This is a genomic window from Pseudarthrobacter scleromae (assembly GCF_014644515.1).
Classification (GTDB): domain Bacteria; phylum Actinomycetota; class Actinomycetes; order Actinomycetales; family Micrococcaceae; genus Arthrobacter; species Arthrobacter scleromae.
This window is the reverse complement of the sequence record NZ_BMKV01000001.1, coordinates 946,163-1,003,638: the sequence shown is the minus strand read 5'-3', so window position 1 is coordinate 1,003,638 and position 57,476 is coordinate 946,163. Positions and strand designations below refer to the sequence as shown.

Genomic DNA, 57,476 nt, shown 5'->3' with positions numbered 1-57,476 from the left:
CCGGAGGACTGCCGGGCCGCCGTCGAGGGTGCCCAGCACCGCAACCGTCACGGAAATTTCCCGGCCGCGCCCCAGGTCGCCTCCGGCCACCGAGCAGTTGGCTGCGCCGAGGTCCCTGATCCCGGAGGTGAGTCCGTCCGCCAGGTCCTCCACCCAGCCCACAGGGGTGTCAGGAGGAAGCGTGAGGCTCACCACCAGCGAGGTTGCGCTGGCCCCCATGGCGTTGATGTCGCTGAGGTTCTGAGCCGCTGCTTTCCAGCCGACGTCGAACCCGGTGGTTTTGTAGCCGCTTGGCCACTGGAGCCGGAAATCCTGGTCCTGGACCTGGGTGTCGATGCTGATGACAGTCCTGCCGTCCGGAGCGGCGATCACGGCAGCATCATCCCCCGGCCCCAGGAGGGTGGCGGCGCTGTGCGTGCCTTCCATGGCCAGCCGCGGAAAGATCCGGGCCAGCAGCTCGCCCTCGGAAAGGGCAGAGACAGGCGTGGCTGAGATAGGCAGGGCGGAGACAGTCAGCTGGGGCACGTCTGCAACGGGCTGGTCACTGCCGGATTGCGGACCGGGCTGGGGGCGGGAGGACGTGGGTTTTTCAGGCACCCCACTACGCTATCGCGGGGCCCTGACATTGAGGGCAGGCGGTGCCCGGCGTCGGGGCTGCCCCGTTCGCGGCGATAGGCTGGAGGGATGCACCGTCCCCAGCTTTCCCTGTCCGCCCGCACTGCCAGGCTGGCACTGATTGGGAGCCTTGCGGCCATACCCTTGACGTCCTGTTCGCCTCCCGTGGATGTTCCTGCCGCCCAGGACGCAGCCAACCCCGCCTGCGCTCCCATGATGGTGGCGTTGCCGGACGCGATTGGCGAGAACCCGCTCCGGAAGACCAACAGCCAGGCGACGGCCGCCTGGGGTGATCCATCCCTGGTGATCCTCCGCTGCGGCGTCAACGTCCCGGGACCCACGACAGACCGCTGCGTGACCGTTAACGGCATCGACTGGGTCATCAAGGAGGGCAACCCCGTCTGGACCCTGACGACCTATGGCCGCGAACCGGCAACCGAGATCCTGATGGACCCCGACAAAATCAGCTCTGCAACAGTCCTGGCAGACCTTGCAGCGGCCGCCGGCAAGGTACCGGCGGCCAGGAACTGCGTGGGCCAGGAGGACCTGCAGAACCTGCCGCCCAGCCAGTAAGGGTCCACGTTCCGGTCAGGGTGCCGGTGGTGGGCCCACGCCGGCAGGGTTCCCTGGCCTAAGCGGAGCGAGGTCAGGGTGCCGGTGGGAATGTCAGCGGAGCCCGGTTTTGCGGTGCAGCGCCAGGTAGATCAGTTCATCGATGAGGTCGGCGTAGTCCAGCCCGGAGGCCGCCCACATCTGCGGGTACATGCTCTTGGGTGTGAACCCTGGCATGGTGTTGATTTCGTTGATAATGAGCTCACCGGCTGGGGTGTAGAAGAAGTCCACACGGCTCAGTCCTTCGGCACCGACGGCGTCAAAAGCTGCCGCTGCGAGCTCGCGGACCCGGGCGATGGCTTCCTCGGGAATGTCTGCCGGGCAGCTGAGGGAGGCGGCGTCGTCCTCCACATACTTGGCGTTGAAATCGTAGAACTCGTGGGTGCCGCCGGCCACGGAGATCTCCCCGGGCATGGAGGTCCGCGGGGCGTCTGTGCCCCTGCCCTCAAGGACAGCGCATTCGATCTCCCGGCCAATAATCCCGGCTTCGATCACCAGCTTGAGGTCGTGCTTGCGGGCTTCCTCGATGGCGGCGTCCAGGTCCGCCAGTGAATCAACCTTGGAAATGCCCATTGAGGAGCCTGCGCGGGCCGGTTTGACGAAGACCGGGAAGCCCAGCCGGTCCACCTGTTTCCGTACCAGCTCCGGGTCCTTGAGCCACTGCCGGTCGGTGACCGCCACATACGGGCCCACGTGCAGCCCGGCCGCCTCGAAGACCACTTTCATGTAGTGCTTGTCCATGCCCACGGCGGAAGCCAGGACGCCGGCGCCCACGTAGCGGGTGTCCGAGAGTTCCAGCAGCCCCTGGATGGTGCCGTCCTCGCCGAAGGGGCCGTGAAGCAGCGGGAAGACCACATCAACGGTTCCGAGCTCCTGGGGCACCTCGTTCGGGGAGGCCACGATCAGCTGGTGTTCGCCCCCGATTTCCGCCAGGGTGACGGTCTGCGGTGACGGCGCCACCTCTGGCAGGGCCGTCGACGCCAGGGACCATTGGGCGGTGTCGGCGCCCGCGAGGACCCATTGCCCGGTCTTGGCGATTCCAATCGGAATCACCTCGTACTTGTCCTTGTTGATGGCGCCGAGTACACCGGCAGCCGTTACGCAGCTCACGGCGTGCTCGCTGGAGCGGCCGCCGAAAAGTACCGCCACCCGGGGTTTCGCCCGCGGCGCGGTCTCCCCCGCGGCCAGGTTTTCGTGGGACATCGTCAGTAATCGCCTTCAGGTTTCAGTTCCCGGGACAGCAGGAGGGGCCCCAGTTGGTCAACGGACAGCTTGCCGGCCAGCACGGCAACGACGGCGGCAGTGATAGGCATCTCGACGCCCAGCTTGCCTGCCAGTTCGTGGACGGCCTGGCCCGATTTTATGCCTTCGGCGGTCTGGGTCATCTTCTGGCCCACCTCCTCCAGCGTGAGGCCCTGGCCGAGCAGCCGGCCCGCGGTGTGGTTGCGCGAGAGCGGCGAGGAGCAGGTGGCCACGAGGTCGCCCAGCCCGGCCAGGCCGGCCATGGTCTTGGCCTCGCCGCCCAGTGCCAGGGCGAGGCGGGACGTTTCGGCGAGGCCGCGGGTGATGACGGACGCTTTGGTGTTGTCCCCCATCTGCTTGCCCTCGCAGATGCCCACGGCCAGCGCAATGACGTTTTTCACGATCCCGCCGATCTCCACCCCAACGACGTCCGCCGTGGTGTAGGGCCGGAAATAGGGAGCGGTGCAGCTCCTGGCGATCCAGCCGGCAGCGGCGGAATCCGTGCAGGCAACCACCGATGCGGTTGGTTCTTCGCGGGCGATCTCCATGGCCAGGTTGGGACCGGACACAATGGCGATGCGTTCGGCGGGCAGGCCAAGCTCCTCGCCGATGACCTCGCTCATCCGGGCGTCCGTGCCGAGCTCAAGGCCCTTCATCAGGGAAACAACCATGGCGTCCGGCGCGATCAGGCCCTTCCACTCCCGCAGCTGCGGCCGTAAGGACTGCGCCGGGACGGCGATGACCACGAGGTCCGCGCCGTCCAGGACAGCGGCAACGTCCGTGGACGCCGAGATGCTCTCCGGGAGCGGGACGTCCTTCAGGTACTGCTCGTTGACGTGGCTGGTGTTGATCTGGTCCACCACTTCAGCGCGGCGGCCCCACAGCCTGATGCTGCGCGGATCCCCTGCTGCAGCCGCTGCATCAGCCAGGATCTTGGCGAACGTTGTCCCCCAGGAGCCGGCACCGAGGACAGCAACGGAACGGGCCGAGCCCGCCTGCCTTTCCCCAGCGGTCACGGAGTTTCCGTTCCAGTGCCGGGTTGCTGCTGTCCGCGCTCCACGAACCTGCCGTGCTTCGCCTGCTGCTGCTTGGCCGGGTCCCAGCGCTCCGCGGGAGGCTCTTCCTGGCGGATCTCCGCGAGAAGGCTGGTGATTGCGTCCATGATTGCGTCCGTGGCGCCTGTCAGTGTGGCTTTGTCCAGCGGACGGCCGGCGAAGGCGCTCAGGTCCACGGGATCGCCCACAACAACCCTGGACCTCTTGCGCGGGAACAGGTGGAACCGCTTGCCGTAGCGGGGGAAGACCTCGTGGGCACCCCAGTGGGCGATCGGCACCACCGGGATGCCGCCTTCAAGGGCGAGCCGCGCTGCGCCCGTGTGGCCCTTCATGGGCCACAGGGCAGGGTCACGGGTGAGGGTGCCCTCGGGATAGATGATGATGGCACCGCCCTCGGCAACGATCTCCTGCGCGAGCTGGAGGGAGCGGTTCGCCCCCGCCGTCGAACGCTCCACCGGGATCTGCTTGGTGGCCCGCAGGACCCAGCCCAGGACCGGAACCTTGAACAGGCCGGACTTGGCGAGGAAGTGCGGGGCAATCCCGTGGTTGTAGAGGAGGTGGCCCACGATCAGGGGATCGATCTCGGTGCAGTGGTTTGGCGCCGCAATAAAGCCGCCGGCAGGCAGCTTATCGGTGCCCTCCCACTTCTTGTCCATCATGAGGTTGAACAGGGGGCGGACTATTGCGGCGACCACCGCAAGGGTGGCGCGGCTCTTGGCCGGTTCCTTCACGTCTGCCCGCTACTTCGTGGTGGTGATGTCGAAGTCGGCACCCAGCCCGGCCAGTTTTTCGGTAAACCGTTCGTAGCCGCGGTTGATGATGTCGATGCCGGTCACGCGCGAGGTTCCCGTGGCCGCCAGTGCTGCAATCAGGTGGCTGAAGCCGCCGCGGAGGTCCGGAACGTCGATGTCGGTGCCCTTGAGCTGGGTGGGTCCGGAGATCACGGCCGAATGCAGGAAGTTGCGCTGGCCAAAGCGGCACGGCACGCTGCCCAGGCATTCCCGGTGCACCTGGATGCTGGCACCCATCCGGATGAGCGCATCCGTGAATCCGAAGCGGTTCTCGTAGACAGTCTCGTGAACGATTGACACGCCTTCGGCCTGGGTCAGGGCCACCACCAGGGGCTGCTGCCAGTCCGTCATGAAGCCGGGGTGCACGTCCGTCTCCAGGACCAGCGGGTTGAGCTTGCCGCCGTGGTGGTAGAAACGGATGCCGTCCTCGCCGATGTCCATCCCGCCGCCCACCTTGCGGTAGGTGTTCAGGAAGGTCATCATGTCCCGCTGGGATGCGCCTTCAACAAAAATGTCGCCCTTGGTGACCAGGGCAGCAGAGGCCCACGACGCTGATTCGTTCCGGTCCGAGAGTGCCCGGTGGTTGTAGCCGCCGAGGTCGCGGACACCTTCAATGCGGATGGTCCGGTCCGTCTGGACGCTGATGATGGCGCCCATCTTCTGCAGCACGGCGATGAGGTCGATGATCTCCGGCTCGGTGGCGGCACCGGAGAGCTCGGTGATGCCTTCGGCGCGGGTGGCGCTCAGCAGGACCTGCTCGGTGGCGCCCACCGACGGATACGGAAGGGAGATCTTTGCCCCGTGCAGGCCCTTGGGTGCCGAGATGTGGATCCCGCCGGGGCGCTTCTCCACCACGGCACCGAACTGGCGCAGCACGTCCAGGTGGTAGTCGATGGGGCGGTCGCCGATTTTGCAGCCGCCGAGATCGGGAATGAACGCCTCGCCGATGGCGTGGATCAGCGGCCCGCAGAGCAGGATGGGAATCCGGGAGTCGCCAGCGTGGGCGTCAATGGCAGTGCTGGAGGCCGTCTTGGCTGCCTTCGGATCCAGCGTGAGGTCCCCGTTGACCGGGTCCTTGACCACGGTGACGCCGTGCAGCTGCAGGAGGGAGGTGACCACCTCCACATCCTTGATCTCCGGGACGTTCCGCAACACCGAGGGTTCGTTACCCAGCAACGCTGCCACCATCGCCTTGGGGACAAGATTCTTTGCTCCCCTGACGCTGACGCGGCCTGTAAGCGGGACTCCGCCGCGGATTGTCAGAACACTACTCATATACCGGTTTCCTTACGATCACTCGCCCCTAAATCCTTGCAAAGGCTCCAACCAAGCATAGGAGGTTGCGTTACCGAACCGAAATACGCAGGCGACGGCGGCAGGGCGTGGCGCGCCGCCGTCGCACCTTTTTATGACATGGAACTCTGCTTCAGCCCGCGGAGGAAAGGCGCGCAGGCAGGGTTTTGGGCTTGAACGAGGGCCGGGTGGCCTCGTAGGCCGTGATGTCCGCCTCATGCTGCAAGGTCAGCCCGATGTCGTCGAGGCCTTCCAGCAGGCGCCAGCGGGTGTAGTCGTCGATCTCGAAGGGCGCAACGATGTTTCCGCACACCACCGTCTTGGACACCAGGTCCACAGTGACTTCGGTCCCCGGAGCGTTCTCGAGTTCCTTCCAGATGAGCTCGATGTCGTCCTGGGAGAGCTCGGCGGCCAGCAGGCCCTGCTTGCCGGAGTTCCCGCGGAAGATGTCGGCGAAGCGCGAGGAGAGGACGGCCTTGAAGCCGTAGTCCTTCAGCGCCCAGACGGCGTGCTCGCGGGACGATCCGGTACCGAAGTCCGGGCCAGCCACCAAAACGGAGCCGGCAGAGAAGGGCTCCTTGTTAAGGATGAAGGACGGGTCCTTGCGCCATGCCGAGAACAGGGCGTCCTCGAAGCCGGTCCGGGTGATCCGCTTGAGGTAGACGGCGGGGATGATCTGGTCCGTGTCCACGTTGCTCTGCCGCAGCGGGACGCCGATTCCTGTGTGGGTGGTGAACTTTTCCATGGCGTGTCCTAGGCTTCGTCGGTGCGGATGGCGGCGGATTCGGGGGCCGGATCAAGGTCCGACGGCGAACTCAGGGTGCCCCGGATGGCGGTGGCGGCGGCGACCACCGGGGACACCAGGTGGGTGCGGCCGCCCTTGCCCTGGCGTCCTTCGAAGTTGCGGTTCGAGGTGGAAGCGCAGCGCTCCCCCACCTCCAGCTGGTCCGGGTTCATGCCCAGGCACATGGAGCAGCCGGCAAAGCGCCACTCCGCACCGAAGTCCTTGAACACGCGGTCCAGGCCCTCGGCCTCGGCTTCCAGCCGCACGCGCGCGGAGCCCGGAACAACCAGCATCCGGACGTTGGGGTCCTTTTGGCGTCCGCGGATGATGCCCGCGGCAGCCCGCAGGTCCTCCATGCGGGAGTTGGTGCAGGAGCCCAGGAACACCGTGTCCACGCGGATGTCCTTCATCGGGGTGCCGGCCTCCAGCCCCATGTACTGCAGCGCCCGCTCGGCGGCAGCCTTCGCGTTCTCGTCGCCGAAGTCCTCCGGGGACGGCACGGACTCGGACAGCGAGACGCCCTGGCCGGGGTTGGTGCCCCAGGTGACGAACGGCTCCAGGGTGTCGGCGTCCAGGTCAACCTGGGCGTCGAAGACGGCGTCGTCGTCAGTGCGCAGCGTGTTCCAGTACTCGACGGCGGCGTCCCAGTCGGCACCCTGGGGAGCGTGCGGACGGCCCTCCATAAAGGCGTAGGTGGTTTCGTCCGGCGCCACCATGCCGGCGCGGGCACCGGCTTCGATGGACATGTTGCAGATGGTCATGCGCGCGTCCATGGACAGCGAGCGGATGGCGGACCCACGGTATTCCAGGACATAGCCTTGCCCGCCGCCGGTGCCGATCTTGGCGATGACGGCCAGGATGATGTCCTTGGCGGTCACGCCGGGACGCAGTGTGCCCTCGACGTTGATGGCCATGGTCTTGAATGGCTTTAGGGAGAGCGTCTGGGTGGCCATGACGTGCTCCACCTCGGAGGTGCCGATGCCCATGGCCAGGGCGCCGAAAGCACCGTGCGTTGACGTGTGGGAGTCGCCGCAGACCACTGTCATTCCCGGCTGGGTGAGGCCCAGCTGCGGGCCGACCACGTGGACGATGCCCTGCTCCGCGTCCCCGAGGCTGTGCAGCCGGACACCGAACTCGGCGCAGTTGTTGCGCAGGGTCTGGATCTGGGTGCGGCTGGTGAGGTCGGCGATAGGCTTGTCGATGTCCAGCGTGGGAGTGTTGTGGTCCTCCGTGGCGATGGTGAGGTCCGGGCGGCGCAGCTTGCGCCCTGCCAGACGCAGGCCTTCAAACGCCTGCGGTGACGTCACTTCGTGGACCAGGTGGAGGTCGATGAAGAGAAGGTCGGGCTGGGCGTTGGCACCGTCACCATCACCTTTGCGCACCACGTGTGCGTCCCAGACTTTCTCGGCCAATGTCTTTGCCATGGCCATCTCCCTTCACTGCTGTTTGGCTGATGAGATCAACTGAATCAGGACGGCTTGGCACTGCGCCAGCCGAAAGATTTGCATCTCAGATATTGAGACGGCAATATCATTACATGGACAATTCTAGTGGAGTCGGTGTCATTGATAAAGCGGCCCAGGTGCTTGATGCGCTCGAAGCCGGCCCCACCACGCTGGCGCAGCTTGTGGCAGCCACCGGCCTGGCCCGGCCCACTGTCCACCGCCTGGCCCTCGCCCTGGTCCACCACCGCCTGGTGAGCCGCGACATCCAGGGCCGTTTTGTCCTGGGAAGCCGCCTGGTTGAGCTGGCCTCTGCTGCAGGCGAGGACCGTCTGATAGCTTCCGCCGGGCCCGTCCTGATGCAGCTGCGCGACGCCACCGGGGAAAGCGCCCAGATTTTCCGCCGCCAGGGTGACTGGCGCGTGTGCGTTGCGTCGGCCGAACGGCCCATCGGCCTTCGCGACACCATCCCCGTAGGCACCCAGCTGTCCATGAAGGCAGGTTCGGCAGCGCAGGTACTGCTCGCGTGGGAAGACCATGACCGCCTCCTCGAGGGACTGCAGTCAGCACGCTTCACGCCGACGGTCCTGGCAGGAGTACGACGCCGGGGCTGGGGACAGAGCCTCGGCGAACGGGAGCCGGGGGTCGCCTCCGTCTCCGCACCGGTGCGCGGACCGTCCGGCCGGGTCATCGCGGCCGTCTCCATTTCCGGGCCCATTGAGCGCCTCACCCGCCAGCCCGGCCGGCTGCACGCGGAAGTAGTGTGCAACGCCGGACGGCTCCTCACCGAAGCCCTCCGCAAGAACAACGACTGACGCCCGGCCTAGGCCGACGCAACCAGCCCGCCCGGCGCTAGGATTTCGCCATGGGCAGCTATGCGGTTTTTCTCCGTGGCATTAACGTGGGCGGCATCAACATCAAAATGGCCGCCTTGCGGGACGCCCTCCAGGCTGCCGGATTCCAGGACGCCGGGACACTGCTTGCGAGCGGAAACGTGGTCCTCACCAGCAACCTCGGCGCCGCCGCTGTGAAGCGCACCTGTGAGAAGTGCCTCCGGGATGCCTTTGGCTATGATGCCTGGGTGGTGGTCCTCGAGGCCGGCCGGGTCTCAGAACTCGTGGCGGCGTGCCCCTACCCGGACGACGACAAGGCCACCCATACCTACATCACGCTCTCCTCGGACCACGACGTGCTCGATGAACTCGACGCGGCCGGGGCCGCCCTGGAAGGACACCAGCAGAAGAGGCTGGGGCCGGAGGCGCTGGCCTGGCTGGCACCGGCCGGCGGAACCCTGGACAGCCCCTTCAGCAAGATCTCCGCCAAAGCGAAGTTCAAAGCCGCAACCACGACGCGCAACCTTCGGACCCTGGTCAAGGTCCGGGACGCAGCTAGCCGGCTGCAGCCGTCCTGAGCGCAGCATCGAATGCGGCCTGCCTGCTGACCTCCAGCTCCACCGGTTCCACCACGAGTTCCTGCGCAACAGCAGCCACCGCGGCATTGAGCCTCTTCCGTGCCCTCGCTGCCCGTATGTTGGCCGCAGCAGCGGCTATGAAGCGGCCGGTGATGGCCAGGAAAATACCCAGCACCACACCCCCTGCAATCATCAGGGTGGGAATTGGCCAACCCTCCACCCGGGGCACCTCAGGCACGGGCATCTGGAAATAGCCCAGGGCAGCCAGGACGCCGAGCCAGCCCAGTCCGCCCAGGACGGTGAGCAGCGCCAGCCACTGCACCACGTTGAAAACTCCCCACCACCAGGACTTCCGGTTGGCGGCGAGGTCCGTTCCGGCGATGGCCTGGTCAAGTGCATCGGGCAGCCGCTCCCGCCCCTCCCTGGCGGCTCCCCGGATGGCGGCCCGCCAGGGCCCGGGAGCGCCGGTGCTCGCGGCGTCGGCGAATTCACGCACGGCGGCGTCCGTGCGTGCCCGCTCCGGCGCTCCTGCCGGTGGCAGGGATGTCCGGTTGAGCTCCGATGGCGCCGCGCTGCGCAGGTTGAGCCGCCGCAGCGGATCAGCACGGAACCGGGAGAGCCACCGGGTCACGGGCCAGCCCGTGCGCCTGACGGACTCCAGCCGGTAGGACTGGCCCACCGCGCGGACCACTACGGGAACGTTGGCTGCCACAGCCAGTTCGTCGGCAAGGCGGGTAATGGCCGCAGGCCGTACACCGGCTGCGGTTCCCTCGCCGGACACCGCCCCCAGCTCCGCTGATGCCTTGGTGATATCGGCAGCAAGCCGCTGCGACTGGGCCTTGCGTTTAATGGCAACCCCACGGATGGCAGCCCGGACCTGGTCAACGCCGGCTCCCGTCACCGCCGAAGCCGCAAGCACCTGAACCTTGGCAAGTCCGTCGCGGGCAAGGATGGAGCGCAGGGAATCCAGGACGGGCTGCACATCGCGTTCCGGCAGCAGGTCCACCTGGTTCAGCACCACCAGGGTCACCGCGCCGTGCGAGGCCAGGCGGGACAGGAAGTCGTTGTGCACTGCCGCGTCGGCGTACTTTTGCGGATCAAGGACCCACACCAGGACGTCCACCATTCCCACCATCCGCTGTACCACCTCACGGTTGGATGCCTTGGTGGAGTCGAAGTCCGGCAGGTCCAGCAGGACCAGGCCGGTGTCCTCGTCCGCGAATCCTTCGACAGCAGCGGCGTGGTGGCGGTTGCGGACCTCCAGCCAGTCCAGCAGCGGTTCGCTGCCGTCCGCACCCCATACCCCTGCCAAAGGTTCCGACGTCGTTGGACGGCGCGCTGCCGCCGTCGCAATTTCCGCGCCGCTGACGGCGTTGAAAAGAGAGGATTTTCCGCTGCCCGTGGCACCAAAAAATCCCACCACCGTGTGGTCTGCAGAGAGCGACCGCCGCGAACTTGCGCGCTCCAGGACACTGAAGACTTCCTGCAGGGACTCGTCCGGAAGGACGCCTTCGCCAAGCTCGCGGGCGTCGTTGAGGGCGGAAAGCCGGCGGTCCAGCCGGGTCGCCTCCCGGGCGCCACTGTGGCGGCTCACGCGTTGTCCGCCAGCCGCACCAGGGCGGCGGCGTGCGCAGCCAGGGTGTCGGGAATGCTGCCGTCGTATTCCGGCAGGCGGGAGAGGAACTTGCGCCTCTCTTCCTGCAGCAGCACCAGGCATCGGGTGTGAAGGTCCTCGCGCGCTTTTTCGGCCATGCGCCTGACGGCGTCCTCGCCGAAGACGGCCTCGAGCAGCCGTTGGCCCACGACGGCGGTTCCTCCGGCGACACCCACCTCGAGTCCCGTGAGCCCCGCCGTCATGGAGAAGACGACGATCATCAGCGCGGCGCCGAGTCCGTTGATGCCGAAGGACAGCCAGCGGGCCTGCGTCCGCTTTCCCTGGCCCTCGGTGCGGATCATGTCCATCAGGGCTTCCTGCCAGACCCGGATCTCTGCGGCGGCGCGGTCTTCAAAGCCCGGCGTTGTGCCGGAGAGGTCGTCCGTACCCAGCAGCTGGCGCCCGGCGGGATCGTTCCGCCAGCGCTGGTCCGTGTCCTCGGCGGCATTGGCGGCCTCGTCAACAATGACTGCCTGCAGGCCGGTCTCGATGGCGGCTTCCACCCTGACGGCGGGTGCGGGTTCACCACGGAAGAAGGCACCCACGCGGTCGCGGAACCGTCCCACGTTCTGCTCGAGGGTGCGGAAGAATTCCCCTGTACCCACAAAGTCCTGCCAGCGGGCCAGCACCTCTCCCCTCAGGAGCGCGCCGTCCCTCGTGGCATCCAGGATGCGGTCCGCAGCGTCCCGGTAGGCCCCGACGGCCGCTTCTTCGAGGTTAGTGGCGGCGTGCTGCTGCTCCCGCGCGGCCTGCGCGACGGCGGAGACGCGCCCTGCCATCGCCCGCACAGTCCCGTTCAACGTGCGGCGGGCGATGTCGGACCGGCCGGCGGCGTCGGCGGCCAGGTCCGCCAGCCAGGCCCGCAGCGGCTGGACGGCCCCGGCGGGCAGCATGCCCATCGGATCCAGGGTGGTCTCCGGAATGACGAACAGCTGCGCCGCGGCGAGGCCTTCCCGGTCAAGGAGGCTGCGCAGGTCCTCGCTGACTTCTTCTTCCGCACCCGGAGGAACCCTGTCCAGGACCACCCCCACCATGATGTCCCGCGAAGCGGCGTTGAGGAGCAGCTTCCAAGGCACGGCGTCGGCGTAACGGTTGGCAGTGGTAACGAAGACCCACAGGTCGGCGGCAGCCAGGAGCTGGGCAGCCAGCTTGCGGTTGTCATCCGAGATGGAATCAACATCCGGGGCATCCAGGACGGCAACTCCGGCGGGCACTCCCGGGTCTGCCACGAGGACAAGGGAAGACATGGCGGCTGCATCCGGAACCGCTCCTGCCCGGTTTGCCGGCACGGGGCTGTGGGTAACGGACCCACGGATCCTGCTGAGGCTCGGCAGCACGCGCTGGCCCTCGAACCAGTCCGCCTCCGACGGGTGGTGCAGGAGGATGGGCTGGCGGGTGGTGGGACGGATGGCGCCTGCGCGGGTGACCGGGTGCCCCACGATCCCGTTCACGAGGGTTGACTTGCCCGCACCCGTGGAACCCCCGACGACGGCCAGGAGCGGAGCGTCAAGGCTCCGATACCGCGGAAGGATGTAATCATCGAGCTGGGCCACGGCGCTGGCTGCCTCACGCCGGGCCTGCTCCGAGTCAGTCAGGGCAAGCGGCAGCTCAGTGGCGGCCAGATCCTCGCGCACCTCTTCCAGCAGCGCGACGGCCGCCAGGGCTGCGGCACTGCCCGTGGGCGTGTGCTGCGCGTGGTTCGGGTGGTCCTGCTCGTTCGGGGAGGTCACAGCAACATCATGCCAGTTCGGGCTCCACACGGCCGCAGTTCGGGCGCGCGTTGCCGGTGGGCTCCAGCACACAACAGAAAATGGCCCCGGGCGTGTGCCCGGGACCATTTCGTTGGTGACCCCAGCGGGATTCGAACCCGCGTTACCGCCGTGAGAGGGCGGCGTACTAGGCCGCTATACGATGGGGCCGTGTACTTTACCGTACTTTTGCCAGCGTTTCCGCTGGTCAAGCTCAGTGATTGTTTCACACACTTCGCTTCAGTTTCAAATCGGCGAACCGCCTGAAACCTTCCGTTTTGGGCTCTAAATCAGTGCTCAAACCAGAGCTGGGATACCAGGACTCGAACCTAGAATGACGGTACCAGAAACCGTAGTGTTGCCAATTACACCATATCCCAATGATACTTTCGGGCCGGTTTTCAGGGCGTTTGCCCTGCTCCGTGCGCCTCAGCACGAGAAATTACTTTACCCGAGACTTCGTGCTCACACAAATCGGCCTCCGGTGTGCCGGTCGGGGACGCGGGCCGGGCGTACGCCCGGCCCGCGTCAATCGCCCTCAGCCGACAAGTTCGCCCAGCGACGACACCATGTTGCCCCGGAATTCCTGCACCTGTTCCCCCGCCCTGTTGAGCCAGACACCCAAGAGGCCGGCCGCCGTCGAGCCTTCCGCGTCCAGCAGGCGGTTGTCACCCACATAGAGCGTTTCCGCAGGTCCGATGCCCAGGAGCCGGACACCTTCCAGGTAGATGGACGGATCAGGCTTTGCCACACCCAGCGTGTCCGTGCCCACCAGGCGCCTGACGCGTTCAAGTCCTGCGCCGTCCAGCTTGGCGCGCTGATAGTCGTGGACGTTGTTGCTGACCGCACCGTAGGGGACGCCGGCCTGGTCCAGCAGGTCCAGCAGCGGCATGACATCCGGGAACGGCTTCACGTAGGCGGGCTGCTTTTCCACGTATGCCGTGAGCCACTGGTGGGATTGCTCACCTTCTGCCAGCTCAACCCCGAAGTGGCCCAGGGCAGCGCGGCCGCGCAGCAGCCGCTGCTCGTTGAACGTCAGCTCCCCGGCCAGGTAGCGGTCGTAATAGTGGGTGGTTTCGTGCGTGAAGATGCGCCCGAACCTCTCCCAGCCGGCCTGGTCCATGCCCGGCAGCAGGTGTTCACTGACCTCCCGAAGGGCTGTGGTCATCGAAAACTCGAGGTCCACCAGCGTGTCGTCTATGTCGAACAGGATCCCGCGGACCGCCCCGAAGGGCGTGTCCAGGACACCGGCGCCGGCCCGTCGGGAAGCTGTCATCGCCGTGCGGTCATCAGCCACGGAAGGCCCGGAGCCTGCGAAGGGAGGATTCCCTGCCCAGGATGACCATGGACTCGAACAGCGGCGGGGAAATGCGCCGTCCGGAAACAGCGGTGCGCACGGGTCCGAACGCGAGCCGGGGCTTCAGTCCCAGGTCTTCCACGAGAGCCTGCTTGAGCGCTGCCTGGATTTCTTCGGCGTTCCACTCCTGGACACTGTCCAGGGCCGCAATAGCTGCATCCAGTACCTCGTCGAGGTTTTGCGGAAGGCCTTTCCGGGCGTCGTCGGCAACGTCAATGGCGTCGTCGTCCTTGAACAGGAATCCGAGCATGTCCGGGGCCTCACCCAGAAGCGTGATGCGCTCCTGGATCAACGGCGCGGCTTCGGTCAGGATGTCCTCCTGCCGCGCCGTGAGCTCCTCCCCCACATAGCCCGCAGTGCGCAGGTAGGGCACCAGCCGCTCGCGGAAGTCCCCGGGGGCGAGCATCCGAATGTGGGTGCCGTTGATGGCTTCGGCCTTCTTGATGTCAAAGCGCGCCGGGTTGGCCAGGACGTCGTGGACGTCGAAGTTTTCGATGAGCTGGTCCACGGTGAAGATGTCCTCATCGGCGGAGAGGCTCCAGCCCAGCAGGGACAGGTAGTTCAGGAGGCCCTCGGGAATGAAGCCGCGGTCACGCAACAGGAACAGGTTGGACTGCGGATCGCGCTTGGAGAGCTTCTTGTTGCCTTCACCCATGACGTAGGGCAGGTGGCCAAACTCCGGCATGTAGCTGGCAACACCGAGTTTCATGAGTGCACGGATGAGGACAACCTGGCGTGGCGTAGAGGACAGCAGGTCCTCGCCGCGCAGTACGTGGGTGATGCCCATGAGTGCGTCGTCAACCGGGTTCACCAGTGTGTAGAGGGGGGACCCGTCAGCGCGGACAATGACGTAGTCCGGGATGCTGCCAGCCTTGAACGTGATCTCGCCGCGGACCAGGTCGGTGAAGGTGACGTCCTCATCGGGCATCCGGACCCGCAGCACGGGCTGGCGGCCCTCGGCTTTGAAGGCGGCCACCTGTTCATCGGTCAGCTCACGGTCAAAGTTGTCGTAGCCCAGTTTGGGGTCGCGGCCGGCGGCGCGGTGGCGCGCCTCGACTTCCTCGGGGGACGAGTAGCACTCGTAGGCGTAGCCGCCCTCGATCAGCTTGGCCACGACGTCCTTGTAGAGGTCCAGCCGCTGTGACTGACGGTAGGGCTCGTGGGGGCCGCCCACTTCCACGCCCTCTTCCCAGGTGATGCCAAGCCACTTCAGTGCCTCGAGCAGCTGCAGGTAGCTTTCCTCCGAGTCGCGCGCCGCGTCCGTGTCCTCGATGCGGAACACGAACGTGCCCTTGGTGTGCTTGGCATGGGCCCAGTTGAAGAGGGCCGTCCGGATCAGCCCGACGTGCGGGGTGCCGGTGGGCGACGGGCAGAACCGGACCCGCACGGGAGTGTCGGCAGAAACGAGGGGCAGGGAGGCAGCATTCGACGCGGAAGCAGTAGTCATAGTGGCTCCAACTTTACCGTCTGCCGCCAGGGGTCGGGGCGGCCCGGGCGTCAGCGGCGGACTATGGGGTTGGACAGGCGGCCGATGCCCTCGATCTCCACCTCAAAGCGGTCACCGGCGCTGACCAGGCCCACTCCGGCCGGCGTTCCGGTCATTATGACGTCGCCGGGCAGCAGGGTGAAGGCCTGGGACACGATGGACACCAGTTCGCGGACGCCCCGGATCATCTGGCTGGTGCTGCCGTCCTGCCGCAGTTCCCCGTTGAGCCGGCCCTGGATCTGCAGGTCCTCGGTATCCAGTTCCGTCTCGATCCAGGGGCCAAGCGGCGCCGAGGTGTCAAAGCCCTTGGCCCGGGTCCACTGCAGGTCGGTCTTCTGGACATCCCGGGCGGTGAGGTCGTTGCCGCAGGTGTAGCCGAAGATGACATCATCCACGCGGTCCTCGGGCACGTCCTTGCAGATCCGTCCGATCACCACGCACAGTTCCGCCTCAAAGGACACTTCTTCCGAGAAGTCCGGCAGCACCACGGGATCGTTGGGGCCCACGACGGCGGTGTTCGGCTTCAGGAACAGGAGCGGCTGGGCGGGGACTTCATTGCCCAGTTCATGGGCGTGCTCCACGAAGTTGCGGCCCACGCCGATGACCTTGCTGCGGGGGATGATCGGCGCCAGCAGCCGGACGTCCTCCAGCTTGTGGCGGACGGAGGTGCGCTCCACGCCGTTGAAGAAGGGGTCTCCATGGATGACAGTGATTTCCTCACTGCCGGTGTCACCTTCGACGACGCCGTAAAGGGGATCAGAATCAACGACAAACCTGGCAATACGCATGGCTCCTACCCTACCGTCTCGCCGGGCGTGGCTCCCCGGGCCACTGCTGCCCTGCGTCTCCCCGAAGGTAGTGGAGCTGGGCCGAGACGGACGTTTCGGCAGCGCGCCGCACGGAAGGGTCGACGTCGGCATAGACGACGTCCGCGACGTCACTGGCGGAGGCTTCCCGGCCGAGGCTGGCCAGCGCAGCACGCACCTGTTCGAGCCGGTCCAGGCGGTGCCTGCGATAGGCAAGGGCAACGTCTGCCAGGGACGGAAGGGTTGGTCCGTGGGCTGGGAGGACCGCTGCGGGACCTAGTGCCTCGAGCTTGTCCAGCGAGGCAAGGTAGTCGCCCAGGGTCCCGTCGGGGTAGTCAAGCATGGTGGTGCTGCGGCCGAGGATGGTGTCGCCGGAGAGAACCGAACCATGCAGCCCGTCACCGGGAAGGTGGAAGCAGACCGAATCTGACGTGTGGCCGGGAGTAGCCAGCACCCTCACCTCGAGCCCTGCTGCATGGATCACCTGCCCGTCCTTCAATGCAGCGCCTCCGCCGTGGCAGTGGGCCGCGTCTGCCGCCCGCACCGGGGCACCGGTCAGCTGGTGCAGCCGTGCAGCACCGGCAGTGTGGTCCGCATGGCGGTGGGTCACGAGGACCAGTTCAACGGGCCCCGCCGCGGCGAGTGCCCGCAGGTGGGCCTCGTCCAGCGGTCCGGGATCCACCACCACGGCGCCCGGGCTGCCCGGCGCCCTCAGGACATACGAGTTGGTCCCGTCCAGGCTCATGGGCCCGGGATTGGGCGCCAGGACGTACTGCGCCAGGGCGGAGCTGCGCTGGAGGACGGGACCGGAAGCTGAAGTCACTGTCCCATCCTTGCACTGCCTGCTGAACAAGGTGGGTTTCGGCCGCCGGAATAGAGCCGCCGGAATAGAACAGCCCGGTTTCCGGGTTGAGCACCCATGAAGACCACACGATCTCCCAGGAAGCCGGAATCACACACCATGAGCACCACAATTACGCTTGCAGAGCTCCTCACCGACGCTGATGCCGCCGGCCACGACCATGCTGCCGCAGAGAAGAACAGCGGACTCCAGCACATCCACAATCACGCGACGGGCAGCATCGTGTGGTTTCCCACGTGGAAGAAGTTCCGCGAGACCGCCGATTGGAGCGAGGCAGTGGAGGGCGTGGCCGAGGATTTCCGGTCCGGGGCAGCACCCGTGGACGAATGGGCGGCGAACATCCTGGCTGAAGACCTGGATGTGCTCCTGGCACGTGCTGCCGCTTCAAGCGACGCAAACGTCTTTGTGCAGGAAAACCTCGTGCGCCATCTGACCCGGACCTGGGCCGTAGGCGATGCCGTGGCAAAGGCAAAGGGGCAGGATCTTCCCACGGGCGGCACCACGCCCTCCGTCTTTGCCGCCTATCCCTATGACGTGTATGCCCAGGACGGCGGTGCCTTCGCGACGGCGCTTTGGAACGATGTTATTGACGCCCGGCGTAACCAGGCCATCGCCGAAGAAGCGGCCCGAAAGGCGCTGAAGCCTGTTTCGCGGAAGGCGCTGAAGAACGCTGCCCGAAAGGCCGCACGGCGCTGATCAGCCCGCCGGCGTGCTGCCGGACGAACGGCGCCTGCCGGACCCAAGTCCGGCAGGCGCCGTCGTATGTTCGAAACTGGCAGGCTAGGCCAGGCGGGTAAGCCAGCCGTGGGTGTCCGGTACGGTGCCGGTCTGGATGCCGAGCAGCTGCTCGCGGATGGCCATGGTGGCCTCCCCTGCTTTGGCGTTCTCGGAGCCAATGAATTCGGTGGCGTCCTTGAGGACTCCGATCGGCGTGATCACAGCTGCCGTGCCGCAGGCGAACACCTCGGCGATGTCACCGGAGGCAACGCCGTCGCGCCATTCATCGAGGGTGATCTTGCGCTCGGTGACCTCGCGGCCCATGTCCTTGGCCACCTGGATGACGGACATCCGGGTGATGCCTTCGAGAATGGTGCCGGTCAGCGCCGGGGTGACCAGTGAGCCGTCCTTCATCACAAAGAAGACGTTCATGCCGCCCAGTTCCTCGACCGCGTTGTCGTTGAACTGGTCGAGGAAGAGGACCTGCTTGCAGCCGTTGGCTTCAGCCTCCTGCTGGGCGATCAGGGACGCTGCGTAGTTGCCGCCGCACTTCGCATCGCCGGTTCCGCCACGGCCGGCGCGGGCGTACTCCCGTGAGATCCAGATGGACACAGGCTTGAGTTCGCCGCCGAAGTAGTTGCCGGCCGGTGAGGCGATCACCCGGAAGGAGACCTCCCGTGCGGCGCGGACACCCAGGAAGGCCTCGGTGGCGATCATGAACGGCCGCAGGTACAGCGCCTCACCTTCACCGGCGGGAACCCATTCCTTGTCCATGGCAACCAGTTCACGGATTGCGCCGAGGAAGTATTCGGCCGGCAGTTCGGGAAGGGCGAGCCTGCGGGCGGACTTGTTCAGGCGTGCCGCGTTTGCTTCGGGACGGAAGGTCCAGATGGAGCCGTCCGCGTGGCGGTACGCCTTGAGCCCTTCGAAGATCTCCTGGCCGTAGTGGAAGACGGCAGCCGACGGGTCCAGGACGATTGGCCCGTACGCCTCTATCCGGGCATTGTGCCAGCCGCCGTTGCCGTTCTCGTCCACGCTGTAGTCCACAATGGCGGTGTGGTCGGTGAAGTGGTTGCCGAATCCCGGGTTGGCCAGGATGGCTGCACGCTCTTCAGCAGACTTCGGGTTGGCCGAGGGCTGCTGGCTGAATTCGACGCCATGGGCAGTCTGAGTCATGGTTCCTCCACGATCGGCCGCCCCGGGTTCAGCGCTGAACGGCAAGGCGGCATTTGGTGATTCGAGACAAGCTTACGCCCGATGCCTGCGGCTCCGGCGCGGGTTAGAGTCCGGCCACGATGGCATCGCCCACGGCACTCGTGCTGCGGGCACCGCCGTCGCGCTTTTCGACGTCGGCAACCACTGCCGCTTCGATCTTGCGGGCCGCGGCAGTGTAGCCGAGGTGGTCCAGCAGGAGTGCGGCGGACAGGATCGCAGCGGTGGGGTCTGCCTTGCCCTGGCCGGCGATGTCCGGGGCGGAGCCGTGGACCGGCTCGAACATGGACGGCGCCGTGCGGTCCATGTTGATGTTGCCGGACGCGGCCAGCCCAATGCCGCCCGTCACGGCGGCGGCAAGGTCCGTGAGGATGTCGCCGAAGAGGTTGTCCGTGACGATCACATCGAAACGCGACGGATCCGTGACCATAAAGATGGTGGCGGCGTCCACATGCAGGTAATCGTGCGTGACATCCGGGAACTCGGTGGCCACGGCCTCAACCGTGCGCTTCCACAGATGCCCTGCGAAGACCAGGACGTTGTGCTTGTGGACCAGGGTGACGTGCTTGCGCTCACGGGCGCTTGCGCGGCGGAAGGCGTCGCGCACAACGCGCTCCACACCGTGCGCGGTGTTCAGGGAGACTTCGGTGGCCACCTCGTGGGGGGTGCCCGCACGCAGGGTGCCGCCGTTGCCCACGTAGGGGCCTTCTGTGCCCTCCCGGACCACGATGAAGTCGATGGCGCCCGGGTTGGCCAGGGGGCTGCCGACCGTGCCGTACAGCTTGGACGGGCGCAGGTTGACGTAGTGGTCCAGGCTGAAGCGGAGCTTGAGCAGCATTTCACGTTCGATGATCCCCGACGGGATCCGCGTGTCGCCGGGGGCCGCGCCGACTGCGCCGAACAGGATGGCATCCCGCGTGCGGAGGTCCGCGAGGACTTCGTCCGGCAGGGTCTCCCCCGTGGCCAGCCAGTGCTCAGCGCCGAGCTTGTAGTGCGTCTGCTTGAGCCCGACGCCCTCCGCCGCCACGGCCTTCTCGAGGACCTTGACTGCCTCGGCAATCACTTCGGGGCCGATGCCGTCGCCGGGGATAACTGCAAGATCGATGGAGGATGCGCTCATGGATTCAGGTTAGCCAAGTTATCCATATGCTGGTCAAGCCGTCTCATAATCCGAACACCCCGAGGGACGCTCTCTCACTTCCTGCCGGAAAACAACCAACGCTCTCTCACCGCCTGTCCAGCGGTGAGAGAGCGTTGGGCCACAACCTGCAGGAAGTGAGAGAGCGTGGCCGGGTCAGGCGCCGGCCGGCTCCTCGTACTTGGGGAACACCGGCGACGGTGCGGGCAGCTCGGTCCCGGCCACAATCCGGGTGGGGATCGCTGCGAACTGCCGGGCTTCCCCCTCGGGCTGGCCGAGGGTTGCCAGCAGCGCACCGGTTGCCCGGGGCATGACCGGCTGGGCAAGGATGGCCACGATCCGCAGCACCTCAAGGGTCACGAACAGCACCGTGTTCATGCGTTCGACGTCGGTCTTCCGCAGGACCCACGGCGCCTGCTCCGCGAAGTAAGCGTTGGTGTCCCCCAGGACGCCCCAGATCGCCTCGAGGGCGCGGCTGAACTCCTGCTTCTCAAAAGCTGCCCGGGCTGACGCGAGGAGGGCGTCGGCCTGGGCCAGGATGGCAGTGTCCGCGGCAGTGAAATCCCCCGGGACGGGAACGCGGCCACCGCAGTTCTTGGCCACCATGGACAGCGAACGCTGGGCCAGGTTTCCGAAATTGTTGGCCAGGTCCGAGTTCATCCGCCCCACGATGGCGTCGTGGTTGTAGCTGCCGTCCGCGCCGAAGGGCACTTCCCGGAGGAAGAAGAAGCGCACCTGGTCCAGGCCGTACTGTGCCACGAAGTCCGCTGGGGCAACCACGTTGCCCAGCGACTTGGACATCTTCACGCCGTTGTTGTGCAGGAAGCCGTGGATCATTACCCGCTTGGGCAGCTCCAGGCCCGCGCTCATGAGGAAGGCGGGCCAGTAGATCGCGTGGAAACGGGAGATGTCTTTGCCGATGATGTGGACGTCAGCGGGCCAGAACTTCCGGAACGAGTCCGAGTCGACGTCCGGGTACCCCACGCCGGTGAGGTAGTTGGTCAGGGCATCCACCCACACGTACATGACGTGCTTGTCGTTTCCCGGGACCGGGACGCCCCAGTCGAAGGTGGTGCGGCTGATGGACAGGTCCTCCAGGCCGCGCTTGACGAAACTGATGACTTCATTGAAGCGGTATTGCGGGGCGCCGAATTCCGGGTGGGCCTCATACAGGGCAAGGAGCTTGTCCTGGTAGGCCGAAAGCCGGAAGAAGTAGCTCTCCTCAGCCGTCCACGTCACCTCGGTGTCCGTTTCCTTGGAGTAGCGCACGCCGTCGTCCTTGACCACGGTGTCGTCCTCGCCGTAATAGGCCTCGTCCCGGACGGAGTACCAGCCCTCGTACTTGGACAGGTAGATGTCGCCGTTGGCCTCCATCTTTTTCCAGATGGCCTGCGAGGCGGCGTAGTGGTCCTCGTCGGTGGTGCGGATGAAGCGGTCGTAGGTGATCCCCAGGGCGGCATGGGCCGCCTGGTAGACCTCCGCGTTCCGGTCCACCAGCTCCTTGGGCGTGATGCCTTCCTTTTCGGCCGCCTGGGCGATCTTCATCCCGTGCTCGTCCGTGCCGGTCAGGAACATCACGTCAAAGCCGTCCAGCCGCTTGAAGCGCGCCATCGCATCGGTGGCAATGTACTCGTAGGCGTGGCCGATGTGCGGCACGCCGTTGGGGTAGGTGATGGCCGTGGTGATGTAGAACGGCGTTTTCTCTGAAGCAGTCACGTGGAGGACGTTACCTTCGGTGGGGAGGGACGGGCTAGATGAGTTCGGTCAGGGTATCGCTGAGCCGGACAAGTTCGTGGTCGTGCGAGGCCACCAGCACGGCGATTCCGTCGGACGTGGTGTCCTTCAGGATGCTGATGATGCGGTTGGCGGAGGCCCGGTCAAGGCTCGCTGTGGGCTCATCCACCACCAGGACCCGGGTGCCCAGGATCAACGCCCGTGCAATAGCCACGCGCTGGCGTTCGCCGCCGGACAGCTGGGCGGGACGGTGCCGCATGCGCCGGCCCAGGCCAACAAGGTCCAGCAGGTCCTTGGCCATGTCCCGCCGCTGGTCCACTTCGCCGTCTGGAACGGCCGGGAGGAGCACGTTCTCCAGGGCGCTCATTCCGTCGATCAGGGCGCCGCCCTGGTCAACGTAACCGATCAGCGCACGACGGCGGTCCGCAATTTCGTCGTCGCCCATGCTTTCGAGCGAATCGCCTTCCCAGAAGACGCGGCCCGACGTCGGCAGGGTCAGTCCGGCGCCTACGGTCAGGATGCTGGTCTTGCCGGAACCGCTTCGGCCGGCGACACAGTGCATCTCACCGGCGTGCAGGGTCAGGTCGAAGCCTTCGACCACGCTGACGGCTTCGGCGCCGCCCTTGCCGCCGCCGTAGCGGATGGTGATGTCGCTCAGTTCCAGCGGCGTGGCGTGGTCGGCGGCCTTGACGATGGTGTTGGCCCGGGTCTGCAGGGGGACCTCACCGGAGCCGGACCGGCGGCTCCGCTGGACGTTGGTCGGGTTTGTCATTGGACCACTTTCGTTGCAATCGGTATCCAGCAAAGTACAGCCACGAGGCCGGCCACGCCCGCCCACAGCGCGGCGTAGGGTGCCAGCAACAGGCCAATGCCCAGGGCGCCCAGGACGCCCAGGGGCAGGGCCACGGTACCCACCAGCGCGTTCTCGAACAGCCGGACCTGGCGGAGCATGTCCGGGTTCCAGCCCATGGCCTCGAGGATGCCAAGGTACTGGCGCTTGGCATTGAGTTCAAACCGCCCGGTGACCAGGGTCAGCACAAGCCCTACGGCAACTCCGGCGAGGGCCAGGAGGATGCTCGGCAAAGCAACGCTGGCCGCGGCCAAGCCGCTGAGCGCACTGGCGCCGGCGGCGCGCGGGATGTCGATGAGCAGGGCGGCCAGGCCGCCTGCTGCAGCCCCGAACACACCCACGGCTACGGCCAGGGACAGGGTGTTGAATTTGTTGGTGCTCAGCTGGCGGTTGGCGAAGGTCAGCGGTGAGTCCACCGGAATGAGCCGTTCGTCGTGCTGCGGTTCCTGGTCGATCTCATCACGGTGGCGCAGCTGCTGTGCGGCGAAGAACGCCGCCGCCGCGTACAGCACCAGGACAGCCGCGGACACCAGGGCGGTGGAAAGGCTCCAGCTTGCCAGGCTCAGAACTATCCCGGCCACGGCCAGCAGGACCGCGCCGACGCCGAATTCCTCCAGGACCCAGCGGCGGATCCGGCCCTGGGTCCAGCCCATGGCACGCAGGGTTCCGGCTTCGCTCTTGCGCTTGCGGATGTAGCTCACCGTTGACGCGCCGGTCAGGAGCGCTGCGCCGCAGAGCGTCAGGAAGAGCAGGGTGATGTTCGTGCCGGACAGCGACCCGGTGACGGCCTCCGCGGCATTCTGCCGGACCCAGGACTGCTTGACGGTCCCCAGGGCGGATTCCTTGCCGGCGTCGTCCTTGCTGTAGCCCGGAACGAAGATGCTGGCATCCTCCCGCGCGGAACCGGCCACGATGGTGGCCTCGAGGCCCATCTCGCGGATCTCCCCGGCCAGCTGTTCGACGTCGGGCTGTGCTTCCTTCCAGCTGCCGGGCGCCGTTGCACGGACCCGGACGGCGTCGATGACGCTGGCGTTTTCGGTGTAGCCGCGGGCAGCAGCAAGGCCGTAGTAGTCGGTGATGGCGCCTGCGGACTGGCTGGCGAGCCCGGTGGCACTCAGGGAGGGTTCAAGTTCCGTGGCAGGGACTTCGTTGCCCGCAGCGTCCTTGACCAGCGTGAAGGGGGTGGGGTCGTAGCCGCCCAGCGGCAGCTTGTTGACGTCCCCGGCGGCGGCGGAAACGGCCGAGGGATCGAATGTGCCGTAGACCATGGCGAGCGGGGCTGCTGCCTGCTCCCCTGTTTCCAGGTTTTCCCGGTAGGAGCGCTCATCCACGGGCTCGCGCTGGGTCTGGTCAACGGGCATGCCGTTGGCACTCTTCTCGGGAAGCCGGTTGACGGTGACCCATTCGCCGGGCACTGCCGTCTTTGCCTCGGCACCGTTGGCGGCTGCTTCGCCGTCGGTGTACTTGGGCGCCGCGGCAAAGTCGGTGCTCCAGGTGGCGGGTGTGTAGAGGCCCTGGTTGAAGTTGCCGCTGCTGCCGAGCAGTGAGGAGTGGTCCGTCGAACCCGGCCATGACAGGACGAAGGGGTCCTTCGAAACGAAAGGCAGGTAGTCCTTGTCCAGCGAACGGGAGACGGTGCCGACGTCCTTGACGACCCTGCCGGCGTCGTCAATCTCTTCGATCTTGACGTTGTACTTCAGGTCCAGGGACGTCCCGGACCTGACGATCAGGGGAATGGCCTGGGAATCGTCAGTCAGCTGCCCGTTCCGCTTGGCCTGCTGGTACTGGGTCATCAGCGGCGCCCAGTACTTGAGCTTGACGCCGAGGAAATCCGGTCCTTCCTCCAGCTCGTCCAGGCTAATGCCGTTGGTGAAGAGTCCCTCGAGGTACCGTCCCACCGCGCCGGCATCGCGGGCGTCGCCCGGTGGCGCCTTTTCCAGCGGTGACAGGAAGTCGCCGGCGGAACCCAGGAGGGCGCGTTCGGCAGCCGGATCGACGGCGACCACGGACTCCGTTATTTCGGGGGCCATGGGCAGTGACACGGAAAGGTTGAAGAGGTTGTGTTCGGAGCCCCCTGCCGGGGCGGGAAACTTGATCCCGGTTTCGTCCCCGGGCGCTGCGATGCGGATGCTGCTGCCGCCGGCAGTCTGCTCCTCCACGAGCCTGGCCTTGCCAAGGGTGCCTTCGGCAGTGGATTTGAACAGCGTCTGCTCGGAGACGCCGTCGGAGCTGACTGCGCTGGCCGTCAGGCGGTACTTCCTGATTTCATCGCCCAGGACCGATTCGGCAGCGGGCCACTGGTCCGGGGCGGTTGCCCCGGCGGCCTGGTCCGCGGTTGCGGTGCCGGCCAGCCCGGCGTTGTAGCCGAGGTAGTCCATGGCATCGAGGCGTGGGGATTCAAGGTTCTGGGTCACGCGGGAGACGAGGCTGATCGGGGCCGCCACGGAGGTGCCGGAGAGCTTCCTGATGGTCTCCAGCTGCTCGAAGCTGATGCCGCCGGAGCCATTGGCGATCTCGGGCTGCATGAGCGAGCCGGAGGAAGCCTTGGCCTGGACCAGGACGTCGTAGAGGCCGCGTGAATTTTCATCCACGGTCCTGTTCAGCGCTGCCTGGGACTGGCTTTGGACAAGGACCGACAAGCACATGGCTGCGATCAAGATGGCCGCGGTCAACAGCAGCACTTTGCTTCTGATGAACCTCTGGACGGCATTCATGGAACTCCCTGAAACCTGGATTGCGTGCGCACATACGCGCCCCGCCCATGTGGACATGGACGGGGACGGATGAGCAAAAGATATTGGCCGGCCTGCCGGCCCGGTCCCGAACCAGGACCCAGCCATTGTAAGCAGACCGGCCAATCATACGTGGCCGTGCCGGGACTCGCCGCGGGCGGCCGGCGGTGCGGTGTTTCCCGGGGTGCGGGTTAGTCCTCCAGGTCCACTTCACGCACCATCTCGGCGCCGATGCCGGCCTTGATGGCGTCCAGGACCTGTTGGGGTACGGAGCTGTCGATGGTCAGCAGGGCAAGCACCTGGCCGCCTTCGTCAGAGCGTGCCACCTGCATGCCGGCGATGTTGATGTTGTTCATGCCCAGGATGTGGCCGATGGTTCCGATGACGCCGGGACGGTCCGTGTAGGCCACCACCACGAGGTGCTCGCTGATCGGGATTTCAACCTCGAAGCCGTTGATGCCCACGAGCTTCTGGATCTGCTTGGGTCCGGTCAGGGTGCCGGCCACGGAGATCTGGGTGCCGTCACTCAGGGCGCCACGGAGGGTGAGGACGTTGCGGTACGACTCGGTTTCGGGTGTAGTGATCAGGCGGACGTTGATGCCCCGCTGCTCGGCGATGACCGGAGCGTTGACGTAGGAGACCTGCTCGGTCACGACGTCCGCGAAGATGCCCTTGAGGGCGGCCAGTTCCAGGACCTTGACGTCGAGGGACGAGATCTCGCCGGCCACTTCGACGTCGAACTGGGTCAGGGAGGCGTGCGTCAGGGCGGTGAAGATCCGGCCCAGCTTCTCGATCAGCGGGATGCCGGGACGGACGTCGGGGGCGATGACGCCGCCGGCCACGTTCACGGCGTCGGGCACCAGTTCGCCGGCGAGGGCGAGCCGGACGGATTTGGCGACCGACACGCCGGCCTTTTCCTGCGCTTCATCGGTGGAGGCGCCGAGGTGCGGGGTGACCACCACGTTGTCCAGCTTGAAGAACGGCAGGTCGGTGCTGGGCTCCTTGGAGAAGACGTCCACGCCGGCGCCGGCGATTTCGCCGTCCTGCAGGGCCGTGAAGAGTGCTTCCTCGTCCACCAGTCCGCCGCGGGCGACGTTGACGACGTAAGCGGTGCTCTTCATCTTCTTGAAGGCGTCAGCGCCCAGCATGCCCACGGTTTCCGGCGTCTTGGGCATGTGGATGGTGATGAAGTCCGCCTGTGCCAGGAGCTCGTCCAGGGTCACCAGCTGCACGCCGAGCTGTGCCGCCCGGGCTGAGGTGATGTAGGGATCGTAAGCGAGGATCTTGGTGTCAAAGCCCTTCAGGCGGGCAGCCACAAGCGCGCCGATCCGGCCCAGGCCGATGATGCCGATCTTCTTTTCGAAGAGTTCGATGCCCGTGTACTTGGAGCGCTTCCACTCGCCGTCCTTCAGGGCTGCGCTTGCCTGCGGGATGTGGCGGGCCAGGCTGAGGATGTGGCCAACGGTAAGTTCAGCTGCCGAAACGATGTTCGAGGTGGGCGCGTTGACCACCATGACGCCGGCCTGGGTGGCTGCCTTGATGTCCACGTTGTCCAGGCCTACTCCCGCGCGGGCGATGACCTTGAGGTTCTTCGCAGCGGCGATCGCCTCGGCGTCCACCTGCGTGGCCGAGCGGACCAGGATTGCGTCAACGTCGCCGATGGCGGACAGCAGCTGGGAACGGTCGGCGCCGTCGGTCTGGCGGATCTCGAAGTCCGGGCCCAGGGCCTCGACGGTAGCGGGGGAAAGTTCTTCGGCGAGCAGTACTACGGGTTTTGACACGGCTGATCCTCTGCGTTGCAGTCCGGGGGATAAAACAAGTCTAGGCCGACGGAAAGGCCGGGCTCACATTGTTAAGTGTGAACCCGGCCTCACAGTCTGTCTTTATAACGGCACGTTGAGCCAGGCTTAGCGGGCTGCGGAGCCTTCGACGTAGTCCACGTCCTGCTGCTGCCAGGCGAAGAGGGAGCGCAGTTCGCGGCCGACGGCCTCGATGGGGTGCTGCTCAGCCTTGGCACGCAGTGCCTTGAACTCCACGCCGCCGTTGTCCTGGTCCTCGATGAAGCGCTTGGCGAAGGCACCGGACTGGATGTCGGCCAGGACGGCCTTCATGTTTTCCTTCACCTCGGGGGTGATGACGCGGGGGCCGGAGACGTAGTCGCCGTACTCAGCGGTATCGGAAACGCTCCAGCGCTGCTTGGCGATGCCGCCTTCCCACATGAGGTCAACGATGAGCTTGAGCTCGTGGAGGACCTCGAAGTAGGCGATCTGGGGCTGGTAGCCGGCTTCGGTGAGGGTTTCGAAGCCGTACTGGACCAGCTGGGACACGCCGCCGCACAGGACGGCCTGCTCGCCGAAGAGGTCCGTTTCGGTTTCTTCGGTGAAGGTGGTCTTGATGACGCCGGCGCGGGTGCCGCCGATGGCCTTGGCGTAGGACTTGGCCAGCTCCCACGCGGAACCGGTGGCGTCCTGCTCAACGGCGATGATGTCCGGGATGCCGCGGCCGGCTTCGAATTCGCGGCGCACGGTGTGGCCGGGAGCCTTCGGGGCGACGAGGATGACGTCAACGCCCTCGGGAGCCTCGATGTAGCCGAAGCGGATGTTGAAGCCGTGGGCGAAGGCAAGGGCCTTGCCGGGCTTCAGCTTGTCCTTGATGGAGTCGTTGTAGATCGACCGCTGGTGCTGGTCCGGCGCCAGGATCATGATGACGTCGGCCCATTCGGCGGCGTCGGCAACGTTCTTGACCGTGAAGCCTGCGTCCTCGGCCTTGGCGATCGACGTCGAGCCCTCCTTGAGGGCGATGGCAACCTCGACGCCGGAGTCGCGCAGGTTGAGCGCGTGGGCGTGGCCCTGGGAGCCGTAGCCAACAATGGCCACCTTGCGGCCCTGGATGATCGACAGGTCGGCGTCGTCGTCGTAAAACATTTCAGTCACTTGCGTAACTCCTCTTGAGTGGGTTGTAGATAGGTGTCTTGTGGTGCGGTTGCGGGCGTTGCCTGCTGCCGGGCAGGGCCCGGCAGCTTCCTAGGCGGAACGCAACGCCCTGTCACTCATGGAGCGGGATCCCCGTCCAACGGCCAGGGTGCCGGACTGCACGATTTCGCGGATGCCGAAGGGCTCCAGCACTGAGAGCAGCGCTGCAAGCTTCTCCGGAGTACCGGTTGCCTCGATCACCAACGAGTCTGTGGACACGTCGACGACGGCGGCACGGAACAGGTCTGCAGCCTGGGTCACCTGCAGACGTGTCGCGGCATCCGCACGTACCTTGACCAGGATGTGGTCTCGCTGTACGGAAGATTCAGAAGTCAGCTCAACGATCTTGATGACGTTGATCAGTTTGTTGAGCTGCTTGGTGACCTGCTCGATCAGGTCGCCGTCGGCGTCGACGACGACGGTCATCCGGGAGATCCCCGGAACCTCGGTGGGTCCAACAGCCAGAGAGTTGATGTTGAAGGCACGGCGGGCGAAGAGGCTCGCGACGCGGGTCAGGACGCCGGGCTTGTCTTCGACCAGGACAGAGAGTGTGTGGCGGCTCATGGTCAGTCCTCTTCTTCCCATTCCGGGGTCATGTTGCGGGCAACCTGGATCTGGTCGTTGCTCACGCCGGCGGGCACCATCGGCCACACCATGGAGTTTGGGCTCACCACGAAGTCGATGACCACAGGCCGGTCGTTGATTTCGAGTGCCTTTTGGATGGTGGCGTCGATATCCTCGTCGCGTTCACAGCGGAACGCGGCGCAGCCGTAGGCCTCCCCCAGCTTGACGAAGTCCGGGATACGGACGGTGTCGTGGCCGGTGTTGAGGTCCGTGTTGGAGTACCGGCCCTCGTAGAAGAGGGTCTGCCACTGCCGGACCATGCCCAGGGAGGAATTATTGATCACCGCCACCTTGATGGGGATCTTGTTGATGGCGCAGGTGGCCAGTTCCTGGTTGGTCATCTGGAAGCAGCCGTCGCCGTCGATGGCCCAGACCACGCGGTCCGGCTCGCCGACCTTGGCGCCCATGGCCGCCGGAACCGCATAGCCCATGGTCCCGGCACCACCGGAGTTCAGCCAGGCGTGCGGACGCTCGTACTTGATGAACTGCGCTGCCCACATCTGGTGCTGGCCCACGCCGGCAACGTAGACGCCTTCGGGTCCGGTCAGGGCACCGATGCGCTCGATGACCCGTTGCGGTGCGCTGAGCCCGTCATCGGGTTCGGTCCAGCCCAGCGGGTAGGTCTCCTTGAGGTTGTTCAGGAAAGCCCACCAGGTGGTGAGGTCCGGGGTTCCGGATGCCTCGAACTGGGTGCGCACAGCTTCGGTGAGCTCAGGGATGATCTCCTTGACGGACCCGACGATGGGCACGTCCGCGGTGCGGTTCTTGGAGATCTCGGCGGGGTCGATGTCCGCGTGGATAACCTTCGCCATGGGCGCGAAGGTCTTGAGGACGCCGGTTACGCGGTCGTCGAAACGGGCACCGAGGGTGATGAGCAGGTCGGACTGCTGCAAAGCAGTCACGGCAGAGACGGTGCCATGCATGCCGGGCATTCCCATGTGCTGGGGGTGTGAGTCCGGGAAGGCGCCCTTGGCCATCAGCGTGGTGACAACCGGGGCTCCTGTGGCCTCGGCGAGTGCCAGCAGTTCCGCCGCGGCGTGCGCCTTGATGACGCCGCCGCCAACGTACAGCACAGGCTTGCTGGCCGCTGCGATCAGCTTGGCGGCCTCGCGCACCTGCTTGTTGTGCCCGCGGGTGACCGGGCGGTAGCCGGGCAGGTCGATCTTCGGCGGCCAGGAGAAGGTCATCTGGCCGACCTGGGCGTCCTTGGCCACGTCCACGAGGACAGGACCGGGGCGGCCGGTGGACGCCAGGTGGAACGCCTCAGCCATGACATGCGGGATGTCGTTGGGGTCCGTCACCAGGAAGGAGTGCTTGGTGATGGGCATGGTGATGCCCACGATGTCAGCTTCCTGGAACGCATCGGTTCCAATCACGCCACTGGACACCTGGCCGGTGATGGCCACCAGCGGAACGGAGTCCATGTGGGCGTCCATGATGGCGGTGACGAGGTTGGTGGCGCCCGGGCCCGAGGTGGCAATACATACGCCAACCCGCCCGGTCACCATGGCGTAGCCTTGCGCGGCGTGGCCGGCTCCCTGTTCGTGACGGACCAGCACGTGATTCATGCTCGAGGCCATCAAGGGGTCATAGGTGGGCAGGATCGCGCCACCGGGCAAACCGAAAATATCGTCGACGCCGAGTTCTTCGAGCGAGCGGACAATAGCTTGCGAGCCGGTCATCACCGTTGGGGGTACAACGTTGTTCGGCCCAAGGACAGGAGAGGCGGCAGCAAGGTCGGCGACGACGACGGCCTGGTCGGCCGTCCGGTCGGCGCGTTCCGGAGCCTTGGTGGCTCCAGCGGACTTAGTAGCCATCAGCGAGGGGCTGATCGGCGATCCTTTGCTCATCGGACTCTTCCTTGTGGATCATCTGTGGTTCGTGGAAACTGCAGGAAATAAAAAAACCCCTCAGCCTGGCGGCTCTTCGAGGGGTTGCGCGTGACGGTTCGTTACCCGGGGCTAATGTGCCACGCGCTTGGTAAGGACGACGACGATGCCGGTAACGAAAGTCATGCGTTCAGTTTTCCCTCTGGGCAAGATGCGTGTCAACGAGCTGACCCGCGATCTCACCATGTGGACCCCATTGTCCACTCTATGGCCGCCCCCCAACTAGGTAGCAGCAAGTGTCGTTTTGAGCGTCCAAAACGACACTTAGTGCTACCTAGTTGGGTTTGACGCCAATATACGGGTGCTACCCGCAGTATGCGCCCGTGCTGGCGCTGTGCACCAGCTTGGCATACTTGGCCAGCACGCCCTTGGTGTAGCGTGCCGGCAGGGGCTCCCAGCCCACCTTGCGGGCTTCGAGCTCCGCCTCGTCCACCAGCAGGTCGAAGCTGCGGGCGGCGATGTCCACGCGGATCCTGTCGCCGTCCTTCACGAAGGCGATGGGGCCGCCGTCGACCGCTTCCGGGGCCACGTGGCCGATGCACAGGCCGGTGGTGCCGCCGGAGAACCGGCCGTCGGTGAGCAGCAGGACGTCCTTGCCCAGGCCGGCACCCTTGATGGCGCCGGTGATGGCCAGCATCTCGCGCATGCCGGGGCCGCCCTTGGGGCCTTCGTAGCGGATCACCACGACGTCGCCGGCCTTGATCCGGCCGTTGTCCAGTGCGTCCAGGGCGCCCTGTTCGCGCTCGAACACCCGGGCGGTACCTTCAAAGACATCGGCGTCGAAGCCTGCGCTCTTCACGACGGCACCCTCGGGGGCCATGGTGCCGTGCAGGATGGTGATGCCGCCGGTCTTGTGGATGGGGTTGTCCAGCGCGCGGAGGATCTTGCCGTCCACGTCCGGCGGGTTGATGGCCTCGAGGTTCTCGGCCACGGTCTTGCCGGTGACGGTGAGGCAGTCGCCGTGCAGCAGGCCGGCGTCGAGCAGTGCCTTCATGATCACGGGCACGCCGCCGATCTTGTCCACGTCGGTCATGACGTAGCGGCCGAAGGGCTTGAGGTCGCCCAGGTGCGGGATCTTGTCGCCGATGCGGTTGAAGTCATCCAGCGTCAGCTCAACTTCGGCCTCGCGGGCGATGGCCAGCAGGTGCAGCACGGCGTTCGTGGAACCACCGAACGCCATGGTGACGGCGATGGCGTTCTCGAAGGCCTTCTTGGTCATGATGTCGCGGGCGGTGATGCCTTCGCGCAGCAGGTTGACGACGGCTTCGCCGGACTTGCGGGCGAACTCGTCGCGGCGGCGGTCTGCCGAGGGCGGGGCGGCGGAGCCGGGCAGGGACATGCCGAGTGCCTCGCCGATGCAGGCCATGGTGTTGGCCGTGTACATGCCGCCGCAGGCTCCTTCGCCCGGGCAGATGGCCTTTTCGATGCGCGTCAGGTCTTCCATGCTCATCTTGCCGGCGGCGCACGCGCCCACGGCTTCGAAGGCATCGATGAGGGTGACTTCCTTCTCGGAACCGTCCTCAAGCTTGACCCAGCCAGGCATGATGGAGCCGGCGTAGAGGAACACGCTGGACAGGTCCAGGCGGGCTGCTGCCATGAGCATTCCGGGAAGCGACTTGTCACAGCCGGCCAGCAGCACGGATCCGTCGATCCGCTCAGCCTGCATCACGGTCTCCACGGAGTCGGCAATGACTTCGCGGGAAACCAGGGAGAAGTGCATGCCTTCATGGCCCATGGAGATGCCGTCGGACACGGAGATGGTGCCAAACTGCATGGGGAAACCGCCGCCCGCGTGAACGCCTTCCTTGGCGCCCTGCGCGAGCCGGTTCAGGGAGAGGTTGCAGGGAGTGATCTCGTTCCACGAACTCGCGACACCGACCTGGGGTTTTGCGAAGTCGTCGTCCCCCATGCCGACCGCCCGGAACATGCCACGTGCGGGAGCCGCGTGGATTCCGTCGGTTACAACCCGGCTCCGGGGTTTGATGTCAGGCTTGTTCTCGGTTGCGATGTGGGTGTCACTCATAGGGGAAAGTCTATGGCTCCACCGAACGGCGCAACGACAGATCCGGGATGTTTGAGTGCAAAAAACAGAAAATTTCATTCAGATTATGGACACTCATCTCAGATAATGAGATGGACAGGGACTTCCCTCCCCCGCCTGTGGTGCGGCTCACGGATGTTGGCCGCCTGGACCGGCGGCGGCCAACTTCCCCGTCAATCTGGACAGTTCTGACGGCCGGACGTAGCGTCGGGGAAAGTACACCTTGCCATCCGGACTGAAGGGCTTGCCATGGATTTTGTTTTCTGGATCATTTTGCTTGTTGTCATCGTGGGGGTCGTGTGGTGGCTGCTCAAGCGCAGCAGATCATCCACTGCGCCGGAGGCATCCGCCCCGGAGAGGACCCGTGCGGACGGAGCGCTTTCCGGCGGCAGTGCGGCGGCGTCCGCTGAAGCTGCCGGAACCACCGGCATCGCCGGCGCTGCAGGCTTTGGCAGCCCCGCCGAGCCCGCGGCTCCCACCACGGCCGACGATCGTGCCGGGGCAGCGGCACCGGCCCGCGAGGCAGAGACGGCACAGCCCACCGGCACGGAGGCGCGGGAAGGTTCCGGTGCTTCCTCCGCAGCCGCTGCTCCGGCAGCAACCGGCGCGGCTGGGGTCTCCGGATCCACCGCCGCCCCGGCTACGTCCGGGCAGGACGGACGCCGCCAGGACGACGACGAGTGGGAGACCCAGTGGTCGGAGGCTTCGGGCTCCTCCGCCGTTTCCCCGGGCGCGGCATCCAGGGGTGGCGCCTCCGCGGGGGGCGCTCCCACCCATGCAACCCAGGTGAATCCGGCTGGCGAAAGCGGCGTGCCCGCTGCAACGGGGCACCAGGCGGAACCAGCGGCAGCGCCGGATTCGGAATCCCACGGCGCCCCGGTCCACCACCCCGAGTACACCGGGCCCCACGCTCCCACGCTGCCGGGCGCGGAAACTGCCGCTGTGGAGGACGTTGACGACGCCGGGGCTGCAGCGCCTGCTCCGGCGCCTGCAGGTGCCGCCGGGCCACAGCCGGCCACCGGGATCAGCGCCAGCGCTGCGACACACGGGGGCGCCGGCGTAGCGCCCCGGCACGGCCAGGAGGACAGCGCAGCGGCATCCGCGGAAGCCGCCGTTGTTCCCGAGACCGCCGCCACAGCTGAGACCGCGGACCGCACCCAGTCTTCCGCGCTGGTGGAAACCGCAGCGGACCGCGACCAGCAGCCCCAGGCCGTTCCAACGCCCGAACCGGCGGGACACCTGGCAGCCGATGAGCCCTACGGCGCCGGCTCGGCAGCCGCCGGAACAGACGGCAGCGGCCCGGACGGGTACACCGTGAAGGGTGATGCCGGAGCCATGGTCTACTACGAGGAGGGACACCCCGACTATGAACAGGCCCGGGCCGACGTCTGGTTCGAATCGGAGGCGCATGCCGAGGCTGCGGGCTTCCGGGCACCACGGCGGCGGCGCCTCTAGCAACGGACCAGCCGGCTCCGGCCAGCCCCCTCCCTGTCTCCGAAAGCGCTTGCCTGCTGTGGCTGCAGCCTGCCTAGTTGTGCTCCTGGCCGGCTGCACGGGCGGTGACGGCGGCGGGCCCACCGGAAGCACGACCCTCCCGGAGACAAATGACGTGCGGGTGCCGGACGTCGCCGAACGCCTTGAGCTTCAACTGAGCATCCCCTGGTCCGCCGTGTTCCTGCCGAACGGAACGGCCATCATCTCCGAGCGCGACACTGCCCGCATTATGGCAGTGCCGGCCGGAGGAGGCAGGGAAGCCGTAAGCCTTGGTGAAGTTCCAGGGGTGGCGGCCGCCGGCGAGGGCGGCCTGTTGGGACTTGCACTGTCCCCCGGCTTTGCCTCCGACCGCTACCTGTACATGTACTTCACCGCACTGGAGGACAACAGGATTGCCAGGGCAAGGGTGCAGGAAACCGGTGACGGTGGACTGTCCCTGGACCGGCCGGAGGTCATCTTCACCGGCATCCCGAAAGCCACCACCCACAACGGCGGCAGGATCCGCTTCGGCCCGGATGGATTGCTGTACGTGGGGACGGGCGACTCGCAGCGGAGGGACCAGCCGCAGGACCCCGACGCCCTGGGCGGCAAGATCCTGCGGCTGACGGCCGACGGCGGTCCGGCGCCGGGCAATCCCTTCGGCAACGCCGTCTACAGCCTGGGCCACCGCAACGTCCAGGGCCTCGCCTGGGACAGCGCGGGACGGCTGTGGGCCAGTGAATTCGGCCCCGACGTCAATGACGAACTGAACCTGATCGTTGCCGGGGGAAATTACGGCTGGCCGGCGGTGACCGGCGCACCCCGCCGCCCCGAGTTCCAGGATGCAAAGGTCGTGTGGCCTTCAACCAGCGAATCGTCCCCCAGCGGCCTGGAGATCGTGGGATCCACCGCCTACCTCGGGGCGCTCCGGGGCCAGCGGCTGTGGACGGTGCCACTTGCGGGCGAGGAAGCCGGGACGCCTGTGGGCCATTTCACACGCCAGTACGGCAGGATCCGCGACGTCGTACGGACTCCGGAGGGCGGATTCTGGCTCCTGACCAACAACGAAAACCCTGATTTGGTGCTGGTTTTGCCCCCGTTCTCCTGATGCGGGAGCAGTCCAGGGCTCCGATTTCACATGGGCAAAAAGTTCGTGTAGAGTTTCATGTCGTTGCGGAGATCAACGGGGAAAGAAAAGCCCGATGATCACAGCAAATAAGATGCACCTCTAGCTCAATTGGCAGAGCAATTGACTCTTAATCAATGGGTTCCGGGTTCAAGTCCCGGGGGGTGCACCACTGGGAAAACAGCCTCCGGCTCGCGGAAACGCGAACCGGGGGCTGTTTTGTTGTGTGCCACATTGCAGGCGAATCTTTTGACATTCATTCCAAGTTTTCGCTTCCTGCTGCTGATCCTCGACAGGAGACCTTCGTCCGCCTCCACCAGACACCTGATGACCACCAAAAAAGGCGTGACCGCAGCTGAGAAGCTGTGGCCACGCCTGGGCGCTGGAGGCGCCGGTTTAGCGTGTTGACGGCGAGTTCTCTATCAATGCTCCCTCGCCGGGAGAATTGGCGAACTGGCTTGCGAGTTCCCGCACCACTGCCTGGAGCTCCTGCCGCAGCAGGTCCGGATCGATCGAGGCTGACGCCAGCACGGACCGTTCCATTTCCACCGCCGCCGCAACCGCTTCCTTGCCCTGCTCGGTAAGGGACACAACGTGGCTCCTGCGGTCCGAGGTGCTGCGGACCCGGACAATGTGCCCGTGGGCCTCCAAGCGGCTGAGCGTCTTACCCATGGTCTGGGCCTGGACGCGAACGTACTGCGCCAGCTGGGCTTGCGTCATGGGGCCCTGGGCATCCAGGACCTCGATGGCTATAACACCGGCGTGGGTGAGGCCGATGGCGCCAAGTTTTTCGTTCCAGGAGTGTTCGACGAGGCGCGCAGCAGTGGACAAGAGGCGCCCCGTGGGCCAGTGATCCATATCAGGCATAGCAGCCAGTATAGCCAAATAGGGATTAGCGCTGGTTCCCGGTGCTTACTAGGCTGGTGTGTCCCGCCTGCAACTAGGAGAAAAACATTGGCTGAAAGACTCGCTACCGGAGACGACGCGCCCGGTTTTACATTGAAGGATTCGTCAGGCACCGACGTCAGTCTGTCCCCCCGCCCGGGCCGCCACACCATTGTGTACTTCTACCCGGCGGCCGCCACACCGGGCTGTACCAAGGAAGCGTGCGATTTCCGCGACAGCCTGGCCTCCCTCCAGTCGGCTGGCTACGACGTCCTGGGCATCTCCCCCGATCCCGTGGAAAAGCTTGCAATATTCGCAGCCAAGGAAGGCTTGGGCTTCCCTTTGCTCTCGGATACGGACCATGCGGTTGCCGAGGCATATGGCGCCTGGGGCGAAAAAAAGAACTACGGCAAGACCTATGAGGGGCTCATCCGTTCCACCATCGTGGTGGACCCGGACGGGAAGGTTGCTCTTGCCCAGTACAACGTCAGGGCCACAGGCCACGTAGCCAAACTTCGGCGGGACCTGAACCTGGGCGCCTGACAAACATCCGCTAAGCCGGGGCCCTGCCGCGGCGACGCTACAATGGACACTGGCATCCGCCGTCGGGCCCTTTGGGGGCAGCAGCGGCAGGAAGCCCTGCGCGAGTGGTGAAATTGGCAGACACGCAGGATTTAGGTTCCTGTGCCTTCGGGCGTGGGGGTTCAAGTCCCCCCTTGCGCACTGTAAGGTCCCCCGGCTGTGGCCGGGGGACCTTCGCATTTAACGCTCCTTTCCCCCCGCCCCCTCCGCCCGCCCCCTTCCGCGAGGTCCAGAAGGGGAATCCGGGCTCCGCCGAAAAACTCCAAGGAATTTACCCATCCACATCCTGCCGCCGGCCGAATAGACAGTGAGACACCAGCCAAGGGCAGGTGCCCACCAGCAAGTTTCGAATGACGCCGCAGGCACCACGCCCGCGGCGGGTAGATGCCACAACCAAGGAGAACCGACATGCAGACCATCAAGCGCACAACCTTCACCGTCGCAGGCGTTGCAGCAGCAGCCCTGTTCAGCCTGACTGCCTGCGGCGGGTCCGCAACCACCACCGCCTCCTCCGCCCCGGCAGCCGAGCCGTCCGCGTCCAGCATGGCCCCCTCGCCGTCGGCCAGCACCTCTGCCGCGGCCATGGACCCGGCCGCCAACCTGGTTGGCCCGGGCTGCGCTGCCTACGCCGAGCAGGTCCCCTCCGGCGCAGGCTCGGTTGAGGGCATGGCCCTTGACCCCGTTGCCGTCGCGGCATCCAACAACCCGATCCTCACCACCCTCACCTCGGCAGTGTCCGGGAAGCTGAACCCCAAGGTGGACCTCGTGGACACCCTGAACGGTGGAGAGTTCACGGTCTTCGCACCGGTGGATGACGCTTTCGCCAAGATCGATGCGGCCACCATCGAAACCCTCAAGACGGACGACGCGCTCCTGAGCAAGATCCTCACCTACCACGTGGTTCCGGGCCAGATCACTCCTGACATGATTGCCGGCACCCACGCCACCGTCGAGGGCGGCAGCGTGACCGTTACCGGCAGCGGCGACGAGCTCAAGGTTGACGACGCCAACGTGATCTGCGGCGGCGTCCAGACCAAGAACGCCACCGTCTACCTGATCGACTCGGTACTGATGCCCAAGTAGGCACCAGGCAGGCCAGTTCCGTCCGGTAAAGCCGGGGGCCGTCCGAAAGGGCGGCTCCCGGCTTTACTGCCCTGGCGGGAACCGTCCCTCCGGTTCCAGGTACCTCCAAGGAGCTTCTATTAGACTGGGCTCCGGCCCGCACGCGGCGGAGCCGGCAAAATCCCGAGGTGATAATCGAGTGCCCAGCAGTACATCGCGGCGGACGGTCATCAAGACCGGCGCTGTTCTCCTCGCCCTGGGCATGACCTCGTGCACCGCCGTCCCGGCCCCCTCGCCCTCCTCCGGCTCCCCCAGCACAACTGCCGCTCCCGAGCCCGCCGCTACCTTTAATTTCGGAACCGCAGCCCAGCCGCTGGGCCTGGATCCAGCCCTTTCCAGTGACGTTGAGTCCCAGCGCATCACCCGCCAGATCCTCGAAGGACTCGTGGGCGTGGACCAGATCACCGGGCAACCCACACCACTGCTCGCCACGGAATGGTCCGAATCCAACGAAGGCCGCTCCTACACTTTCAAGCTCCGGGCCGACGTTGTGTTCCAGGACGGTACCCCGTTCAACGCCGACGCCGTGTGCACCAACTTCAACCGCTGGTTCGCGTTCTCCCCCGACATAAGGCGGCAGGCGCCCGGCAGCTCCTTCAAGGGAGTCTTCAAGGCCCACTCCGATGAGCCGGAGCTCTCCATCTTCAAAAGCTGCACGGCCGAATCCGCGGACACGGTCCGGATAGACCTCACCCAGCGGTTCACCGCCTTCCTGCAGGCCCTCACCCTGCCGGCCTTCGCCATCGCCTCACCGGCAGCCCTCGCCGCGGGCACGGCTGACGTCCTGGACCAGAACCGCGGCGGGCAGCCTGTGTCAGGCTTCGGGACCAATCCGGTGGGAACCGGGCCGTTCAGGCTCGCCTCGTGGGACGAAGGCAGTGTCACCCTAACCACCAGTACCTCCTATTGGGGGGAACGCGGCCAGATTGCCACCATCAACTTCGTGGCCTACGACCACCCGCAGGCCAGGCTCCAGGCCCTGCTGGACGGCAAGATCGACGGCTACGATGCCGTGACGGTGGGCAACTTCGACCAGCTGGTCAAGCGCGGAAAGCAGATCGTCCAGCGTGATCCGTTCTCCGTGATGTACGTGGGGATCAACCAGGACATTCCCGTGCTCAAGAATTTGAAGGTCCGCCAGGCCATCGAAATGGCGATCGATAAGGAAACGCTGATCCGCCGGTTCTTCATTGACAACACCGCCAAGGCCACGCAGTTCGTCCCGCCCAAGATCAGCGGCTTCAACAACGACGCCCCGGCCCTGGGCCATGACCCCGCCAAGGCCAAGGAATACCTCGAAGAGGGCGGGTACGCCGGTGAGGAGCTCAAGTTCTACTATCCCCTGAACGTCACCCGCCCCTACCTGCCCACACCCGAAAAGGTGTACGCCGAGATCAGCCGCCAGCTCACCGCCGTCGGGCTCAACATCCGTCCCGTGCCGGTGGACTGGGCGGACGGCTACCTGCAGAAAGTGCAGTCCCCCGGCGACCACGCGCTCCATCTGCTCGGCTGGAACGGCTCCTACTCCGACGCCGACAATTTCGTGGGCCCTCTCTTCGGGGAAAGGAACGGCGAGTTCGGCTACCACGATCCGCAGGTCTTTTCGAAGATCAACCGGGCGCGCGGGCTTCCGGAAGGAGAGGAACGGGATGAGCAATATCACACCATCAACGCCCAGATCGCCGCGACCGTACCGGCTGTCCCCGTCGCCTTCCCCATCTCCGCCCTGGCCCTGTCCGACCGTGTACTGAGCTATCCGGCATCCCCGGTCTTAAATGAAGTTTTCACGAAGGTGCAACTAAAGCCTTGACGGAGCGGCCCAATTTCAGTATGTCCGCTGCCCGGGGATATTCTGTGACAGCCAGAGCCGCTGCAATCGGAGACTGATCGTGACCTTCATTTCCAAGACCCCACATGCCGACGTCGTCCTGATTGGCGGCGGCATCATGAGCGCCACGCTGGGGGCATTCCTCAAGCAGCTTGAGCCGGACTGGACCATCTCCCTGTTCGAACGGCTGGACCAGCCGGGGCTGGAAAGCTCCGATCCGTGGAACAACGCCGGAACCGGCCACGCCGCCCTCTGCGAGCTCAACTACTCCCCTGCAGCCAAAGACGGCTCAGTGGACCCGTCCAAGGCGCTGCTCATCAACGAACAGTTCCAGCTTTCCCGCCAGTTCTGGTCCCACCTGGTGGACCAGAAGCTGATCGGATCCCCCAAAGGCTTCATCAACACCGTGCCGCATATGAGCTTCGTGATCGGCGAGGACCACACCCGGTTCCTGCGCGCGCGTTACGAGGCCCTCAAGCCCCACACGCTGTTCCGGAGCATGGAATACTCCGAGGACCACGCCCAGATTGCCAAGTGGGCGCCCCTGATCGTGAAGGGGCGCGACCCGAAGCAGCGCGTTGCCGCCACGCGCGCCGCCGAGGGCACCGACGTCGACTTCGGGGCACTGACCCGGGAGCTGACCACCTACCTCGGGAACAACGGCGTCGAAATCAACTACTGCCATGACGTCACGGGCATCTCCAGGGCGTCCGACGGCGGCTGGAACCTTTCGCTGAAGTACCCCAAGTCCGGTGAGCACAGCAAGATCCACGCCAAGTTCGTGTTTGTCGGCGCAGGCGGCGGCGCCCTGCACCTGCTGCAGGCCTCGGGCATCCCGGAAAGCAAAGGCTACGGCGGGTTCCCGGTCTCCGGGCAGTTTTTCCGCTGCACCGACGAAACCATTGCCGCGCAGCACAGCGCCAAGGTCTACGGCCAGGCATCGGTGGGCGCTCCCCCCATGTCCGTGCCGCACCTCGACACCCGGTACGTTGGCGGCAAGCGGTCGCTGCTGTTCGGTCCCTACGCCGGATTCTCCACCAACTTCCTGAAGAACGGCTCATACCTGGACCTTCCGCTGTCCATCAGGCCCAGCAACATCATTCCCATGCTGGCAGTGGCCAAGGACAATATGGACCTCACCGCCTACCTGGTGAAGGAAGTGGCCAAGAAGCACGCCGATAAGGTGGAGGCCCTGCGTGAGTACTACCCGGAGGCTAAGGACGGCGACTGGGAACTGATCACCGCCGGCCAGCGTGTACAGATCATCAAGAAAGATCCGCAGAAGGGCGGCGTGCTGCAGTTTGGCACTGAAGTGATCGCCGGCCGCGACGGTTCGATCGGCGCGCTCCTGGGCGCATCGCCCGGAGCATCCACTGCGGTACCTATCATGATCGAGTTGCTGAAGAGGACCTTCCCCCGGAACTTCAAGGGCTGGCAGTCCAAGCTCAAGGACATGATGCCCGGCTACGGGGTCAAGTTGGACGAGAACCCGGACCTGGCTGTCGAGCTGGAAAAGGCGACGGCCGCATCACTTCAGCTGGAGAGCGTTTCCGCCAACCACTGACCCTGCCGGGGCCGGCGGCCGGCACCTTCGGGTCCGTATCAGTCCCTCAACCCCACAGGAGATCATGCGATGTTCCGGCTGGCACAACTTTCACTTGCGAACCGGGCCCTGATCGCACTGATCACAGTCTTCGCCTCGGTCTTCGGCTTGATCACCATGTCGTCGCTGAAGCAGGAACTCATCCCCTCGATCGAGTTCCCGCAGATCACGGTGCTGACCGCCATGCCCGGCGCCTCCCCGGAGGTGGTTGACAAGCAGGTGAGCGGGCCGCTGGAGACGGCGCTGAACGGCGTGGAGGGGCTGGAATCCACCTCCTCCACGTCCCGCAACGGCGTCTCGCAGATCACCATGGTGTTCACCTACGGTTCGAACCTGGACCGTGCGAGGAACCAGATCGACCGCGCCATCTCCAACGCCAAGCGGTCCCTGCCGGAGGATGTCCAGCCGCAGGCAATTGCAGGCAGTATCAGCGACTTTCCCATCGTTTTCCTGGCCGTATCCTCGGACAAGACGCTCAGCGAGCTGAACGCAGACCTCCAGCGGCTGAGCGTGCCCCGGCTGCAGAAGATCGACGGCGTCCGCGGCGCTGACGTGACCGGCGGCGCCTCCCAGCACATCGAGATCCTTCCGCGCGGTGACGCCATGGCCGTTGCGGGTGCGAGCATCACCTCCATCCGGGACGCGCTGGAGAACAACGGTGCGCTGATCCCGGCCGGCACGCTCGAGGAGCAGGGCAAGACGCTCTCGCTGCAGATCGGCAGCCCCGTGGATTCCCTGACGGCCATCGAGGCGCTGCCGCTGGGCGGAGCCAAAGACGGAGCCACCATCGGCAGCGTGGCGGACGTGTCGCTGAAGGATGACGAACGGACATCCATCACGCGCACCAACGGGGAGGAAACCCTCGCCGTGTCCGTGACGAAGAAGCCCGAAGGCGACACGGTGGGCATCTCGCACGCCGTGCGTGACTCGCTGGACGAACTTGAGGCGGAACTGGGTTCGAATGCCAGGTTCACTCCGGTGTTCGACCAGGCACCCTTCATTGAGAAGTCCATCAAGGACCTCACCACCGAGGGCCTGCTGGGCCTGGGCTTCGCCGTTGCGGTCATCCTGGTGTTCCTGATGTCCACCCGCTCCACGCTGGTCACGGCGGTCTCCATTCCGCTCTCGCTCCTGATCACCTTCATCGGCCTGTCCGCCACCGGATACTCCCTGAACATCCTGACGCTGGGTGCGCTCACCATCGCCATCGGCCGCGTGGTGGATGACTCCATCGTTGTCATCGAGAACATCAAGCGGCACCTGAGCTACGGCGAGGACAAGGTCACTGCCATCTTGACCGCCATCAGGGAGGTGGCCGGGGCCATCACCGCCTCCACCCTCACCACCGTGGCGGTTTTCCTCCCCATCGCTTTTGTTGGCGAGCTCGCGGGAGAGCTGTTCAGGCCGTTCGCCCTCACTGTCACCATGGCGCTGCTGGCCTCGCTGCTGGTCTCGCTGACCATCGTCCCGGTACTGGCCTACTGGTTCCTGAAGAACACCGGTGCCGCAGGCGCGGGGGCGGCAGCTCCCGCAGCCGCCCGGCGGAGCGCGGACGAGGCCCGTGCCAAGGCATTGGAAGCTGAACAGCGCAGCAGGCTCCAGCGCGGCTACCTGCCAATCCTTACCAAGACCCAGAAGCATCCGGTGATCACGCTGGTGGCCGCCGCCCTGGTCCTCGGTGCCACCGCCGCCATGACGCCGCTGCTGGCCACCAACCTCCTGGGCAATTCCGGGCAGAACAGCCTCACGGTCCGCCAGGTCCTGCCGGCCGGCACCACCCTCGCCGACACCAGCGCGGCAGCCATCCGGCTGGAGGAAGTGCTTCGCGGCATCGACGGCGTCAAGGACATCCAGGTGACCTCGGGCAACGCCCAGGCAGGTTTCGCCGCGCTGACCTCCACCGGCTCGTCCAACTCCACGTTCACCGTGGTGACGGATGAAAAGGCGGACCAGGAACAGCTGCAGGAGACGGTGCGCAGCGAACTGGCCAGGGTGCCCGATTCCGGCAAGATCTCGGTCGGGACGCAGCAGGGCGGTTTCGGCACCTCGTCCACCGTGGACATCACCCTCAAGGCGGCCAGCTCTGCCGACCTCCAGGAAGCCAGCGACACCATGGTGGCGGCGATGACCGGCGTGCCGGGCACCAGCGAGGTGGCGACCAACCTCGCGGCCAGCCAGCCCGTGGTCCAGGTCAGGGTGGACCGGGCCAAGACGGTAGCCGCCGGGCTCAACGAGGAACAGGTGGCCGGGGTCCTGGCGTCCACCATCAGCCCCATCCCGGCCGGAGAAGTCCGGATCGACACCAACGACTTTCCTGTCCAGATCGGCCAGGGCACCAGGTTCACCAGCATCGACGCCGTCCGTGGCATTCCCGTTCCGGCGGCGGGCGGGCCGGTGCCGCTGGGAAGTATCGCTTCCGTGGAACAGGTGGATGTGCCGGTGTCCATCACGGCCAGCAACGGCCAGCGCACGGCACGTGTGTCCGTAACGCCGTCGGACTCCAACCTGGGTGCGGTCAACGCGGAGGTCCAGAAGCGGCTGGCGGATGTCCAGCTGCCACCAGGGGTCACCGCTGATATTGGCGGTGCCACCACCCAGCAGCAGGAGTCCTTCCAGCAGCTCGGGCTGGCCCTGCTGGCGGCCATCGCCATCGTGTACGTGATCATGGTGGCCACCTTCAAATCCCTCATCCAGCCGCTGATCCTGCTGGTATCGGTCCCGTTTGCAGCCACCGGAGCCGTAGCACTGCTCCTGGTGACAGGCGTGCCCCTGGGACTGCCTTCGCTGATCGGCATGCTCATGCTGGTGGGGATCGTGGTCACCAACGCCATCGTGCTGATCGACCTCATCAATCAGTACCGGCAGCCCCGGGACGGCCGGCCGGGCATGAACGTGGCGGATGCGATCACGCACGGGGCACGGCAGCGCCTGCGCCCCATCCTGATGACCGCGCTCGCCACCGTGTTCGCGCTGACGCCCATGGCCATGGGCCTCACCGGCGGCGGTGGCTTCATCTCGCAGCCGCTGGCGGTCGTCGTCATCGGTGGGCTGATCTCCTCGACAGCCCTGACCCTGGTGCTGGTGCCAGTCCTGTACAGGCTGGTGGAGGGCCGGCGTGAAAAGAAGGCGCTGCTCCGGGATCTCCAGGCCCGCCACGACTTCGGGCCCGGGCCGGACGTTGATGAGGAGTTCAGGGACTGGACGACGGGCATGGTTCCCAAGACCAGCGGCCGCCGCGCCGCTCCGGGCGGCCCCGCCTAGAAACCGGCCCGGGCCGGCACGGGCTTCACGGAATATTTTCCCAAGGGATGCGTTGTACCCTGCGGTAGATGCAAATGCATCTAAATTGGACTACACTGGGACCAAGCCCGGAGAGTCCAGGAAGGGAAAGGCACATCATGCAGATCGGTGTTTTCAGCGTCAGCGACATCACCACAGACCCCACCACGGGGCAGACCCCCACCGAGAACGAACGCATCAAGGCGTCGGTGGCGATTGCCAAAAAGGTCGAGGAAATCGGGATGGACGTCTACGCCCTCGGCGAGCACCACAACCGCCCCTTCTTTTCCTCCTCCCCCACCACAACCCTGGCGTACATCGCGGCCCAGACTGAACGCATCACGCTGTCCACGGCCACCACGCTGATCACCACCAATGACCCGGTGAAGATCGCGGAGGACTTCGCGATGCTCCAGCACCTGGCCGACGGCCGTGTTGACCTGGTCCTGGGCCGCGGCAACACCGCGCCGGTGTACCCGTGGTTCGGCAAGAACATCCAGGACGGCGTGGAGCTGGCCATCGAGAACTACAGCCTGTTGCGGAAGCTGTGGGACGAGGACACGGTGAACTGGTCCGGCAAGTTCCGGACGCCGCTGCAGAACTTCACGTCCACGCCCCGACCGCTGGACGGCGTCGCCCCCTTTGTGTGGCATGGCTCCATCCGCACGCCGCAGATCGCCGAGGTGGCGGCATACTTCGGTGACGGTTTCTTCGCCAACAACATCTTCTGGCCCAAGGAGCACTACCAGCAGCTGATCGGCCTGTACCGCGAACGCTATGAGCACTACGGCCACGGCAAGGCAGACCAGGCCATCGTGGGCCTCGGCGGACAGTTCTTCATGCGGAAGAACTCGCAGGACGCCGTCAAGGAATTCCGCCCGTACTTCGACAACGCGCCGGTCTACGGCCACGGCCCCTCACTCGAGGACTTCACCTCGCAGACGCCGCTGACGGTGGGCAGTCCGCAGGAAGTTATTGAAAAGACCCTGACGTTCCGGGAGTACTTCGGCGACTACCAGCGCCAGCTGTTCCTGATCGACCACGCGGGCCTGCCGCTGAAAACCGTGTTGGAACAGCTCGATCTGTTCGGCGAGGAGGTCCTCCCCGTCCTGCGGAAGGAGTACGCAGCCCGCAAGCCGGCCCACGTTCCCGAGCCGCCCACGCACGCCGGCCGGGTGGCCGCGCTGCTGGCCGCCCAGGACGCGGAAAAGTCCGCCGCGGACGCGTGATGGCAGGCAAGAGCGCGGAGTCGCCGGTGCGGCTCGCCGCAGAAACCTGGGAGTCGCTGTTCCGGGCCCAGGTTGCGGTGATGCGGAAGCTGCAGTCCGGCCCGGCCTTCCGGAAGCTGGCAGTCAATGAGTACGATGTCCTGTTCACCCTGTCCCGGTGCCCGTCCGGCTGGCTGCGGCTCAATGAACTCAACGACAACGTCCTCTTGAGCCAGTCCAGCCTCAGCCGGCTGGTGGAGCGGCTTGAGAAGCGGGGACTCATCGCGAGGATGCCCGCGCCGGAGGACGGCCGTGGTGTCCTGCTGAAGCTGACGGACGAGGGACGGGAACTCCAGAAGGAGATTGGCCGTGAGCATGTGCGCGACATCTCCGAACTCATGGGCCCGGCCCTGACACAGGCGGAACAGAAGGAACTCATGCGGCTCACCACCAAGCTGCGGAGTTCCCTGGGCCCGCGGCCGCCCCGGCAGGACCCCCGCTAGCCCAGGGCCACGAGCCTGGCGGGGTCCTCCACCGGCAGGCTGCCGTTGACCACGGCGGTGACCTGCATCTGGCTCAGGCTCAGGCTTCCGCCCACCGTGGACAGGAATGCGGTGTCGGCCGAGTCCCGCCCGGCCGTGATCCGCAGCATCGACTCGCGCGGAGCCAGGCCCGTGGGATCGATCACGTGCCATCCGCCTTCCACGTAGGCCTCTGCGACGGCATGGAAATCCATGGGGCTCAGGCCGGGGGCGTACACGGCGGCCAGGCGTGCTGGAATGTCCTTGGACCTCAGCAGCGCAATGGCCAGGTGGGCGAAGTCCCGGCAGACGCCGCGGCGGCTCAGGAGGGTTTCCACGGCGCCGTCGGTCCCGCGGGAGGAGCCGCTGATGTACCGCAGCTCGCCGTTCACCCAGTTCCGCACGGCGTGCAGCAGCTCCCCGCCGGTGGCTCCGTCGAATTCCGCGTACGCGGTGGGCAGAAGGCGGTCCGACTCCGCGTAGCGGCTGGGCCGGACGTAGCGGATGCGGTCAGCAAGTTCCGCCTCCTCAGGCTGCGCCTTTCCGGCGACCGTGGCGGAGTATTCCACGACCACCTCGGACGGTTCCGCGAACTCCATGTAGTGGAGCCGGCCGCCGTGGTGGTCCGGCACCTCGCTCACGGGAACCTGCGCGCCGCCGGCCGTTATGGACAGGTTTTCCTCGAAGGACGAGTAGCCGGGGTTCCTGGCAGCGGCGATGGCCATGGCCACTTTGGTGTTGGGTGTGGTCTTGAAGACCAGGCGTGCGGAAACAGTGCGTTCCATGATTCTCCGGGGGTGTCGGCAGGAAAGAAGCCGCCGCCTGTCCCGGCCGGGGATGCGGGCAGGGAACGGGGACTAGTTCTTGATCTCCAGAGACATTAGCATCCGCTGGACGTTGGCGAAGTCAGCACTCTCGCCGGCGTACTTTGCGGCCTGCTCAAGGGTGTCGAATGCTTTGGCGGGCGCCACTTTTTCATCGGGCGCAAAGGCCCTGACGGACACCAGGTCACCGAAGGAGTAGTCACCTTTGTCCGCGGGCCCACGGACTATATTGCGCAGCTCGCAGGCCTGCCCGTCGGGGCCGCCAACCACGTTTGTGATGCCGTAGGAGCCGAAGAACCGGTACCCCTGGATTGCCCGGAACACCACCCTGGGCGGAATGGTCCCTTCCCCGCCAGCGGCGGACAGTTCAACAGGCACGCTGCTGATCACGGTGTAGGGCCGGCGGGCGTCCTCGGGACAGTCGGCGGACGACGGCGGGAGTCCCGTCCGCAGCGCCGCCATGAAGGTCCCGTCCGGCTTTTTCACTTCGATCTTCAAGGCACCGGGCAGGGTTCCCTCCTCAGGTGGGACCGATTGCGCTATCCAGGTTTCCGGCAGTTCGAAGATCACGGTTCTTGCCGGATCGGAGAAAGTCTTCCACGCGGAGGCTGTGGCGGCAGGCTGGGCTGTCGCGGAGCCGGACGCGGCGGGCGTGGCGCCTGGGGATGCCGCGGCCGATGCCGACCCTTCCGGCGGAGCGGTGGCGGTGGCAGCGGCGCCGGAATCACCGGGCTCCGCTGTCCACTCAGGCCCGCTGTTTGACGGGGTGGAGCAGCCGGCAAGGAGTGCGCCGGCCAGGAGCACGGCGGTCCCGAGCAGGACCCCCGCCGATGCAATGCGTCTCATGCAGCCAGCCTAACGGGACGGGGCAGCGGCAAGACCTGACCGAGGGCGGCGTTTCCTGCCTGCCAAAGGCGGCCGGAGCCGGGGCAACAGCAGTGCGTGTCGCCGCCGGCAGGGCATCACCGGCCCCGGGGACTAGGCTGGTGCTATGGCGGACATCCAGCACGGCGCAGCCGAAGATCACGTGGCGGGGATCTCCGCCGTCGACATTGCTGACTGGCGGCTGCGGACCTTTGCCTTGTACGACAATGTCCGCAAACTGTCCGTGGAAAGCCCGGCAGAAGCGCATTCCTACTGGCGGCACCAGCGCGACCTTCTTTTTGCCACGCACCCCGCCTCCGCGCTGTCCGAAACGGACAAGGCGCGCTTCTCCGGCCTGAAGACGGCTGACTATGATCCCATCTACCGTTTCCACGTCCCGCTGACCAAAGAGGGTGCGGGGCGGGAGATGAGCGTGGAAACCGGAACCGACGGGGTGGTGAACTTCGTCCGCCTTGGCACGTTCGACCTCCCCGAGATGGGGCAGCTCGCCGTGTGGAAGCTGCGGGGATACGGCGGCGGCATCTTCGTGCCGTTCCGGGACGCAACCGCCGGGCAGCCCGGCGGAACCTACGGCGCCGGGCGCTACCTGCTGGACACCATCAAGGGCGCGTTCCACGGGGTCAGTGGGACGGGTCCGGGCGCCGCCTTCGTCCTGGACTTCAACTTCGCCTACAACCCCTCCTGTGCCTACAACGAGGCCTGGGCCTGCCCCCTCCCGGGTCCGTCCAACCGGCTGGCCGTGGAAATCCCGGTCGGCGAGCTGTACTGACCGCTGAGGGCAGCAGCAAGCCCCAAAGCCTTGTGGAGGATGGCTAGCCGCCGAGCGCCCGCACGCTCTCCACTGCGTGGCGGACTGCCCCCGCTGCGGTGTTGAGGTCCTCCTCCGTGACCGCGGCATCGAAGCTGAACCGGACCGCTGTCTGAGCAACCTCAGCCTCATAGCCCAGCGCCGTCAGGACAGGCGACGGGGCATCGGACCCGGCTGCGCATGCTGATCCGCTGGAGCACACCACGCCCTGCCGCTCCAGCTCCAGGAGCACGGATTCGCCGCTGGTTCCCGGGAAACAGAACGATGCCACGGACGGCAGCCGGCGGGAAGGATGCCCGGTGAGGACCGCGCCCGGCACTCCGGTGAGCACTGCGTTGATGAAGGCATCGCGCAGGGCCGCCACACGACGTCGTTGTTCCTCCTGGCGGGCCTGGGCAAGCGTCAGCGCCGTGGCCATGCCCACGGCACCTGCCACGTTTTCCGTCCCGGACCTGCGGCCCCGTTCCTGGCCGCCGCCGTGAATGAGCGGCTCGATCCTGGTGCGGCCACGGACAAAGAGCACGCCGCAGCCCTTGGGCGCCCCCACCTTGTGGCCCGAAATGCTCATGGCGTCGATGCCCAGCGTCCCGGTGTCCAGGGGCAGCCATCCCGCCGCCTGGACCGCGTCCGTGTGGAAGGGAACCCCAGCATGCCGGGCCTCCGCAGCCAGCTCGGCCACCGGCTGTACGGTCCCCACCTCATTGTTGGCGTACATGATGCTGGCCAGCGCGGTTTCCGGACGCAGGACCGCACGGAGGGCTTCCGGCGTCACCAGCCCCGTGCTGTCCACGGGGACCACGTCCACCGCGAATCCGTGGAAGCGTTCCAGGTACCGTGCGGATTCCTCCACTGCCGGATGTTCGACGGCGCTGATCACCACCCGGTTAAGCTGCGGGCCGGCAGCCTGCCGCGCCAGGGCTATGCCCTTGACGGCCAGGTTGTCCGCCTCAGTCCCGCCGGACGTAAAGATCACCTCTCCCGGCCGGCAGCCCAGGACAGCCGCCACTGAGTCCCGTGCACCGGCGAGGGCCGTGGCAGCTGATTCACCCAGGGCGTGGTGGCTGGAGGGGTTCCCGAAGTCGCCGGTCAGGTATGGCCACATGGCTTCCAGCACCTCGCGGCGGACCGGGGTGGTGGCGGCTGCATCAAGGAAAATCATGGCTTACCCGGCTGTCAGTTCCACGTCCAGGCCAAGGTCCAGGGCTGCCACCGTGTGGGTGAGCGCCCCGACGGAGATGACGTCCACGCCGGTGGCGGCGATTCCCGCGACCGAGCTGAGGTTGACGTTGCCGCTTGCTTCCACGCGGGCCCGTCCGGCCACCAGCGAAACGCCCTGGCGGAGCTCCTCCAGTGTGAAGTTGTCCAGCATGATGGTGTCCACGCCTGCTGCCAGGACGGGTTCGATCTGGTCCATGCGGTCCACCTCGACTTCGAAGTGGGTGGTGTGTCCCAGCTGGGCTTTGGCCGCCAGGAGCAGCTCCGTCAGCCTGGCGGGGTCCCCTCCGGTCATCACGGCCAGGTGGTTGTCCTTCGCCAGCACTGCGTCGGAGAGGCTGTACCGGTGGTTGGCGCCTCCCCCGCACCGCACGGCGAACCGTTCCAGGATCCGGAGGCCGGGGGTGGTTTTCCGGGTGTCGGTGATCCGGGCCTGTGTCCCTTCGGCCAGCTGGACGAACTCCGCGGTCCTGGTGGCGATCGCTGACATGCGCTGGACCAGGTTGAGGGCCACACGCTCGGCGAGCAGGACCGCGCGTGCCCGTCCGCTGACCCGCGCAAGGTGGGTGCCGGCGTCGAACCTTTCCCCGTCCGCCAGCAGCAGATCCACCGTGGTGCCGGGGTCCACCAGCTGCATGGCGTCCCGGAAGACGGTGGCACCGCTGAAGACGCCGGGCACGCGGGCGTTCAGGACCGCCGTGGCGCGGGCATCGGCGGGAATGAGCAGCTGGGAGGTGATGTCCCCCGCCGGGGCGTCTTCGGCGAAGGCGCGCTCCAGGATCTCCCGGACGGGAGCCGCCGGCAGGGCGTGGTCCAGGCCAACGGCCCTGGCTGGCACGGGTGCGATTACGGAGTTTTCAGTCACGGACAAGGCTCGCTTTCGGGCGCAGGCGGGAGTGTTCTTGGAGTTCATCAGCGATGCCGGCGGCATCTGCAGGGCTGTCGCTCCGGTAATGGGCGCCCAGGGAGGCAGTCCGCTCCCGGGCGGCAGCCACGAGCAGCTGCGCAGCGAGCAGCAGGTTGCGGTCCTCATGCTCCCGCGGGCCCGGCCCGGCGGTTACTGTTCCGGGGAGAACGACGGCGGCCCACCGGTCAAGGGTTTCCGTCGCCTCCCGCAACAGCACCCCATTCCGCAGCACCCCGGCCTTGGCAGTCATCAAGCGCCGAAGAGCATCCCGCGAGAACGGCTCACTCCCCCCACCGAAGTTGGACGGCCAGCTCCCGGCCGGAGCAGCTGGCTCAGCTGGCGTCCCAGTTGGAAACCCCTTCGAAGGTGCGCTTCCCTCGTCGCCTGATGGGGCTCCGGAAGCGTACGTCAAAGGGAGGCCGCCCGCGGCCGAGCTAGTACGCGGAGGAGCTCCGTCAGGCGACACCCAACCAGAGACGGCACAGGAGGAGAGGAAGTCTTCAACAGCGCGGCGGCCGAAGACGAGTCCCTCGAGGAGGGAGTTGCTGGCCAGCCTGTTTGCCCCTTGGACGCCCGTGCATGCGACTTCCCCGGCGGCGTACAGTCCGGGCATGCTGGTCCTGGCGTGGAGGTCGGTGAGGACCCCGCCCATCCAGTAGTGGGCTGCCGGGGCCACGGGGACCAGGTCCCGGGTCCAGTCGATACCGGCCGCGAGGGTCTTTTCGGTGAGGGTCGGGAACCGCCGTGCCAGGAACCCGGCTCCCCTGGCTGCCTCGATGACGCGGGCGTCCAGGTACACGTGGCCGTTGGGGTCGCCGAGCTTGGCCAGGTGCAAGGCTATGCTGCGGGAGACCACGTCGCGCGGGGCAAGCTCTGCGTCCGGATGGTAAGCCCGCATGAAGCGCTTCCCGTTGCCGTCAACAAGGACCGCCCCTTCACCGCGGACAGCTTCGGAGATCAGCAGCGGCTCGCCTGGGGCGGGACCGGCTGGCCGGACCAGGCAGGTGGGGTGGAACTGGAAGAACTCCAGGTCGGCTGTCCTGGCTCCGGCGCGGACTGCGAGCGCCAGGCCGTCGGCGGTGGCGACTGCCGGGTTGGTGGTCTGGGCGAACAGCCTGCCGGCACCTCCCGTTGCCAGCAGGACGGCGTCCCCGTGCAGTGCTGCCCTCTTCCCGTCCTGCAGGAATTCCACTCCGGTGACCGTGCCGCCGTCGTGCAGGAGGGCGGTGGCGTGGGCGCCGGTGATGACCGTCAGGACACCTGCCGCCTGCCGGGAAAGCACAGCCTGGATGAGCGCGCCGGCCACCTTCGCGCCCGTGGCGTCGCCGCCGGCGTGGAGGATGCGCGGCGCGGAGTGGGCGGCCTCCAGCCCCAGCGCCGGGTCCCCGTCCGTCTCCACGTCGAAACGCACGCCGAACCGCTGCAGTCCGGCGATGTCACTCCGGGCCTCCGTGCACATCAGCCGGACGGCCTCGGCGTTGCAGTGCCCGGCACCGGCCTGGAGCGTGTCGGTGACGTGGGCCGCAACAGTGTCACCCGGGGATGGTTCATCCAGCACGGCCGAGATCCCGCCCTGGGCGTACCAGGTGTTGCTGTGGTCCAGTCCGCCTTTCGTCAGGAGAACCACGGACGCGCCGGCGTCGGCAGCCAGCAGCGCCGCATACAGTCCGGCAATGCCGCTACCCACGACGACGAGCCGGCGGCCCGCCGGCAGCACGGGCCCGCTGGACACTCTGGCCTGGCTGGACATTACGGCCTGGCGGCGAGCATACGCTCGAGGGCGGTCCGGGCATGGTCCTGGACGGACTCTGCCACGGTGATGCGGTTGACCACCCGGCCGGCCACCAGCTCCTCCAGCACCCAGGCCAGGTACCCCGGGTGGATGCGGTACATGGTGGAGCAGGGGCAGATCACGGGGTCCAGGCAGAAGATGGTGTGCTGCGGATATTCCGCTGCCAGCCGGTTCACCATGTTGATTTCGGTGCCGATCGCGAAGGTGGTTGGCTCCGTGGCAGCCGCGATGGCCTTCTTGATGAAGTCGGTGGAGCCGGCAGAGTCGGCGGCATCCACCACCTCCATGGGGCACTCGGGGTGGACAATCACCTGGACGCCCGGGAAGTCTTTCCTGGCCTTCTCGATCTGCCCCACGTTGAAGCGCTTGTGCACCGAGCAGAATCCGTGCCACAGGATCACCCGGGAATCGAGCAGAGCCTGCGCGTCGTTACCGCCCAGCTCCCTGCGCGGGTTCCACATGGGCATCTGCTCCAGCGGCACGCCGAGGGCTTTGGCGGTATTGCGGCCCAGGTGCTGGTCAGGGAAGAACAGCACGCGCTGGGCTCGCTGGAACGCCCACTCAAGCACGGTCCTGGCGTTGGAGGACGTGCAGACGATGCCGCCGTGCTCACCGCAGAACGCCTTCAGGGCTGCGGAGGAATTCATGTAGGTAACGGGGAGGACCGGAACCCGGCCCTCGGCGTCGGGCTCGGTGCCGAAGATCTCCTCAAGCTGCTCCCAGCACTCGGCTACGGAGTCGGCGTCGGCCATGTCCGCCATGGAGCAGCCGGCCGCCAGGTTGGGGAGGATGACTGCCTGTTCGGGCGCGGAAAGGATGTCAGCGGTTTCCGCCATGAAGTGGACGCCGCAGAAGACGATCGCTTCCGCGTCCGGCCTGGTGAGTGCCGCGTTGGCCAGTTGGAAGGAGTCGCCCACGAAGTCGGCGTACTGGATCACTTCGTCCCGCTGGTAGAAGTGCCCCAGGATGACGGCACGGTCACCGAGGGCAGCCTTTGCCGCGAGGATGCGTTCGCCCAGCTCAGCGTCGCTGGCGAGCTTGTATTCCTCCGGCAGCTGGCCCTGGCGCGGGGTGGCGGCCGGCGCAACGTCTGCGCTGGAGGCTCCGGGACCATAGGCGGGGATTCCGGCGAGCGCCTCGGCGAGGTCGTAGTCCCACGGGCCCTTGGCCAGGGCGGGGCTGCAGGTGCTGCCTTTCGCCGTCGCGCCTTGCTCCGCCTGCTCGCGCGTGATCAGCTGGATTGCTGTGTTGACGCTGCTCATAGTGTGCTCCTGTTGTCTGGGTCAAGGCCGGGCCGGCCGGTAAAGCGGTAGAGGCGTGGGGGGCGGTGCTTGCCGCCCTGGAGGTACTCGCCGGTTTCCTCTATTTCGGGGGTGGACTTCAGCTGCCTGCGGAAGTTCGCCGGATCAAGCTCACGGTCCAGCACGGCCTCATAGACCTCGCGGACCTGGGCCAGCGTGAAGTACTCCCCCAGGAGGTGGTAGGCCACGGACCCGTAGGCCAGTTTGTTGCGCAGCCTCCAGAGGGCGTAATCCACGATCGCGTTGTGGTCGAAGGCCAGCTCCCCCAGCCGGTCCGCCCGGAACCATCGGACGTTTTCCGACTCATCGGCGAGCGCGGCTTCGGTCGGCTGGACCAGGGCCCAGTACACGATCGATACCACCCGCTGGGTGGGTGAGCGGTGCAACCCACCAAATGCATACAGCTGTTCCAGGTAGCTGGGGGCGAGCCCGGTGGTCTCCCTTAGGTTCCGGGATGCGGCGTCCTGGAGGGATTCCGCGTGGCTGAGCGGTCCGCCCGGGAGCGCCCAGAGCCCCTTGAAGGGCTCCCTGATCCGGCGGACCAAAGGCAGCCAGAGCGTGGGCCGGCCGGAGCTTTCGCTGGGCCGGAGGGCAAAGATGACGGTGGAGATGGCCAGGGAGGGGGGTGCCGCCTGGCGCTCCGACACGTTTGCAGAGCTGGAGTACATGTTCCACCGCCTTCCTGGCAGCAGGGGCGCTTCGTCGGCAAGGCGCCCTGTCTAGTTATAGTCAGTTTGACCAAAACTAATTGTACGGGCACCTGCTGGGAAAATGCCAAATGTTTCTGTCCGGCCGCTACGGCTGTCCACCGACCACTCGCCCTGCGCGCTCCCCTGCGCCGAATACCGCCGGCGCGACGTAGACGGTAAATTCAAGTGGTCCCACAAGGAGCCACCATCCAGACCCCAAGAAGGTTCACGGCATTATGACGACGAAGTCCACCACAGCACGTCCCGAAGGACGCCGCCTGCACCCCGTCCACAGCATGAAGCCCCGGCAGCTGACCATGATGGGGCTGGGCAGCGCCATCGGTGCCGGGCTCTTCCTGGGTTCAGGCGCCGGTGTGCAGGCCGCCGGCCCGGCGGTCCTCATTTCTTACCTGGTGGCCGGCACCCTCATCATCCTGGTCATGTGGGCGCTGGGAGAGATGGCAGCCGCGAACCCCAACAGCGGAGCCTTCTCCGTCTATGCCGAACGCGCCCTGGGCAAAACTGCCGGAGCCACTATCGGCTGGCTGTGGTGGCTCCAGCTCGTGGTGGTCATCGCCGCCGAAGCCCTCGGCGCAGCCGCCCTCCTCTTCTCCGTCTGGCCCGCCGTTCCGGTCTGGGCCCTGTCGCTGGTGTTCATGGTGGTCTTCACCGGCATCAACCTTGCCGGAGTAAGGAACTTCGGGGAGTTCGAGTTCTGGTTCGCCATCCTCAAGGTGGCTGCGATCGTGCTGTTCCTTGCGGTAGGCGCCGCCCTGCTCCTGGGCCTGCTGCCGGACGTCGCCTCGCCGGGGCTCTCCAACCTCACCGCTGATTTCGCCCCGGCGGGCCTTGGCGGCATCGCCTCGGCGCTCTTTGTGGTCATCTTTGCGTTCGGCGGTACGGAGATCGTGTCCGTGGCGGCAGCGGAGACCGAAAACCCGGAGCGAAGCGTGGCCAAAGCCATCCGCACTGTGGTGTGGCGCATCCTGGTCTTCTACATCGGCTCCGTCTTCGTCATCGCCGCTGTCCTGCCGGCAACCTCCCAGAGCCTGTCCTCACCCTTCGCCGGCGTCCTGGACGCCGCCCGGATCCCCGGTGCCGGCACGGCCATCACCCTGGTGGCCGTCGTCGCACTCCTGTCCGCACTGAACGCCAACCTCTACGGGGCCTCACGCATGGCCTACTCCCTCGCACAGCGCTCGGCCGCGCCCCGCTTCCTGACGCGGCTTTACGGCGCGAACGTGCCTATGCTGGCCGTCGGGGTCTCGGTGGCGTTCGGATTCATCGCCACCGTCCTGGAACTCCTTTTTCCCGAACGGATCCTGCCGGCGCTGTTCCAGCTGGTGGGGTCCACCTGCCTGGTGGTGTGGGGAAGCGCCCTCGTGTCGCAGCTGATCCTACGGCGCCGAGCTGACCGCGCCGGCACGCCCCTGCCCCTGCGGATGAAGGGCTTCCCCGGCCTGACCATCCTGGGACTTGTGCTCCTGGCCGTCATTTTTGCCGTGGGATTCAGCGCTGAAGGCAGCCGCATCCAGCTGTTCAGCACATTTGCGCTCATCGCGGGCATCGCTCTGGCCTGTGCGCTGGGCGCCCGGCTCACGCAGCGGTCCGGCAGGTAGAGTAACGTCCAAAAGCAAGAGGCACCGAAGCGCCGGGCCTGTCCGGGCGCCGTAGTTGATGAGGACTGACACCATGAGCGGCAGGCACAGCGGCCAACAGCAGACGCATACCGTGGAGGGCACGGACCCGCAGCTCTACGTGGCGGTGCACGAGCCCGCCGCTGACGCCGGCCTTCGCCCCGTCCTGCTGGTGCACGGCTTCTCTTCGTCGAGCAAGCTCAACTGGGAGGACACCGGGTGGGTGGCAGCACTTCTCGATGCCGGGCGGCGCGTCATCACGGTGGACCTGCCCGGACACGGCCGCAGCGGCGCGCCGGAAGACCTGGATTCGTACTCCCCCAGCAGGATCCGGGCGGACCTGCTGCAAACAGCGTTCGACGCCGGCGTTCGGCCTTTGCAGGAGGGGGAACCTTCCAGCGGCCTTGACGTGGTGGGGTACTCGCTGGGTTCCCGGCTCGCCTGGGAGTTCGGCGCAACCCAGCCGGAAATCACGCACCGCCTCGTCCTGGGCGGTCCCAACATCTCCGATCCTTTGGCGGAGTTCGATCTCCGGGCCGCACAGGACTACCTGGCCGACGGCACGCCGATCGCGGACGAATCCACGGCCCAGCTGCTCAAGATGGCGCTGCTGCTGCCCAGCAACAACATCTTCGCGCTGCTCTCCCTGGTGGAGGCCGTCAAAGCCGAACCCTACGACCCTGCAGAAGCCGTGCCCCACGTCCCCATGCTCCTGGTGGCCGGT

General features: G+C 66.3%; 47 protein-coding genes and 4 tRNA genes (2 of these 51 running past the window's edge). 18 read left to right on the top strand and 33 right to left on the bottom strand.

Annotated features, from left to right (window positions below; all coding sequences use genetic code 11):
- Positions 1 to 426 carry the start of a thiamine-phosphate kinase gene (thiL, locus tag IEX33_RS04680; protein ID WP_188728235.1) on the bottom strand. The gene continues 525 nt to the left of window position 1, outside the view, so 426 of the gene's 951 nt are visible here — the first part of the coding sequence; the start codon lies at positions 424 to 426; its stop codon lies off the left edge, out of view.
- Between the two features lie 258 nt (positions 427 to 684).
- Between thiL and IEX33_RS04675 the strand changes: the two genes are divergently transcribed.
- Positions 685 to 1,188 carry a DUF3515 domain-containing protein gene (locus tag IEX33_RS04675; RefSeq protein WP_188728003.1) on the top strand — a complete coding sequence of 168 codons (504 nt, stop codon included), beginning with the start codon at positions 685 to 687 and terminating at the stop codon, positions 1,186 to 1,188.
- Between the two features lie 93 nt (positions 1,189 to 1,281).
- Here IEX33_RS04675 and IEX33_RS04670 read toward each other — a convergent pair whose 3' ends face one another.
- The 6 genes from IEX33_RS04670 to leuC all read right to left on the bottom strand — a co-directional run bounded on the left by IEX33_RS04670 (position 1,282) and on the right by leuC (position 7,816).
- Complete coding sequence (locus IEX33_RS04670; RefSeq protein ID WP_188728001.1) at positions 1,282 to 2,430, bottom strand: D-alanine--D-alanine ligase family protein; 1,149 nt, start codon at positions 2,428 to 2,430, stop codon at positions 1,282 to 1,284.
- Between the two features lie 2 nt (positions 2,431 to 2,432).
- The gene (locus IEX33_RS04665; protein ID WP_188727999.1) at positions 2,433 to 3,485 is read right to left on the bottom strand and encodes an NAD(P)H-dependent glycerol-3-phosphate dehydrogenase; all 1,053 of its coding nucleotides are present in this window, start codon (positions 3,483 to 3,485) and stop codon (positions 2,433 to 2,435) included.
- On the bottom strand, positions 3,482 to 4,255 hold the full coding sequence (locus IEX33_RS04660) for a lysophospholipid acyltransferase family protein (RefSeq protein ID WP_188727997.1): 774 nt from the start codon (positions 4,253 to 4,255) through the stop codon (positions 3,482 to 3,484). The genes IEX33_RS04665 and IEX33_RS04660 overlap by 4 nt, the downstream gene beginning before the upstream one ends.
- 9 nt (positions 4,256 to 4,264) lie before the next feature.
- Positions 4,265 to 5,590 carry a UDP-N-acetylglucosamine 1-carboxyvinyltransferase gene (gene murA / locus IEX33_RS04655; protein WP_066276889.1) on the bottom strand — a complete coding sequence of 442 codons (1,326 nt, stop codon included), beginning with the start codon at positions 5,588 to 5,590 and terminating at the stop codon, positions 4,265 to 4,267.
- A gap of 151 nt (positions 5,591 to 5,741) precedes the next feature.
- A complete protein-coding gene (leuD, locus tag IEX33_RS04650; RefSeq protein WP_188727996.1) occupies positions 5,742 to 6,353 on the bottom strand; it encodes a 3-isopropylmalate dehydratase small subunit in 612 nt (203 codons plus the stop codon).
- Positions 6,354 to 6,361: 8 nt separating this feature from the next.
- Positions 6,362 to 7,816 (bottom strand): 3-isopropylmalate dehydratase large subunit, encoded by a 1,455-nt coding sequence (gene leuC, locus IEX33_RS04645; RefSeq protein WP_188727994.1) that lies wholly within the window; start codon positions 7,814 to 7,816, stop codon positions 6,362 to 6,364.
- 113 nt (positions 7,817 to 7,929) lie between these two features.
- Between leuC and IEX33_RS04640 the strand changes: the two genes are divergently transcribed.
- Together IEX33_RS04640 and IEX33_RS04635 are read left to right on the top strand one after the other, a co-directional pair.
- A complete protein-coding gene (locus IEX33_RS04640; protein ID WP_066276894.1) occupies positions 7,930 to 8,649 on the top strand; it encodes an IclR family transcriptional regulator in 720 nt (239 codons plus the stop codon).
- A 50-nt stretch (positions 8,650 to 8,699) separates the two neighbouring features.
- Positions 8,700 to 9,245 carry a DUF1697 domain-containing protein gene (locus IEX33_RS04635; RefSeq protein ID WP_188727993.1) on the top strand — a complete coding sequence of 182 codons (546 nt, stop codon included), beginning with the start codon at positions 8,700 to 8,702 and terminating at the stop codon, positions 9,243 to 9,245.
- Here the strand turns inward: IEX33_RS04635 and IEX33_RS04630 are convergent.
- The 8 genes from IEX33_RS04630 to IEX33_RS04595 all read right to left on the bottom strand — a co-directional run bounded on the left by IEX33_RS04630 (position 9,223) and on the right by IEX33_RS04595 (position 17,119).
- A complete protein-coding gene (locus IEX33_RS04630; RefSeq protein ID WP_188727991.1) occupies positions 9,223 to 10,839 on the bottom strand; it encodes a GTPase in 1,617 nt (538 codons plus the stop codon). The genes IEX33_RS04635 and IEX33_RS04630 overlap by 23 nt on opposite strands.
- A complete protein-coding gene (locus IEX33_RS04625) occupies positions 10,836 to 12,560 on the bottom strand; it encodes a dynamin family protein (RefSeq protein ID WP_229675241.1) in 1,725 nt (574 codons plus the stop codon). The genes IEX33_RS04630 and IEX33_RS04625 overlap by 4 nt, the downstream gene beginning before the upstream one ends.
- Before the next feature lie 182 nt (positions 12,561 to 12,742).
- Positions 12,743 to 12,818: transfer RNA gene (locus tag IEX33_RS04620), tRNA-Glu, on the bottom strand.
- Positions 12,819 to 12,955: 137 nt separating this feature from the next.
- Positions 12,956 to 13,027, bottom strand: a tRNA-Gln gene (locus IEX33_RS04615).
- A 158-nt stretch (positions 13,028 to 13,185) separates the two neighbouring features.
- On the bottom strand, positions 13,186 to 13,923 hold the full coding sequence (locus IEX33_RS04610; RefSeq protein WP_188728233.1) for an HAD family hydrolase: 738 nt from the start codon (positions 13,921 to 13,923) through the stop codon (positions 13,186 to 13,188).
- Positions 13,924 to 13,936: 13 nt separating this feature from the next.
- Positions 13,937 to 15,451, bottom strand: coding sequence for a glutamate--tRNA ligase (gene gltX / locus IEX33_RS04605; protein WP_188727987.1), 1,515 nt, complete (start codon positions 15,449 to 15,451; stop codon positions 13,937 to 13,939).
- A 50-nt stretch (positions 15,452 to 15,501) separates the two neighbouring features.
- The gene (locus tag IEX33_RS04600; RefSeq protein ID WP_188727985.1) at positions 15,502 to 16,278 is read right to left on the bottom strand and encodes a fumarylacetoacetate hydrolase family protein; all 777 of its coding nucleotides are present in this window, start codon (positions 16,276 to 16,278) and stop codon (positions 15,502 to 15,504) included.
- Between the two features lie 10 nt (positions 16,279 to 16,288).
- Positions 16,289 to 17,119 carry an MBL fold metallo-hydrolase gene (locus tag IEX33_RS04595; protein ID WP_188727983.1) on the bottom strand — a complete coding sequence of 277 codons (831 nt, stop codon included), beginning with the start codon at positions 17,117 to 17,119 and terminating at the stop codon, positions 16,289 to 16,291.
- Between the two features lie 138 nt (positions 17,120 to 17,257).
- On the opposite strand from IEX33_RS04595, the gene IEX33_RS04590 reads away from it, so the two are divergent.
- Positions 17,258 to 17,854, top strand: coding sequence for a hypothetical protein (locus tag IEX33_RS04590; RefSeq protein ID WP_229675223.1), 597 nt, complete (start codon positions 17,258 to 17,260; stop codon positions 17,852 to 17,854).
- A gap of 84 nt (positions 17,855 to 17,938) precedes the next feature.
- Here the strand turns inward: IEX33_RS04590 and IEX33_RS04585 are convergent, their stop codons facing one another.
- The 10 genes from IEX33_RS04585 to ilvD form a co-directional block, all read right to left on the bottom strand.
- On the bottom strand, positions 17,939 to 19,051 hold the full coding sequence (locus tag IEX33_RS04585; protein WP_188727980.1) for a branched-chain amino acid aminotransferase: 1,113 nt from the start codon (positions 19,049 to 19,051) through the stop codon (positions 17,939 to 17,941).
- A gap of 103 nt (positions 19,052 to 19,154) precedes the next feature.
- Positions 19,155 to 20,207: a 3-isopropylmalate dehydrogenase gene (locus tag IEX33_RS04580; RefSeq protein WP_188727978.1), complete on the bottom strand. Its 1,053-nt coding sequence runs from the start codon at positions 20,205 to 20,207 to the stop codon at positions 19,155 to 19,157.
- A gap of 174 nt (positions 20,208 to 20,381) precedes the next feature.
- On the bottom strand, positions 20,382 to 21,941 hold the full coding sequence (metG, locus tag IEX33_RS04575; protein ID WP_188727976.1) for a methionine--tRNA ligase: 1,560 nt from the start codon (positions 21,939 to 21,941) through the stop codon (positions 20,382 to 20,384).
- A gap of 34 nt (positions 21,942 to 21,975) precedes the next feature.
- Positions 21,976 to 22,731, bottom strand: coding sequence for an ABC transporter ATP-binding protein (locus IEX33_RS04570; protein ID WP_104184854.1), 756 nt, complete (start codon positions 22,729 to 22,731; stop codon positions 21,976 to 21,978).
- Positions 22,728 to 25,523 (bottom strand): ABC transporter permease, encoded by a 2,796-nt coding sequence (locus IEX33_RS04565; RefSeq protein ID WP_188727974.1) that lies wholly within the window; start codon positions 25,521 to 25,523, stop codon positions 22,728 to 22,730. The genes IEX33_RS04570 and IEX33_RS04565 overlap by 4 nt, the downstream gene beginning before the upstream one ends.
- A gap of 209 nt (positions 25,524 to 25,732) precedes the next feature.
- Positions 25,733 to 27,322: a phosphoglycerate dehydrogenase gene (gene serA / locus IEX33_RS04560; RefSeq protein ID WP_104184856.1), complete on the bottom strand. Its 1,590-nt coding sequence runs from the start codon at positions 27,320 to 27,322 to the stop codon at positions 25,733 to 25,735.
- 126 nt (positions 27,323 to 27,448) lie between these two features.
- A complete protein-coding gene (ilvC, locus tag IEX33_RS04555) occupies positions 27,449 to 28,474 on the bottom strand; it encodes a ketol-acid reductoisomerase (protein WP_188727972.1) in 1,026 nt (341 codons plus the stop codon).
- Between the two features lie 90 nt (positions 28,475 to 28,564).
- A complete protein-coding gene (gene ilvN / locus IEX33_RS04550; RefSeq protein WP_009356538.1) occupies positions 28,565 to 29,077 on the bottom strand; it encodes an acetolactate synthase small subunit in 513 nt (170 codons plus the stop codon).
- Positions 29,078 to 29,079: 2 nt separating this feature from the next.
- Positions 29,080 to 30,987 (bottom strand): acetolactate synthase large subunit, encoded by a 1,908-nt coding sequence (locus IEX33_RS04545; RefSeq protein ID WP_188727971.1) that lies wholly within the window; start codon positions 30,985 to 30,987, stop codon positions 29,080 to 29,082.
- Positions 30,988 to 31,330: 343 nt separating this feature from the next.
- Complete coding sequence (gene ilvD, locus IEX33_RS04540) at positions 31,331 to 33,049, bottom strand: dihydroxy-acid dehydratase (RefSeq protein WP_188727969.1); 1,719 nt, start codon at positions 33,047 to 33,049, stop codon at positions 31,331 to 31,333.
- 267 nt (positions 33,050 to 33,316) lie between these two features.
- Between ilvD and IEX33_RS04535 the strand changes: the two genes are divergently transcribed.
- The 3 genes from IEX33_RS04535 to IEX33_RS04525 all read left to right on the top strand — a co-directional run bounded on the left by IEX33_RS04535 (position 33,317) and on the right by IEX33_RS04525 (position 35,838).
- Positions 33,317 to 34,522 carry a sunset domain-containing protein gene (locus tag IEX33_RS04535; protein ID WP_188727967.1) on the top strand — a complete coding sequence of 402 codons (1,206 nt, stop codon included), beginning with the start codon at positions 33,317 to 33,319 and terminating at the stop codon, positions 34,520 to 34,522.
- Between the two features lie 58 nt (positions 34,523 to 34,580).
- Complete coding sequence (locus IEX33_RS04530; RefSeq protein ID WP_229675222.1) at positions 34,581 to 35,648, top strand: PQQ-dependent sugar dehydrogenase; 1,068 nt, start codon at positions 34,581 to 34,583, stop codon at positions 35,646 to 35,648.
- A gap of 114 nt (positions 35,649 to 35,762) precedes the next feature.
- Positions 35,763 to 35,838, top strand: a tRNA-Lys gene (locus IEX33_RS04525).
- Between the two features lie 224 nt (positions 35,839 to 36,062).
- Here IEX33_RS04525 and IEX33_RS04520 read toward each other — a convergent pair.
- Positions 36,063 to 36,524, bottom strand: coding sequence for a MarR family winged helix-turn-helix transcriptional regulator (locus IEX33_RS04520; RefSeq protein WP_188728229.1), 462 nt, complete (start codon positions 36,522 to 36,524; stop codon positions 36,063 to 36,065).
- A gap of 96 nt (positions 36,525 to 36,620) precedes the next feature.
- On the opposite strand from IEX33_RS04520, the gene bcp reads away from it, so the two are divergent.
- The 8 genes from bcp (at position 36,621) to IEX33_RS04480 (ending at position 46,676) form a co-directional block, all read left to right on the top strand.
- Positions 36,621 to 37,094, top strand: a complete 474-nt coding sequence (bcp, locus tag IEX33_RS04515; RefSeq protein ID WP_188727965.1) for a thioredoxin-dependent thiol peroxidase — start codon at positions 36,621 to 36,623, stop codon at positions 37,092 to 37,094.
- Between the two features lie 98 nt (positions 37,095 to 37,192).
- Positions 37,193 to 37,274: transfer RNA gene (locus IEX33_RS04510), tRNA-Leu, on the top strand.
- A gap of 267 nt (positions 37,275 to 37,541) precedes the next feature.
- Entirely contained in the window at positions 37,542 to 38,216 is a 675-nt protein-coding gene (locus tag IEX33_RS04505) for a fasciclin domain-containing protein (RefSeq protein WP_188727963.1), read from the top strand.
- A gap of 178 nt (positions 38,217 to 38,394) precedes the next feature.
- On the top strand, positions 38,395 to 40,065 hold the full coding sequence (locus tag IEX33_RS04500) for an ABC transporter substrate-binding protein (RefSeq protein WP_229675221.1): 1,671 nt from the start codon (positions 38,395 to 38,397) through the stop codon (positions 40,063 to 40,065).
- Positions 40,066 to 40,144: 79 nt separating this feature from the next.
- Entirely contained in the window at positions 40,145 to 41,647 is a 1,503-nt protein-coding gene (locus IEX33_RS04495; RefSeq protein ID WP_188727961.1) for a malate:quinone oxidoreductase, read from the top strand.
- Positions 41,648 to 41,716: 69 nt separating this feature from the next.
- Complete coding sequence (locus IEX33_RS04490; RefSeq protein WP_188727959.1) at positions 41,717 to 44,947, top strand: efflux RND transporter permease subunit; 3,231 nt, start codon at positions 41,717 to 41,719, stop codon at positions 44,945 to 44,947.
- Positions 44,948 to 45,084: 137 nt separating this feature from the next.
- Entirely contained in the window at positions 45,085 to 46,194 is a 1,110-nt protein-coding gene (locus IEX33_RS04485; RefSeq protein ID WP_188727958.1) for an LLM class flavin-dependent oxidoreductase, read from the top strand.
- On the top strand, positions 46,194 to 46,676 hold the full coding sequence (locus IEX33_RS04480) for a MarR family winged helix-turn-helix transcriptional regulator (RefSeq protein ID WP_104184868.1): 483 nt from the start codon (positions 46,194 to 46,196) through the stop codon (positions 46,674 to 46,676). The genes IEX33_RS04485 and IEX33_RS04480 overlap by 1 nt, the downstream gene beginning before the upstream one ends.
- On the opposite strand, the gene IEX33_RS04475 is transcribed toward IEX33_RS04480, so the two are convergent.
- On the bottom strand, positions 46,673 to 47,479 hold the full coding sequence (locus IEX33_RS04475) for a transglutaminase-like domain-containing protein (RefSeq protein ID WP_188727956.1): 807 nt from the start codon (positions 47,477 to 47,479) through the stop codon (positions 46,673 to 46,675). The two genes, IEX33_RS04480 and IEX33_RS04475, sit on opposite strands and share 4 nt — an antisense overlap.
- A 72-nt stretch (positions 47,480 to 47,551) precedes the next feature.
- Positions 47,552 to 48,364, bottom strand: coding sequence for a hypothetical protein (locus IEX33_RS04470; protein WP_188727954.1), 813 nt, complete (start codon positions 48,362 to 48,364; stop codon positions 47,552 to 47,554).
- A 145-nt stretch (positions 48,365 to 48,509) separates the two neighbouring features.
- On the opposite strand from IEX33_RS04470, the gene IEX33_RS04465 reads away from it, so the two are divergent.
- On the top strand, positions 48,510 to 49,172 hold the full coding sequence (locus IEX33_RS04465; RefSeq protein ID WP_104184871.1) for a DUF1684 domain-containing protein: 663 nt from the start codon (positions 48,510 to 48,512) through the stop codon (positions 49,170 to 49,172).
- A 43-nt stretch (positions 49,173 to 49,215) separates the two neighbouring features.
- Here IEX33_RS04465 and IEX33_RS04460 read toward each other — a convergent pair whose 3' ends face one another.
- From IEX33_RS04460 to IEX33_RS04440, 5 genes are read right to left on the bottom strand one after another with little or no spacing between them, the layout of a single operon-like run.
- Positions 49,216 to 50,370, bottom strand: coding sequence for a cysteine desulfurase family protein (locus IEX33_RS04460; RefSeq protein ID WP_188727952.1), 1,155 nt, complete (start codon positions 50,368 to 50,370; stop codon positions 49,216 to 49,218).
- Between the two features lie 3 nt (positions 50,371 to 50,373).
- Positions 50,374 to 51,291: a carboxylating nicotinate-nucleotide diphosphorylase gene (nadC, locus tag IEX33_RS04455; RefSeq protein WP_229675220.1), complete on the bottom strand. Its 918-nt coding sequence runs from the start codon at positions 51,289 to 51,291 to the stop codon at positions 50,374 to 50,376.
- Positions 51,284 to 53,083 (bottom strand): L-aspartate oxidase, encoded by a 1,800-nt coding sequence (gene nadB, locus IEX33_RS04450; RefSeq protein ID WP_188727948.1) that lies wholly within the window; start codon positions 53,081 to 53,083, stop codon positions 51,284 to 51,286. Before nadB ends, nadC begins: the two co-directional genes overlap by 8 nt.
- The gene (gene nadA / locus IEX33_RS04445; protein ID WP_188727944.1) at positions 53,083 to 54,387 is read right to left on the bottom strand and encodes a quinolinate synthase NadA; all 1,305 of its coding nucleotides are present in this window, start codon (positions 54,385 to 54,387) and stop codon (positions 53,083 to 53,085) included. The genes nadB and nadA overlap by 1 nt, the downstream gene beginning before the upstream one ends.
- The gene (locus IEX33_RS04440; protein ID WP_174178087.1) at positions 54,384 to 55,094 is read right to left on the bottom strand and encodes an NUDIX hydrolase; all 711 of its coding nucleotides are present in this window, start codon (positions 55,092 to 55,094) and stop codon (positions 54,384 to 54,386) included. The genes nadA and IEX33_RS04440 overlap by 4 nt, the downstream gene beginning before the upstream one ends.
- 257 nt (positions 55,095 to 55,351) lie before the next feature.
- Here IEX33_RS04440 and IEX33_RS04435 point away from each other — a divergent pair, with 257 nt between their 5' ends.
- Entirely contained in the window at positions 55,352 to 56,734 is a 1,383-nt protein-coding gene (locus tag IEX33_RS04435) for an amino acid permease (protein ID WP_104184876.1), read from the top strand.
- A gap of 73 nt (positions 56,735 to 56,807) precedes the next feature.
- Positions 56,808 to 57,476, top strand: partial view of an alpha/beta fold hydrolase gene (locus tag IEX33_RS04430; RefSeq protein ID WP_188727942.1) — the 5' portion only. It continues 171 nt past the right edge of the window; 669 of the gene's 840 nt are visible here — the first part of the coding sequence; it begins with the start codon at positions 56,808 to 56,810; its stop codon lies off the right edge, out of view.

Bases quoted from the DNA above. Each gene is read 5' to 3' on its own strand.
- IEX33_RS04675 (WP_188728003.1), top strand. From the start codon at position 685: ATGCACCGTCCCCAGCTTTCCCTGTCCGCCCGCACTGCCAGGCTGGCA.
- IEX33_RS04670 (WP_188728001.1), bottom strand. From the start codon at position 2,430: ATGTCCCACGAAAACCTGGCCGCGGGGGAGACCGCGCCGCGGGCGAAA.
- murA (WP_066276889.1), bottom strand. From the start codon at position 5,590: ATGAGTAGTGTTCTGACAATCCGCGGCGGAGTCCCGCTTACAGGCCGC.
- leuD (WP_188727996.1), bottom strand. From the start codon at position 6,353: ATGGAAAAGTTCACCACCCACACAGGAATCGGCGTCCCGCTGCGGCAG.
- leuC (WP_188727994.1), bottom strand. From the start codon at position 7,816: ATGGCAAAGACATTGGCCGAGAAAGTCTGGGACGCACACGTGGTGCGC.
- IEX33_RS04640 (WP_066276894.1), top strand. From the start codon at position 7,930: ATGGACAATTCTAGTGGAGTCGGTGTCATTGATAAAGCGGCCCAGGTG.
- IEX33_RS04635 (WP_188727993.1), top strand. From the start codon at position 8,700: ATGGGCAGCTATGCGGTTTTTCTCCGTGGCATTAACGTGGGCGGCATC.
- IEX33_RS04610 (WP_188728233.1), bottom strand. From the start codon at position 13,923: ATGACAGCTTCCCGACGGGCCGGCGCCGGTGTCCTGGACACGCCCTTC.
- gltX (WP_188727987.1), bottom strand. From the start codon at position 15,451: ATGACTACTGCTTCCGCGTCGAATGCTGCCTCCCTGCCCCTCGTTTCT.
- IEX33_RS04600 (WP_188727985.1), bottom strand. From the start codon at position 16,278: ATGCGTATTGCCAGGTTTGTCGTTGATTCTGATCCCCTTTACGGCGTC.
- IEX33_RS04590 (WP_229675223.1), top strand. From the start codon at position 17,258: ATGAGCACCACAATTACGCTTGCAGAGCTCCTCACCGACGCTGATGCC.
- IEX33_RS04585 (WP_188727980.1), bottom strand. From the start codon at position 19,051: ATGACTCAGACTGCCCATGGCGTCGAATTCAGCCAGCAGCCCTCGGCC.
- IEX33_RS04580 (WP_188727978.1), bottom strand. From the start codon at position 20,207: ATGAGCGCATCCTCCATCGATCTTGCAGTTATCCCCGGCGACGGCATC.
- IEX33_RS04570 (WP_104184854.1), bottom strand. From the start codon at position 22,731: ATGACAAACCCGACCAACGTCCAGCGGAGCCGCCGGTCCGGCTCCGGT.
- IEX33_RS04565 (WP_188727974.1), bottom strand. From the start codon at position 25,523: ATGAATGCCGTCCAGAGGTTCATCAGAAGCAAAGTGCTGCTGTTGACC.
- ilvN (WP_009356538.1), bottom strand. From the start codon at position 29,077: ATGAGCCGCCACACACTCTCTGTCCTGGTCGAAGACAAGCCCGGCGTC.
- IEX33_RS04545 (WP_188727971.1), bottom strand. From the start codon at position 30,987: ATGAGCAAAGGATCGCCGATCAGCCCCTCGCTGATGGCTACTAAGTCC.
- ilvD (WP_188727969.1), bottom strand. From the start codon at position 33,049: ATGAGTGACACCCACATCGCAACCGAGAACAAGCCTGACATCAAACCC.
- IEX33_RS04535 (WP_188727967.1), top strand. From the start codon at position 33,317: ATGGATTTTGTTTTCTGGATCATTTTGCTTGTTGTCATCGTGGGGGTC.
- IEX33_RS04520 (WP_188728229.1), bottom strand. From the start codon at position 36,524: ATGGATCACTGGCCCACGGGGCGCCTCTTGTCCACTGCTGCGCGCCTC.
- IEX33_RS04505 (WP_188727963.1), top strand. From the start codon at position 37,542: ATGCAGACCATCAAGCGCACAACCTTCACCGTCGCAGGCGTTGCAGCA.
- IEX33_RS04490 (WP_188727959.1), top strand. From the start codon at position 41,717: ATGTTCCGGCTGGCACAACTTTCACTTGCGAACCGGGCCCTGATCGCA.
- IEX33_RS04485 (WP_188727958.1), top strand. From the start codon at position 45,085: ATGCAGATCGGTGTTTTCAGCGTCAGCGACATCACCACAGACCCCACC.
- IEX33_RS04480 (WP_104184868.1), top strand. From the start codon at position 46,194: ATGGCAGGCAAGAGCGCGGAGTCGCCGGTGCGGCTCGCCGCAGAAACC.
- IEX33_RS04475 (WP_188727956.1), bottom strand. From the start codon at position 47,479: ATGGAACGCACTGTTTCCGCACGCCTGGTCTTCAAGACCACACCCAAC.
- IEX33_RS04470 (WP_188727954.1), bottom strand. From the start codon at position 48,364: ATGAGACGCATTGCATCGGCGGGGGTCCTGCTCGGGACCGCCGTGCTC.
- IEX33_RS04465 (WP_104184871.1), top strand. From the start codon at position 48,510: ATGGCGGACATCCAGCACGGCGCAGCCGAAGATCACGTGGCGGGGATC.
- IEX33_RS04460 (WP_188727952.1), bottom strand. From the start codon at position 50,370: ATGATTTTCCTTGATGCAGCCGCCACCACCCCGGTCCGCCGCGAGGTG.
- nadB (WP_188727948.1), bottom strand. From the start codon at position 53,083: ATGTCCAGCCAGGCCAGAGTGTCCAGCGGGCCCGTGCTGCCGGCGGGC.
- nadA (WP_188727944.1), bottom strand. From the start codon at position 54,387: ATGAGCAGCGTCAACACAGCAATCCAGCTGATCACGCGCGAGCAGGCG.
- IEX33_RS04440 (WP_174178087.1), bottom strand. From the start codon at position 55,094: ATGTACTCCAGCTCTGCAAACGTGTCGGAGCGCCAGGCGGCACCCCCC.
- IEX33_RS04435 (WP_104184876.1), top strand. From the start codon at position 55,352: ATGACGACGAAGTCCACCACAGCACGTCCCGAAGGACGCCGCCTGCAC.